The 49039-nt window shown below is 69.8% G+C and carries 85 protein-coding genes and 1 pseudogene (1 of these 86 running past the window's edge); 55 read left to right on the top strand and 31 right to left on the bottom strand.

The genetic code is table 11. The features are described 5' to 3' along the window. The 5 genes from ACZ52R_RS24150 to ACZ52R_RS24130 form a co-directional block, all read right to left on the bottom strand. Nucleotides 1–328, bottom strand: partial view of a LacI family DNA-binding transcriptional regulator gene (locus ACZ52R_RS24150; RefSeq protein ID WP_465619986.1) — the start only. The gene continues 692 nt to the left of window position 1, outside the view; the window shows 328 of its 1020 coding nt (coding positions 1–328); the start codon lies at nt 326–328; its stop codon lies off the left edge, out of view. 25 nt (nt 329–353) lie between these two features. Further along, nucleotides 354–2069: a glycoside hydrolase family 13 protein gene (locus ACZ52R_RS24145; RefSeq protein ID WP_465619984.1), complete on the bottom strand. Its 1716-nt coding sequence runs from the start codon at nt 2067–2069 to the stop codon at nt 354–356. Nucleotides 2070–2134: 65 nt separating this feature from the next. Further along, on the bottom strand, nt 2135–3040 hold the full coding sequence (locus ACZ52R_RS24140) for a sugar ABC transporter permease (RefSeq protein ID WP_360489700.1): 906 nt from the start codon (nt 3038–3040) through the stop codon (nt 2135–2137). A 40-nt stretch (nt 3041–3080) separates the two neighbouring features. Next, on the bottom strand, nt 3081–4082 hold the full coding sequence (locus tag ACZ52R_RS24135) for a carbohydrate ABC transporter permease (RefSeq protein ID WP_360489702.1): 1002 nt from the start codon (nt 4080–4082) through the stop codon (nt 3081–3083). A gap of 185 nt (nt 4083–4267) precedes the next feature. Continuing rightward, nucleotides 4268–5545: an extracellular solute-binding protein gene (locus ACZ52R_RS24130; protein WP_465665050.1), complete on the bottom strand. Its 1278-nt coding sequence runs from the start codon at nt 5543–5545 to the stop codon at nt 4268–4270. Between the two features lie 310 nt (nt 5546–5855). On the opposite strand from ACZ52R_RS24130, the gene ACZ52R_RS24125 reads away from it, so the two are divergent. Further along, nucleotides 5856–6374 carry a GNAT family N-acetyltransferase gene (locus tag ACZ52R_RS24125; protein WP_465665048.1) on the top strand — a complete coding sequence of 173 codons (519 nt, stop codon included), beginning with the start codon at nt 5856–5858 and terminating at the stop codon, nt 6372–6374. A gap of 64 nt (nt 6375–6438) precedes the next feature. On the opposite strand, the gene ACZ52R_RS24120 is transcribed toward ACZ52R_RS24125, so the two are convergent. Both ACZ52R_RS24120 and ACZ52R_RS24115 read right to left on the bottom strand, forming a co-directional pair. Beyond that, the gene (locus ACZ52R_RS24120; RefSeq protein ID WP_465665046.1) at nt 6439–7518 is read right to left on the bottom strand and encodes an aldose epimerase family protein; all 1080 of its coding nucleotides are present in this window, start codon (nt 7516–7518) and stop codon (nt 6439–6441) included. Between the two features lie 267 nt (nt 7519–7785). Beyond that, complete coding sequence (locus ACZ52R_RS24115; RefSeq protein ID WP_465665045.1) at nt 7786–10797, bottom strand: ATP-binding protein; 3012 nt, start codon at nt 10795–10797, stop codon at nt 7786–7788. Nucleotides 10798–11107: 310 nt separating this feature from the next. Between ACZ52R_RS24115 and ACZ52R_RS24110 the strand changes: the two genes are divergently transcribed. The 22 genes and pseudogenes from ACZ52R_RS24110 (at nt 11108) to ACZ52R_RS24005 (ending at nt 27226) form a co-directional block, all read left to right on the top strand. Then, nucleotides 11108–12055, top strand: coding sequence for a terpene synthase family protein (locus tag ACZ52R_RS24110; protein ID WP_465619973.1), 948 nt, complete (start codon nt 11108–11110; stop codon nt 12053–12055). Between the two features lie 393 nt (nt 12056–12448). Beyond that, nucleotides 12449–13855 (top strand): annotated as a pseudogene (locus ACZ52R_RS24105) (aldehyde dehydrogenase family protein); the annotation flags it as partial. 47 nt (nt 13856–13902) lie between these two features. Then, nucleotides 13903–15495, top strand: a complete 1593-nt coding sequence (locus ACZ52R_RS24100; RefSeq protein WP_465665043.1) for a recombinase family protein — start codon at nt 13903–13905, stop codon at nt 15493–15495. A 1102-nt stretch (nt 15496–16597) separates the two neighbouring features. After that, complete coding sequence (locus ACZ52R_RS24095; protein ID WP_465665041.1) at nt 16598–16855, top strand: helix-turn-helix domain-containing protein; 258 nt, start codon at nt 16598–16600, stop codon at nt 16853–16855. 289 nt (nt 16856–17144) lie between these two features. Continuing rightward, the gene (locus ACZ52R_RS24090; protein ID WP_465665039.1) at nt 17145–17600 is read left to right on the top strand and encodes a hypothetical protein; all 456 of its coding nucleotides are present in this window, start codon (nt 17145–17147) and stop codon (nt 17598–17600) included. Continuing rightward, a complete protein-coding gene (locus tag ACZ52R_RS24085; RefSeq protein WP_465665037.1) occupies nt 17597–18040 on the top strand; it encodes a hypothetical protein in 444 nt (147 codons plus the stop codon). The genes ACZ52R_RS24090 and ACZ52R_RS24085 overlap by 4 nt, the downstream gene beginning before the upstream one ends. After that, complete coding sequence (locus ACZ52R_RS24080) at nt 18037–18921, top strand: PD-(D/E)XK nuclease-like domain-containing protein (RefSeq protein WP_465665035.1); 885 nt, start codon at nt 18037–18039, stop codon at nt 18919–18921. The genes ACZ52R_RS24085 and ACZ52R_RS24080 overlap by 4 nt, the downstream gene beginning before the upstream one ends. A gap of 31 nt (nt 18922–18952) precedes the next feature. Beyond that, the gene (locus tag ACZ52R_RS24075) at nt 18953–19852 is read left to right on the top strand and encodes a hypothetical protein (protein ID WP_465665033.1); all 900 of its coding nucleotides are present in this window, start codon (nt 18953–18955) and stop codon (nt 19850–19852) included. After that, the gene (locus ACZ52R_RS24070) at nt 19849–20436 is read left to right on the top strand and encodes a phiSA1p31-related protein (RefSeq protein ID WP_465665031.1); all 588 of its coding nucleotides are present in this window, start codon (nt 19849–19851) and stop codon (nt 20434–20436) included. The genes ACZ52R_RS24075 and ACZ52R_RS24070 overlap by 4 nt, the downstream gene beginning before the upstream one ends. Before the next feature lie 80 nt (nt 20437–20516). After that, nucleotides 20517–21266, top strand: coding sequence for an exonuclease domain-containing protein (locus ACZ52R_RS24065; protein WP_465665029.1), 750 nt, complete (start codon nt 20517–20519; stop codon nt 21264–21266). Continuing rightward, nucleotides 21263–21529 (top strand): helix-turn-helix transcriptional regulator, encoded by a 267-nt coding sequence (locus ACZ52R_RS24060; RefSeq protein ID WP_465665027.1) that lies wholly within the window; start codon nt 21263–21265, stop codon nt 21527–21529. The genes ACZ52R_RS24065 and ACZ52R_RS24060 overlap by 4 nt, the downstream gene beginning before the upstream one ends. Continuing rightward, on the top strand, nt 21519–21968 hold the full coding sequence (locus ACZ52R_RS24055) for a hypothetical protein (RefSeq protein ID WP_465665025.1): 450 nt from the start codon (nt 21519–21521) through the stop codon (nt 21966–21968). Before ACZ52R_RS24060 ends, ACZ52R_RS24055 begins: the two co-directional genes overlap by 11 nt. Then, nucleotides 21965–22153: a hypothetical protein gene (locus ACZ52R_RS24050; RefSeq protein WP_465665024.1), complete on the top strand. Its 189-nt coding sequence runs from the start codon at nt 21965–21967 to the stop codon at nt 22151–22153. Before ACZ52R_RS24055 ends, ACZ52R_RS24050 begins: the two co-directional genes overlap by 4 nt. Further along, entirely contained in the window at nt 22146–22607 is a 462-nt protein-coding gene (locus tag ACZ52R_RS24045) for a RusA family crossover junction endodeoxyribonuclease (protein WP_465665023.1), read from the top strand. Before ACZ52R_RS24050 ends, ACZ52R_RS24045 begins: the two co-directional genes overlap by 8 nt. Beyond that, on the top strand, nt 22604–22873 hold the full coding sequence (locus tag ACZ52R_RS24040; RefSeq protein ID WP_465665021.1) for a WhiB family transcriptional regulator: 270 nt from the start codon (nt 22604–22606) through the stop codon (nt 22871–22873). Before ACZ52R_RS24045 ends, ACZ52R_RS24040 begins: the two co-directional genes overlap by 4 nt. Before the next feature lie 120 nt (nt 22874–22993). After that, nucleotides 22994–23464, top strand: coding sequence for a single-stranded DNA-binding protein (locus tag ACZ52R_RS24035; RefSeq protein WP_465665019.1), 471 nt, complete (start codon nt 22994–22996; stop codon nt 23462–23464). A gap of 56 nt (nt 23465–23520) precedes the next feature. Further along, a complete protein-coding gene (locus tag ACZ52R_RS24030) occupies nt 23521–24492 on the top strand; it encodes a hypothetical protein (RefSeq protein ID WP_465665017.1) in 972 nt (323 codons plus the stop codon). Next, a complete protein-coding gene (locus ACZ52R_RS24025; protein WP_465754121.1) occupies nt 24492–25829 on the top strand; it encodes an AAA family ATPase in 1338 nt (445 codons plus the stop codon). The genes ACZ52R_RS24030 and ACZ52R_RS24025 overlap by 1 nt, the downstream gene beginning before the upstream one ends. After that, complete coding sequence (locus tag ACZ52R_RS24020) at nt 25826–25999, top strand: hypothetical protein (protein WP_465754120.1); 174 nt, start codon at nt 25826–25828, stop codon at nt 25997–25999. The genes ACZ52R_RS24025 and ACZ52R_RS24020 overlap by 4 nt, the downstream gene beginning before the upstream one ends. 254 nt (nt 26000–26253) lie before the next feature. Next, the gene (locus tag ACZ52R_RS24015) at nt 26254–26568 is read left to right on the top strand and encodes a hypothetical protein (protein ID WP_465665013.1); all 315 of its coding nucleotides are present in this window, start codon (nt 26254–26256) and stop codon (nt 26566–26568) included. Then, nucleotides 26565–26885 (top strand): helix-turn-helix domain-containing protein, encoded by a 321-nt coding sequence (locus ACZ52R_RS24010; protein ID WP_465665011.1) that lies wholly within the window; start codon nt 26565–26567, stop codon nt 26883–26885. Before ACZ52R_RS24015 ends, ACZ52R_RS24010 begins: the two co-directional genes overlap by 4 nt. Further along, complete coding sequence (locus ACZ52R_RS24005; RefSeq protein ID WP_465754119.1) at nt 26810–27226, top strand: SLOG family protein; 417 nt, start codon at nt 26810–26812, stop codon at nt 27224–27226. Before ACZ52R_RS24010 ends, ACZ52R_RS24005 begins: the two co-directional genes overlap by 76 nt. A 62-nt stretch (nt 27227–27288) precedes the next feature. Here the strand turns inward: ACZ52R_RS24005 and ACZ52R_RS24000 are convergent, their stop codons facing one another. Then, nucleotides 27289–27507 carry a prevent-host-death family protein gene (locus ACZ52R_RS24000; protein WP_465665008.1) on the bottom strand — a complete coding sequence of 73 codons (219 nt, stop codon included), beginning with the start codon at nt 27505–27507 and terminating at the stop codon, nt 27289–27291. A gap of 57 nt (nt 27508–27564) precedes the next feature. On the opposite strand from ACZ52R_RS24000, the gene ACZ52R_RS23995 reads away from it, so the two are divergent. From ACZ52R_RS23995 to ACZ52R_RS23855, 29 genes are all read left to right on the top strand, one after another. Beyond that, complete coding sequence (locus ACZ52R_RS23995) at nt 27565–27984, top strand: endonuclease domain-containing protein (RefSeq protein WP_465665006.1); 420 nt, start codon at nt 27565–27567, stop codon at nt 27982–27984. An 87-nt stretch (nt 27985–28071) separates the two neighbouring features. Beyond that, nucleotides 28072–28422 carry a hypothetical protein gene (locus ACZ52R_RS23990; protein WP_465665004.1) on the top strand — a complete coding sequence of 117 codons (351 nt, stop codon included), beginning with the start codon at nt 28072–28074 and terminating at the stop codon, nt 28420–28422. A gap of 60 nt (nt 28423–28482) precedes the next feature. Beyond that, nucleotides 28483–28722, top strand: coding sequence for a hypothetical protein (locus ACZ52R_RS23985; RefSeq protein ID WP_465665002.1), 240 nt, complete (start codon nt 28483–28485; stop codon nt 28720–28722). A 379-nt stretch (nt 28723–29101) separates the two neighbouring features. Beyond that, a complete protein-coding gene (locus ACZ52R_RS23980) occupies nt 29102–29443 on the top strand; it encodes a hypothetical protein (RefSeq protein WP_465754118.1) in 342 nt (113 codons plus the stop codon). Between the two features lie 10 nt (nt 29444–29453). After that, a complete protein-coding gene (locus ACZ52R_RS23975; RefSeq protein ID WP_363567644.1) occupies nt 29454–29714 on the top strand; it encodes a hypothetical protein in 261 nt (86 codons plus the stop codon). Continuing rightward, nucleotides 29711–29929, top strand: coding sequence for a hypothetical protein (locus ACZ52R_RS23970; RefSeq protein WP_465754117.1), 219 nt, complete (start codon nt 29711–29713; stop codon nt 29927–29929). The genes ACZ52R_RS23975 and ACZ52R_RS23970 overlap by 4 nt, the downstream gene beginning before the upstream one ends. Beyond that, nucleotides 29926–30120, top strand: coding sequence for a hypothetical protein (locus tag ACZ52R_RS23965; RefSeq protein ID WP_465754116.1), 195 nt, complete (start codon nt 29926–29928; stop codon nt 30118–30120). Before ACZ52R_RS23970 ends, ACZ52R_RS23965 begins: the two co-directional genes overlap by 4 nt. Then, the gene (locus ACZ52R_RS23960) at nt 30117–30428 is read left to right on the top strand and encodes a hypothetical protein (protein WP_465754115.1); all 312 of its coding nucleotides are present in this window, start codon (nt 30117–30119) and stop codon (nt 30426–30428) included. Before ACZ52R_RS23965 ends, ACZ52R_RS23960 begins: the two co-directional genes overlap by 4 nt. Before the next feature lie 3 nt (nt 30429–30431). Then, nucleotides 30432–30677, top strand: a complete 246-nt coding sequence (locus ACZ52R_RS23955) for a hypothetical protein (protein WP_465754114.1) — start codon at nt 30432–30434, stop codon at nt 30675–30677. After that, complete coding sequence (locus ACZ52R_RS23950) at nt 30674–30973, top strand: hypothetical protein (RefSeq protein WP_465754113.1); 300 nt, start codon at nt 30674–30676, stop codon at nt 30971–30973. The genes ACZ52R_RS23955 and ACZ52R_RS23950 overlap by 4 nt, the downstream gene beginning before the upstream one ends. Continuing rightward, nucleotides 30970–31272 carry a hypothetical protein gene (locus ACZ52R_RS23945; protein WP_465754112.1) on the top strand — a complete coding sequence of 101 codons (303 nt, stop codon included), beginning with the start codon at nt 30970–30972 and terminating at the stop codon, nt 31270–31272. The genes ACZ52R_RS23950 and ACZ52R_RS23945 overlap by 4 nt, the downstream gene beginning before the upstream one ends. Further along, nucleotides 31269–31667, top strand: coding sequence for a hypothetical protein (locus tag ACZ52R_RS23940; protein ID WP_465754111.1), 399 nt, complete (start codon nt 31269–31271; stop codon nt 31665–31667). Before ACZ52R_RS23945 ends, ACZ52R_RS23940 begins: the two co-directional genes overlap by 4 nt. Then, entirely contained in the window at nt 31664–32236 is a 573-nt protein-coding gene (locus tag ACZ52R_RS23935; RefSeq protein WP_465754110.1) for a hypothetical protein, read from the top strand. Before ACZ52R_RS23940 ends, ACZ52R_RS23935 begins: the two co-directional genes overlap by 4 nt. An 89-nt stretch (nt 32237–32325) precedes the next feature. Then, nucleotides 32326–32532: a hypothetical protein gene (locus ACZ52R_RS23930; protein WP_465754109.1), complete on the top strand. Its 207-nt coding sequence runs from the start codon at nt 32326–32328 to the stop codon at nt 32530–32532. A gap of 12 nt (nt 32533–32544) precedes the next feature. Next, nucleotides 32545–33078, top strand: coding sequence for a hypothetical protein (locus ACZ52R_RS23925; RefSeq protein WP_465754108.1), 534 nt, complete (start codon nt 32545–32547; stop codon nt 33076–33078). Beyond that, nucleotides 33078–33419, top strand: a complete 342-nt coding sequence (locus ACZ52R_RS23920) for a hypothetical protein (protein WP_465754107.1) — start codon at nt 33078–33080, stop codon at nt 33417–33419. Before ACZ52R_RS23925 ends, ACZ52R_RS23920 begins: the two co-directional genes overlap by 1 nt. 9 nt (nt 33420–33428) lie before the next feature. Next, the gene (locus tag ACZ52R_RS23915) at nt 33429–33596 is read left to right on the top strand and encodes a hypothetical protein (protein ID WP_465754106.1); all 168 of its coding nucleotides are present in this window, start codon (nt 33429–33431) and stop codon (nt 33594–33596) included. Nucleotides 33597–33599: 3 nt separating this feature from the next. Continuing rightward, the gene (locus ACZ52R_RS23910; protein WP_465754105.1) at nt 33600–34403 is read left to right on the top strand and encodes a hypothetical protein; all 804 of its coding nucleotides are present in this window, start codon (nt 33600–33602) and stop codon (nt 34401–34403) included. Then, nucleotides 34400–34582, top strand: coding sequence for a hypothetical protein (locus tag ACZ52R_RS23905; RefSeq protein ID WP_465754104.1), 183 nt, complete (start codon nt 34400–34402; stop codon nt 34580–34582). Before ACZ52R_RS23910 ends, ACZ52R_RS23905 begins: the two co-directional genes overlap by 4 nt. Nucleotides 34583–34647: 65 nt before the next feature. After that, the gene (locus tag ACZ52R_RS23900; protein ID WP_465754103.1) at nt 34648–34926 is read left to right on the top strand and encodes a hypothetical protein; all 279 of its coding nucleotides are present in this window, start codon (nt 34648–34650) and stop codon (nt 34924–34926) included. Beyond that, nucleotides 34923–35156, top strand: coding sequence for a hypothetical protein (locus ACZ52R_RS23895; protein ID WP_465664963.1), 234 nt, complete (start codon nt 34923–34925; stop codon nt 35154–35156). The genes ACZ52R_RS23900 and ACZ52R_RS23895 overlap by 4 nt, the downstream gene beginning before the upstream one ends. Nucleotides 35157–35276: 120 nt before the next feature. After that, on the top strand, nt 35277–35468 hold the full coding sequence (locus ACZ52R_RS23890) for a hypothetical protein (RefSeq protein WP_465754102.1): 192 nt from the start codon (nt 35277–35279) through the stop codon (nt 35466–35468). An 88-nt stretch (nt 35469–35556) separates the two neighbouring features. Next, nucleotides 35557–35787, top strand: a complete 231-nt coding sequence (locus tag ACZ52R_RS23885) for a hypothetical protein (protein WP_465664959.1) — start codon at nt 35557–35559, stop codon at nt 35785–35787. Next, nucleotides 35784–36035 (top strand): hypothetical protein, encoded by a 252-nt coding sequence (locus ACZ52R_RS23880; protein ID WP_465664957.1) that lies wholly within the window; start codon nt 35784–35786, stop codon nt 36033–36035. The genes ACZ52R_RS23885 and ACZ52R_RS23880 overlap by 4 nt, the downstream gene beginning before the upstream one ends. Beyond that, nucleotides 36032–36184, top strand: a complete 153-nt coding sequence (locus tag ACZ52R_RS23875) for a hypothetical protein (protein ID WP_465754101.1) — start codon at nt 36032–36034, stop codon at nt 36182–36184. The genes ACZ52R_RS23880 and ACZ52R_RS23875 overlap by 4 nt, the downstream gene beginning before the upstream one ends. After that, nucleotides 36181–36480 (top strand): LuxR C-terminal-related transcriptional regulator, encoded by a 300-nt coding sequence (locus ACZ52R_RS23870; RefSeq protein WP_465754100.1) that lies wholly within the window; start codon nt 36181–36183, stop codon nt 36478–36480. Before ACZ52R_RS23875 ends, ACZ52R_RS23870 begins: the two co-directional genes overlap by 4 nt. Further along, complete coding sequence (locus tag ACZ52R_RS23865) at nt 36477–37046, top strand: hypothetical protein (protein ID WP_465754099.1); 570 nt, start codon at nt 36477–36479, stop codon at nt 37044–37046. The genes ACZ52R_RS23870 and ACZ52R_RS23865 overlap by 4 nt, the downstream gene beginning before the upstream one ends. Further along, entirely contained in the window at nt 37043–37207 is a 165-nt protein-coding gene (locus ACZ52R_RS23860; protein ID WP_465754098.1) for a hypothetical protein, read from the top strand. Before ACZ52R_RS23865 ends, ACZ52R_RS23860 begins: the two co-directional genes overlap by 4 nt. Before the next feature lie 130 nt (nt 37208–37337). Continuing rightward, nucleotides 37338–37535 carry a hypothetical protein gene (locus tag ACZ52R_RS23855; RefSeq protein WP_465754097.1) on the top strand — a complete coding sequence of 66 codons (198 nt, stop codon included), beginning with the start codon at nt 37338–37340 and terminating at the stop codon, nt 37533–37535. Here ACZ52R_RS23855 and ACZ52R_RS23850 read toward each other — a convergent pair. Then, complete coding sequence (locus ACZ52R_RS23850) at nt 37505–37903, bottom strand: hypothetical protein (RefSeq protein WP_465754096.1); 399 nt, start codon at nt 37901–37903, stop codon at nt 37505–37507. The genes ACZ52R_RS23855 and ACZ52R_RS23850 overlap by 31 nt on opposite strands. Nucleotides 37904–38015: 112 nt before the next feature. On the opposite strand from ACZ52R_RS23850, the gene ACZ52R_RS23845 reads away from it, so the two are divergent. After that, on the top strand, nt 38016–38306 hold the full coding sequence (locus ACZ52R_RS23845) for a hypothetical protein (protein ID WP_465664945.1): 291 nt from the start codon (nt 38016–38018) through the stop codon (nt 38304–38306). A gap of 26 nt (nt 38307–38332) precedes the next feature. On the opposite strand, the gene ku is transcribed toward ACZ52R_RS23845, so the two are convergent. After that, nucleotides 38333–39235, bottom strand: coding sequence for a non-homologous end joining protein Ku (gene ku, locus ACZ52R_RS23840; protein WP_465754095.1), 903 nt, complete (start codon nt 39233–39235; stop codon nt 38333–38335). Between the two features lie 108 nt (nt 39236–39343). Between ku and ACZ52R_RS23835 the strand changes: the two genes are divergently transcribed. Further along, nucleotides 39344–39889, top strand: coding sequence for a GIY-YIG nuclease family protein (locus ACZ52R_RS23835; RefSeq protein WP_465754094.1), 546 nt, complete (start codon nt 39344–39346; stop codon nt 39887–39889). A gap of 243 nt (nt 39890–40132) precedes the next feature. Here the strand turns inward: ACZ52R_RS23835 and ACZ52R_RS23830 are convergent, their stop codons facing one another. The 14 genes from ACZ52R_RS23830 to ACZ52R_RS23765 all read right to left on the bottom strand — a co-directional run bounded on the left by ACZ52R_RS23830 (nt 40133) and on the right by ACZ52R_RS23765 (nt 46055). Continuing rightward, the gene (locus ACZ52R_RS23830; RefSeq protein WP_465754093.1) at nt 40133–40303 is read right to left on the bottom strand and encodes a hypothetical protein; all 171 of its coding nucleotides are present in this window, start codon (nt 40301–40303) and stop codon (nt 40133–40135) included. Beyond that, complete coding sequence (locus ACZ52R_RS23825; protein WP_465754092.1) at nt 40300–40470, bottom strand: hypothetical protein; 171 nt, start codon at nt 40468–40470, stop codon at nt 40300–40302. Before ACZ52R_RS23825 ends, ACZ52R_RS23830 begins: the two co-directional genes overlap by 4 nt. Beyond that, nucleotides 40463–40918 (bottom strand): hypothetical protein, encoded by a 456-nt coding sequence (locus tag ACZ52R_RS23820; RefSeq protein WP_465754091.1) that lies wholly within the window; start codon nt 40916–40918, stop codon nt 40463–40465. Before ACZ52R_RS23820 ends, ACZ52R_RS23825 begins: the two co-directional genes overlap by 8 nt. A gap of 56 nt (nt 40919–40974) precedes the next feature. Next, nucleotides 40975–41175, bottom strand: a complete 201-nt coding sequence (locus ACZ52R_RS23815) for a hypothetical protein (RefSeq protein WP_465754090.1) — start codon at nt 41173–41175, stop codon at nt 40975–40977. Nucleotides 41176–41330: 155 nt separating this feature from the next. Beyond that, nucleotides 41331–42302, bottom strand: coding sequence for a hypothetical protein (locus ACZ52R_RS23810; protein WP_465754089.1), 972 nt, complete (start codon nt 42300–42302; stop codon nt 41331–41333). A gap of 114 nt (nt 42303–42416) precedes the next feature. Continuing rightward, on the bottom strand, nt 42417–42908 hold the full coding sequence (locus ACZ52R_RS23805; RefSeq protein ID WP_465754088.1) for a hypothetical protein: 492 nt from the start codon (nt 42906–42908) through the stop codon (nt 42417–42419). Next, on the bottom strand, nt 42905–43294 hold the full coding sequence (locus tag ACZ52R_RS23800; protein WP_465754087.1) for a DUF6205 family protein: 390 nt from the start codon (nt 43292–43294) through the stop codon (nt 42905–42907). Before ACZ52R_RS23800 ends, ACZ52R_RS23805 begins: the two co-directional genes overlap by 4 nt. Before the next feature lie 4 nt (nt 43295–43298). Beyond that, nucleotides 43299–43667 carry a hypothetical protein gene (locus ACZ52R_RS23795; protein WP_465754086.1) on the bottom strand — a complete coding sequence of 123 codons (369 nt, stop codon included), beginning with the start codon at nt 43665–43667 and terminating at the stop codon, nt 43299–43301. Continuing rightward, nucleotides 43664–44095: a hypothetical protein gene (locus ACZ52R_RS23790; protein WP_465754085.1), complete on the bottom strand. Its 432-nt coding sequence runs from the start codon at nt 44093–44095 to the stop codon at nt 43664–43666. The genes ACZ52R_RS23795 and ACZ52R_RS23790 overlap by 4 nt, the downstream gene beginning before the upstream one ends. Continuing rightward, nucleotides 44092–44463: a hypothetical protein gene (locus ACZ52R_RS23785; RefSeq protein WP_465754084.1), complete on the bottom strand. Its 372-nt coding sequence runs from the start codon at nt 44461–44463 to the stop codon at nt 44092–44094. Before ACZ52R_RS23785 ends, ACZ52R_RS23790 begins: the two co-directional genes overlap by 4 nt. A gap of 45 nt (nt 44464–44508) precedes the next feature. Beyond that, entirely contained in the window at nt 44509–44652 is a 144-nt protein-coding gene (locus tag ACZ52R_RS23780) for a hypothetical protein (RefSeq protein ID WP_465754083.1), read from the bottom strand. Between the two features lie 230 nt (nt 44653–44882). Next, the gene (locus ACZ52R_RS23775; protein ID WP_465754082.1) at nt 44883–45323 is read right to left on the bottom strand and encodes a hypothetical protein; all 441 of its coding nucleotides are present in this window, start codon (nt 45321–45323) and stop codon (nt 44883–44885) included. Between the two features lie 11 nt (nt 45324–45334). After that, a complete protein-coding gene (locus tag ACZ52R_RS23770) occupies nt 45335–45700 on the bottom strand; it encodes a hypothetical protein (RefSeq protein WP_465754081.1) in 366 nt (121 codons plus the stop codon). A 10-nt stretch (nt 45701–45710) separates the two neighbouring features. Beyond that, nucleotides 45711–46055, bottom strand: a complete 345-nt coding sequence (locus ACZ52R_RS23765) for a hypothetical protein (protein WP_465754080.1) — start codon at nt 46053–46055, stop codon at nt 45711–45713. Between the two features lie 105 nt (nt 46056–46160). Between ACZ52R_RS23765 and ACZ52R_RS23760 the strand changes: the two genes are divergently transcribed. Continuing rightward, nucleotides 46161–46388 carry a hypothetical protein gene (locus ACZ52R_RS23760; RefSeq protein WP_465754079.1) on the top strand — a complete coding sequence of 76 codons (228 nt, stop codon included), beginning with the start codon at nt 46161–46163 and terminating at the stop codon, nt 46386–46388. Between the two features lie 4 nt (nt 46389–46392). On the opposite strand, the gene ACZ52R_RS23755 is transcribed toward ACZ52R_RS23760, so the two are convergent. From ACZ52R_RS23755 to ACZ52R_RS23725, 7 genes are all read right to left on the bottom strand, one after another. Further along, complete coding sequence (locus ACZ52R_RS23755) at nt 46393–46713, bottom strand: hypothetical protein (protein ID WP_465754078.1); 321 nt, start codon at nt 46711–46713, stop codon at nt 46393–46395. 104 nt (nt 46714–46817) lie between these two features. Beyond that, nucleotides 46818–47708 carry a hypothetical protein gene (locus tag ACZ52R_RS23750; protein ID WP_465754077.1) on the bottom strand — a complete coding sequence of 297 codons (891 nt, stop codon included), beginning with the start codon at nt 47706–47708 and terminating at the stop codon, nt 46818–46820. Continuing rightward, nucleotides 47705–47827 (bottom strand): hypothetical protein, encoded by a 123-nt coding sequence (locus ACZ52R_RS23745; protein ID WP_465664090.1) that lies wholly within the window; start codon nt 47825–47827, stop codon nt 47705–47707. Before ACZ52R_RS23745 ends, ACZ52R_RS23750 begins: the two co-directional genes overlap by 4 nt. Before the next feature lie 3 nt (nt 47828–47830). Then, the gene (locus ACZ52R_RS23740) at nt 47831–48088 is read right to left on the bottom strand and encodes a hypothetical protein (protein ID WP_465664091.1); all 258 of its coding nucleotides are present in this window, start codon (nt 48086–48088) and stop codon (nt 47831–47833) included. Between the two features lie 3 nt (nt 48089–48091). Then, nucleotides 48092–48400: a hypothetical protein gene (locus tag ACZ52R_RS23735; protein ID WP_465664093.1), complete on the bottom strand. Its 309-nt coding sequence runs from the start codon at nt 48398–48400 to the stop codon at nt 48092–48094. Beyond that, nucleotides 48397–48564 carry a hypothetical protein gene (locus ACZ52R_RS23730; protein WP_465664094.1) on the bottom strand — a complete coding sequence of 56 codons (168 nt, stop codon included), beginning with the start codon at nt 48562–48564 and terminating at the stop codon, nt 48397–48399. Before ACZ52R_RS23730 ends, ACZ52R_RS23735 begins: the two co-directional genes overlap by 4 nt. Before the next feature lie 3 nt (nt 48565–48567). Continuing rightward, the gene (locus ACZ52R_RS23725; RefSeq protein ID WP_465754076.1) at nt 48568–48963 is read right to left on the bottom strand and encodes a DUF4326 domain-containing protein; all 396 of its coding nucleotides are present in this window, start codon (nt 48961–48963) and stop codon (nt 48568–48570) included. Nucleotides 48964–49039: the final 76 nt, after the last annotated feature.

Raw genomic sequence — 49039 nt, 5'->3', positions numbered from 1 at the left:
GCATCTCCACCAGTTCGTCCTCGGTGGATCCGCCCGGAGTCTGGGTGCACAGCACCGGCGTGTAGCCGTGCCGGCTGAGCGTCTGCTCGATCACCTGCGCCAGCGCGGGGAAGATCGGGTTGCTCAACTCCGGTGTGATCAGGCCGATCAGCCCGGCGCTGCGCTGGCGCAGCCGGGTCGGCCGCTCGTACCCGAGCACGTCGAGCGCCGCCAGCACCGTCTGCCGGGTGGCGGCGGAGACGTTCGCCTTGCCGTTGAGCACGCGGGAGACGGTGGCTTCGCTGACCCCCGCCTGTGCCGCGATGTCTGAGAGTCGCGCCGTAGTCACGGTCCCAGAGCCTATTGCAACCACGTCAGACCGCCCACCAGCCGGTGCTGTCCGGAGCGAGCACCGTCTCGCCGCCGTCCACCACGAGGTCGACCGAGGCGAGCAGCAGTGTGCCCGGGGCCGCGATCCGCACCGGCTCGCCGGTGGTGTTCACGGTGCAGATGAAGGAGCCGCGGCGGAAGGCGAGGGTGCCCTCGGGGCCGTCCAGCCACTCGACCTCGGTGCCGGCGCCGAGGTCGGCCTGCGCCCGGCGGACGGCCAGCGCGCCGCGGTAGAGCTCCAGGGTGGAGGACGGGTCGCCGGTCTGCGCCTCGACGCTCAGCTCGGCCCAGGCGGCCGGCTGGGGCAGCCAGGACGGCCCGCCGGCCACCGGTCCGAAGCCGTACGGGGCCTCGGTGCCGGACCAGGGGATCGGGACGCGGCAGCCGTCGCGGTAGCCGTCCTGTCCGGCCTGGCGGAAGAACGACGGGTCCTGGCGCACCTCGTCGGGCAGGTCGGTGACGTCCGGCAGGCCGAGTTCCTCGCCCTGGTAGACGTACGCGGAGCCGGGCAGCGCGAGCATCAGCAGGGTGGCGGCGCGGGCGCGGCGCAGGCCGAGTTCGCGGTCGCCGGCGGTGCGGATCTGGGTGCCGAGGCCGGGCTCGTTGGCGAAGCGGGTGGCGTGCCGGGTGACGTCGTGGTTGGACAGCACCCAGGTGGTGGGGGCGTCGACCGGGCGCATCGAGTCGAGCGAGACGTCGATCACCTCGCGCAGCGCGGCGGCGTCCCAATCGGTGCCCAGGTACTGGAAGTTGAAGGCCTGGTGCAGCTCGTCGGGGCGGACGTAGTTGGCGGTGCGCTGGACGGTGGGGGTCCAGGCCTCGGCGACGCCGATCCGCTCGCCAGGGTACTCGTCGAGGATCTTGCGCCAGCTGCGGTAGATCTCGTGCACACCGTCCTGGTCGAAGAACGGCATGACGTCGTTGCCGAGCAGCTTGAGCTGGTCGGCGCCGCCGAGGTCGGGCAGGCCGGGGGCCTTGACCAGGCCGTGGGCGACGTCGATGCGGAAGCCGTCCACGCCCATGTCGAGCCAGAATCGCAGGATCGAGCGGAACTCGTCGGCGACGGCCCGGTTCTCCCAGTTGAAGTCGGGCTGCTCGGGGGCGAACAGGTGCAGGTACCAGTCGCCGGGGGTGCCGTCCGGGTTCTCGGTGCGGGTCCAGGCCGGGCCGCCGAAGATGGACTCCCAGTCGTTGGGCGGCAGTTCGCCCTTCTCGCCCTTGCCGGGGCGGAAGTGGTAGCGGTCGCGCAGCGGCGAGCCGGGGCCCTCGCGCAGGGCGCGCTGGAACCACTCGTGCTGGTCCGAGGAGTGGTTGGGGACCAGGTCGGTGATGATCCGCAGCCCCAGCTCGTGGGCGTCCCGGATGAGGGCGTCGGCGTCCAGCAGGGTGCCGAACATGGGGTCCACCGCGCGGTAGTCGGCGACGTCGTAGCCGGCGTCCGCCTGCGGCGAGGCGTAGAACGGGGAGAGCCAGACGGCGTCCACGCCGAGATCCCGCAGGTAGGGCAGGCGGCTGCGGATGCCGGGCAGGTCGCCCATGCCGTCGCCGTTGGAGTCGGCGAAGCTGCGCGGGTACACCTGGTAGATGACCGCGTCCCGCCACCAGTCTCTGGACGCGACGCCGGTCACAGGAGCCGGGGTGGCCGCCTCGTGAGCGGTCTCGGCGGCAGGCCGGGAGGTGTCGGCCAGGTTCTGGGTCATGGACGGTATCCCTTGGGGATCGGAGGAGCGGGGAGCCTTGCGCGCGAGGTTTTCCGCGTCAGGCGTCACGACTTGGAGGCACCGGCGGTCAGTCCGGTGACCAGGTGGCGCTGCACCAGGTAGAAGAAGGCCGCGGACGGGATCGCGATCAGCACCGCGGTCGCGGCCATCAGGTTCCACTGGGCGTCGTGCTCGCTGACGAAGGTCTGCAGGCCGACGGCCAGCGTGTACTTGTCGGAGCTGAGCATGAACGTCGAGGCGAACGGCACCTCGGCCCAGTAGGTGAGGAAGGAGTAGAAGGCGGCGACCGCCAGGCCCGGACGGGCGAGCGGCAGCACCAGCCGCCAGAAGGTGCCGAACGGGCTGAGCCCGTCGACCCGGCCGGCCTCGTCGATCTCCACCGGGATGGTGTCGAAGTAGCCCTTCAGCAGCCAGGCGCAGTACGGCACGGTGGTGGTCGAGTACACCAGGATCAGACCGGAGTAGCTGTCCAGCAGGCCGAGTTCGGAGAGCATCGTGTACATCGGCACGATCAGCACCGCGATCGGGAACATCTGGGTGACCAGCAGCGACCACATCAGCGGCTTGTGCCCGGGGAACTTCATCCGGGAGACGGCGTAGCCGGTGGTGGCGGCGAGCAGGACGCCGAACACGGTGGTGACGCCGGAGACCAGCAGGGCGTTGCCGAACCAGGTGAAGAAGTCGGTGTCGGACAGCACGTGCTGGTAGTTCGACAGCGTGAGCTTGTCGAGGATCTGGCCGGGGTGGAGGTAGTCGGTCTTGTCCGGGCCGAGCGAGACGAAGAGGATCCACGCGACCGGGAACAGCGCGATCAGGCTGGCCACGATCAGGGTGCCGTGGGACAGCGCCCGGGCCAGCGGGCTGCTCTCGCCGCGGCGGCGGACCTTGGCCGGCCGGGCAGTCGGGGCCGCAGTCGCCGCGGGGGCCGGGCGTTCGGTGGTGGTGCTCATCGGGGTTACCTGCCTTCGTGGGTCAACTGGGTCCGGGGCCTCAGCCGTTGGCCTGCTCGTTGCGGGCGAGCCAGCGCCGGTAGAAGGCGGTGAAGACGATCAGGATGGACAGCAGGATCACGCCGTACGCGGCGGACCCCGCGTAGTCCCGGGGGATCTGGCCGAAGCCGAGGCGGTAGGCCCAGGTGACCAGCAGCTGGGCGTCGGGCGCACCGGTGCCGAACAGCAGGAAGATGACGTTGAACTGGTTGAACGTCCAGATCACGCCGAGCAGGACGACGGTGGAGGACACGGTGCGCAGCCCGGGCATGGTGACGTACCGGAAGCGCTGCCAGGGCGTGGCGCCGTCCATCTCGGCGGCCTCGTACAGCTCGGCCGGGATCGACTGCAGGCCGCCGAGCAGCGAGATCATCATGAACGGCACACCGGCCCAGGTGTTCACCAGGATCGCGGCCGCCTTCTGCGCCCACGGGTCGGTGAGCCAGCCGGGCTCGGGCAGGTGCAGGGCGGACAGGATGCCGTTGACGACGCCGCCGTCGGCGAGCATCAGGCGCCAGGAGAAGACGGTGACGAAGGTCGGCACGGCCCAGGGCAGGATGAGCAGCAGCCGGTAGGCGGCGCGCCCGCGCAGCTTCTTGTTGAGCAGCAGGGCGAGGCCCAGGCCGAGGGTGTAGTGCAGGAAGACGCAGATCGCCGTCCAGGCGATGGTCCAGACGAAGTGCGACCAGAAGCGGTCGTACGAGCCGGGGCCCCACAGGATGTCGGCGTAGTTGTGGAAGCCGACGAAGTTGTAGCTGGCCGGGATCTCGTTGACGCCGATCGTGCGGGCGACGTTGAGGCTGTTGGCGTCGGTGAGGGTGAGCCAGACGCCCTCGACGAGCGGGTAGAGCACCAGCGCGCCGAGCACCAGTACGACCGGGGCGATCATCGCGTAGGCGTACCAGTGCTTGGCGTAGGAGCGCTTGACGCGTTCCAGCAGGCCCGGACGCTGCTCGCGTTCCCGGTTGCCCTTGCCGGTGGCGCCCTGCACGGCGACTGACATCGTTTGCACCTTCTCGGGGGGATTCTCGGGGGAGCCGACGGGCCCGGCCTGCCGGGGCGACGAATGACGGCGAACAGCAGACAACTGACAGATGATGAAATCTGTTCGCTGTTATCCGTTCGCCGTCATTCGTTCACTGTCATTCGTTCACTGTCATCCGTCGGCCGGCAGGCCGGGCGCGGGGACTACTTGGCGAAGCCCGGCAGGAGCTTGGCGTAGTCGGTGGCGACGGTGTTCAGCGCGTCCTGGGTACCGGTGCCCTGGACGGCCTTGCCCAGGTTGGTGCCGAGCGAGGCGAACAGCGAGCTGTACTCGGGCAGTTCGGGGCGCGGCTTGGCGCTGTTCAGGATGCCCTGGAAGCCGGCGATGCCCGGGTCGGCCTTGACGTCGACGGTGAAGGCGTCGGAGCGGGTCGGCAGGGTGGAGTTCTTCTGCGCGATGAACGCCTGGCTCTCGGCCGAGGTCATGAAGGCGGCGAACTTCTCGGCGGCGGTCTTGTGGGCCTTGTCGGCACCGGCGTAGACGGAGATGTTGTGGCCGCCGGTGGGGGCGCCGGCCTTGCCCGCGGAGCCGCCGGGGACGGCGGCGATGCCGAGGTTGGCCTTGTCGGCGAAGGCCGAGCCCTTGTAGATGTTGGTGATCTCCCAGGGACCCTGGATGATCGCCGCGACCTTGCCGCTGTTGAAGGCGTCCATCATGTGCGCGTAGGCGTCGGTGGTGATGTCGGCCTTGGCGGTGCCGGGCGAGGTGAACATCGTCTTGTAGGTCTCGACGGCCTTGGCGGCCTCCGGCGAGGTGACGGTGATCTTCTTGCCGGCGGCGTCGACGGTGTCGGTGCCCTCGCCGAACAGGAACGGCATCGCGTAGTAGCCGTCGGCGGCCTTCAGCCAGAAGCCGTCCACGCCGGCCTTGTCCTTGACGGCGGCGGCGTCGGCCTTCAGCTCGTCCCAGGTCTTGGGCGCCTCGGTGATACCGGCCTTGGTGAACAGCTCCTTGTTGTAGAGCAGGCCGAGGGTGTCGGTCACCAGCGGAACGCCGTACAGCTTGCCCTCGTACTTGGCCTGCTGGATCAGGCTGGACTGGAAGGCGGAGGTGTCGGCGGCGGCCGGGGAGCCGTCCAGCGGCTCGAGGTAGCCAGCCTTGGCGAAGGCGGCGGTCCAGCCGACCTCGGAGCGGAACACGTCCGGAGCGCCCTTGGCCCCCATGGCGGTCTGGAGCTTGTTCTGCGCCTGGTCGAACGGGACGTTGACGAAGTCGACCTTGATGTTCGGGTTGGCGGCCTCGAACTTCTTGACGAGCTCCTGGTAGTTCGGCGCCTCGTTGGTGGCGTTCGACGTGTCCCAGTACGTGAGGGTGACCGGCCCGTCGGCCTTGCCGTTCGAGCTGGAGCCGCTGCTGCCACAGGCAGCCATCGAGACCGCGAGGGCCACAACGAGGGCAGAGGCCGCGATGCCACGCCGCATGAGAACTCCTTGGGAGGGTGGGGGTGCCCGAGATGTTCGGAGACAGGCGCATAATGGCTGCCTCGTGCCGACCGCACCTTTGCTGCCGTCGGGCTCGGGAAGGAAGTTAACAGCGGTGAAAGATCCACGGAAAGTCCTTGCAGAAAGTTTCTGCAAGAAACCGCGATCGTTACACCCGCGTGTCCTGGACGTTGCCGCACGGTAGTTGATGACCGCACCGATTGACCCTGTTCGTCCGATTCACCCCACCCCCGGATGACCGACGGAACCACCGTGCGTGGCTGAAAGCCGTTTGCAGCAGACTGGACGCATGCGTATCCGAGCCGTCACCAGCGACGAACTTCCGCTGCTCGCCGAGCTGGAACGGGCCGCCGGTGCTCCCTTCGCCGCGATCGGCATGCCGGAGATCGCCGAGGACGAACCCCCGACCCCGCAGGAGCTGGCGTCCTACCTGGAACGGGGCGTCGCCCTGGCCGCCGAGGCCCCCGACGGCTCGATCGCCGCCTACCTGCTGGCCGAGCCGGTGGACGGCGCGCTGCACATCGAGCAGGTCTCCGTCCACCCCGACCACGCCCGCCGCGGCATCGGCCGGGCACTGATCGAGCACCTCGCCGCGACCACCGACGCCCCGGCACTCACCCTGACCACCTTCGCCGAGGTGCCCTGGAACGCCCCCTACTACGCGCGCTGCGGCTTCCGCCCGCTGAGCGACGCCGAGGTCACCCCGGGCCTGCGCGGGATCCGCCGCAAGGAGGCCGAGCACGGCCTGGACCGCTGGCCCCGGCTCTGCATGCGCCGGGACCTGCGACCGCGACCCGCCCAGCCGTGACCCGCCCAGCCGCGATCCGCCCAGCCGCGATCCGCGCAGCCATGAGCCGCCAGGCCGTGACCCGCTAGGCCGTGACCCCCTGGTTCGTCCCCAGCCGCAGCACCGTCGTCGAGCGGAACTCCTCCCCCGGCCGCAGCACCGTGCTCGGGAACGCCGGGTGGTGCGGGGAGTCCGGGAAGTGCTGGGTCTCCAGCGCGATCCCGGCGAACGGCCCGTACGGGACGCCGCTCGCGCCGGTGACCGCGCCCTGGAACTTGTTCGCCGTGTAGACCTGGATGCCCGGCTCGGTGGTCAGCACCTCCAGGGTGCGGCCGCTGACCGGGTCCTCCAGCAGCGCCGCCCGCGCCGGACTGCCGTCGGCGGGCCGGGGGCGCAGCACCCAGTTGTGGTCGTAGCCGCCGGGCCCGACCAGCTGCGGGTGCCGGTCGTGCACCGACTTGCCGATCGGGCTGGCCACCGTGAAGTCGAACGGCGTGCCGGCCACCGGCTCGGTCCGCCCGTACGGGATCTGCCGCTCGTCGGCCGGGGTGTACTCGTCGGCGTCCAGGGTGAGCAGGTGGCCGAGGACGTCGCCGACGCCTTCACCCGCAAGGTTGATGTACGCGTGGTTCGTCAGGTTGACGACGGTCGGTTTGTTGGTGACCGCGCGGTAGGCGATCACCAGCTCGCCGGAGGCGTCCAGCGTGTAGTCGACGGTGACGTCCAGCGCGCCCGGGAAGCCCTGGTCCCCGTCCGGGCTGTGCAGCCGCAGCCGCACCCCGCCCTCGACCGGCTCGGCCGCCCAGATCCGGTGCGCGAAGCCGTCCGGCCCGCCGTGGATGGTCATGCCGCCGCCGGTCCGGGCGAGCCGGTGCTCCTCGCCGTCGATGGTGACCGACGAGCGGTCGATCCGGTTGGCGTACCGGCCCACCACCGTGCCGTAGTGCCGGGCCGGGCCCAGGATCTGCGCCAACTCGTCCGTGGCGAGCAGCAGTTGGGCGGGACGACCGGAACGGTCCGGCGCGCTCAGGGTGTGCAGGGTGGCACCGAGGGTGAGCACGCTCGCCTCGTACGGGCCGGCCGTGAGCGTCCAGCGCCCGATCGCGGCACCCGCGCCCGAGGGGTCGAGGGGTTCGTGCCGAACGCTGGTGGCCTCGCTCGCCATGGCCTGCTCCTCACTGTCGGCCCGCCTGGGGCGCCCGCCGCTTCCTGGTCCGTCGAGGGGTCACCGCGGCAGCCCCGTGCCCGTCAGCCTAGCGACGGAGGCACCGGCGAGGGCGCTCCCTCGCCAACGCGCGCCGCCCGTACGCGACGGCCGCCCTGACCGATCGCCGCCACCGCCACCACCACCGCAACCGCCACGCGCCAGACGACCGGCCACCTCACGTGTGAGACGACCGGCCGCCCCGGGCGAGACCGCCGACTCCGACTCCTACTCCTCGCCCTCCGGCCGGGTCGCCTCCCGCTGCTGCGGCGGCAGCCCGAGCGCCGAGGCCAGCCCCTCCGGCCCGCTGCCCGCCTTGCGGTAGACCGCCGCCAGCCGCCGGTTGACCAGGCTGATGTGCAGTCCGAGCTCGTCGGCGATCCGCTGCGGCGGCAGGCCCTGCACCGCCCGCTGGGCGATCTCCAGCTCCGGGCCGCTGAGCGTGTCCAGCGTGTCCCGGAAGTCTCGCAGTCCCAACCGGTTGGGCCGCAGGCCGTAGTTGGCCAGCTCCCGCCGGGCCTGGTCGACCAGGCCCTCCGCGGAGCAGTGCTGGGCCAGCTCGATGCCCTGGTACAGGTACTCCTGGGCGTCCTCCAGTCGCCCGACCCGGCGCAGCGCGGCGCCGAGGTCGACCAGCGCGACGGCGTGCTCGTAGCCGGCCGGGGACTGCCCGAGGTGCAGCACGGCCTGCTCCAGCAGCTCGACCGCCTGCTGGCCGTCCTCGACCTGGGCCTGCAGTCGCAGGGCGGTGCCGATCGCGGAGGCGGTGCCGAAGGCGCGCGCGTCCCGGACGGCCTTCTGGGAGTACTCGCGGGCGCGCTCGGGCTCGTCGTCCGCGAGCGCGATGGCGAGGTGGCCCGCCCAGGGCGCCCAGACGGTGTTGTGCCAGCCGCGGACCTCCAGCCAGGCGCCGGCCTCGGTGAGCGCGGCGGCGGCGCCCGCGTGCCGGTTCTTGGCGATCAGCAGCTTGCCGTACAGCGAGGCCGCGTCCGGCAGCACCATGGCGGTCGCGTGGTAGGGCGGGTGGAAGCCGAAGTCGTTGGCCAGCTCCCAGGCCTCGTCGACGCGGCCGCGGGCGATCAGGGTGTCCACCAGCACGCCGACCGCGTCCCAGGCCAGCGGCAACTTCTCCCCGATCCGCTCGGAGATGCGGTACGCCCGGCGCAGGAAGTCCTCGGCCTCGGCGAGCAGGCCGCGGCGGAACCGGGCCAGCCCCATCAGGAAGTACGCGAAGCCCCGGTGGGCGCCGCTCCAACCGGCCACCTCGAACTGGATGATGGCGTCGGCGGCCAGCCGCTCGGCCTGGGCGACGCGGTCGTTGTAGATGTACGTGAGGCCGAGCATCGAGGGCAGCTCGAAGCCCCAGGTGGTGTCGGTCCAGCCGAGTCCCTTGGGCAGCCGGCCACCGTCGAGGACCTCGTCGGCGAGGGCGAGCGCCTCGTTGGAGGGCGCGCCGCGCAGGGTGAGGTCCCAGGCCCGCATGGCGAGCACGGCCCGGTCGGCGGCCTCCCGGCCGGTGAGGCCGCTGCACATCTCGCCGAGCCGGGCGGAGCGGCCGGGGCCGTCCTCCTCGGACTTGCGGAAGGCGTGCCACATGAAGGAGGCGGCCTGCAGCCGCTGGCGCCCCGCCGGGTCGTGGGTCTTCTGCGCCTCGTCCTGGCAGACCAGCGCGGCCTGGCGCAGCTCGCCGCTGTGCGCGAGCACCTCGGAGAGCCGGAAGGTGGCGTCCACCCGCAGTTCGGGGCGCAGCGGCACCTCGTCGGGGTCGAGGGCGAGCTTGAGCTGGTTGACGGTGGCGACGGGGTCGGTGAGCAGGGCGGAGCAGCCGAGTTCGTACAGCACCTCGGCCTTGATCTCGTCGGCGGGCGGCTCGTTGAGTGCGCGGTTCAGGCAGCGCTGGGCGGCCTCGGGGGCGCCGATCAGCTGGTGTTCGACGGCGGCGCGGCGCAGCTTCTTGACGATCCGGTCGTCGCCCTCGCCGGAGTGGGTCTCGACGAGGTGGCGGGAGGCGGCGAGCAGGCCGAGTCCGGCGTTCTCGATCTCGACGGCGGCGATGCCGTGCATGCCGAGGCGGGTGGCGTCCGGCATGGTGTTGTAGATCGAGCTGGCGATCAGCGGGTGGACGAACTCGAGGTTCCCGTTGGGGGCCTGGGTGAGCACGCGCTGTTTGCGCAGTTGCTTGATGGAGTCGCGGGCGCCCTCGGTGCTCTGGGTGGAGATCCGGGTGGCGAGGTCGATCCGGATGTCGGTGCCCAGCATGGCGCAGGCCCAGGCGAAGCGCAGGGTGGCGGCGCCGAGCTGGTCCAGCCAGCTCTTGAGGGTCATCCCGGTGGCGTCGACGGCGAGTTCGCGCAGTTGCCGCGAGTTCTCCTCGACCGGTTCGAGCTCCTGGTCGCGGACCTGGTCGAGCAGGCGACCGGCCTCGAAGGGGTTGCCGTTGACGACGTTCCAGAACTCGTAGCAGAAGGCGTCCTCGGCCTTGTCGCCGAGTTCGGCGCGGATCATGTCGGTGACGGAGCTGAGGTTGAGTCGGTTGAGCTCGTGCTTGCGGCCCTTGAGGCCGATGATGTCCCGGCGGAACTCCTCGGTCGCGGCGGGCCAGTCGCTCTCGTCCTCGCGGAAGGCGAAGACGAGCAGGACGGGCAGTTCGCCGGAGCGGACGGCGAACTTGGCGAGCCAGGAGAGGGATTCCGCGTCGGCCCAGTGCAGGTCGTCGACGATCATCACCATCGGTGCTCGGCGCGGTGCGAGCTGGGTGAGGACGTAGTCGAGGCCGTCGCGCACGCCCTGCGGGTCGAGGCGGCGGGCGCCGGCCTTGGGCTGCTTGAGGCCCATGGCCGGTCCGACGACCTCCTCCCAGGTGCCCATGACCTGGCGGAACACGTCCGGCGGGAGGTTGGTGAGCACCGGCTGGAGCAGCTGGCGCAGTACGTGGTAGGGCTCCTTGAACTGGCGTTCGCCGCCTCGGGCGAACAGGACGGTGGCGCCCTCGCGTAGCCTTGCGATCCGTCGGACCTCCTGCAGCAGGGTGGTCTTGCCGATGCCGGGCCGGCCGGAGAAGGCGAGCAGGTCGCCGATCTCGGTGCCGCCGGCGGCGAATTCGCGGCAGAGCCGGTCGACGGCGGTTTCCACCGAGCGCAGTTCGGCGTCGCGGTCGCGCAGCCGGACCCGGGACGCGGTGCCGTCGCCGTCCCGGCCGGAACCGGATCCCGTCCGAACGTCGTTCTCCTGCTCGGTCACCGTCGCGCCTCCGCCTCGCCCGATCGCGTCACAGCTCCATCACTGCGTGGAGCCGAGGGTAGCGCTGCGCGGGCCTCACCGTGTGGCGTTCGTGCAGGCTGGGGCGGACGGTGAGGGTTCGGACGGCTTGCCAAGGGCAATTGCCCTATATCCCTAACGTCCGATCATTACATCCGATACCCTACGGCCCTCGAGGCGCAGATGATCTTGCCGGACCCACCCGCACCACCTCCGCCTCGCCGCGTCAACTCCCCCCACGGTCAATGATCGAACCACAAGCGCCCCCACCCTCCGCTGCACCGGGAGTCCGATGTCTGACGACAACTCACTTCAGATCCCGTTCCCGCACCGCCGCAGTCCGCACGGCCCGCAGGCCACCGCGCTGCACCGCGACTGGCTGATCCGCCACCCCCTGCTGCCCGACGCCGACCACCCCGGCTACGCGCACTGGGAGGTAGTGGACCTCGCCGCGCTGGGCTACCCGGACGCCGGACCGGACGAACTCGCCCTGGCCGCCGACCTGATGGGCTTCTACTTCCTCTTCGACGACCAGTTCGACGGCCCGCTCGGTCGCCGCCCTTCGGAAGTCGCTCCGATCTGCGAACGCCTGATCGCCGTCCTGCACGGCGCCCGTCCCGACCAGGGCTCCGCGATCGAGACCGCCTTCGCCGACCTCTGGAACCGCAGCGCACACGGCATGCCCGCGCGCTGGCAGGCCCGCGCCGCGTACAACTGGGAGTACTACCTGGCCAGCCACCCGGCCGAGGCGGCCGGCCGGATCTCCGCCCGCCCCCCGGACCGGGACGGCTACCTGCAGCTCAGACGGGGCACCGCGGCGATGGAGACCATCTTCGACATGGTCGAACGCATCGGCCAGTTCGAGGTCCCCGCCGCCGTCCTGCACCACCCGGTGCTCCGTCAACTCCGCCAGCTGGCCGCCGACATACCGTCACTCAGCAACGACGTGCGCTCCTACCCGCTGGAGGCACCGCGCGGCGACGTCAACAACCTGGTGATGATCGTCCAGCGCGAGCGCCGCTGCTCGGCCGAGGAAGCCTGCGCGGCGGTCATCGCGGAGGCCCAGCTGATGGTCGAGCGCTGCGCCGACCTGCACGAGCGACTTCCCGACGTCTACCGCGAGTTGGGCCTGTCCCGGATCGAACGCGCGATCGCCCAGCGGTACGCGGACGGGCTGCTCACCTGGCTGGCGGGCTACCTCAGCTGGGAGGCCCGCACCGGCCGGTACCACGCGGTCTGACGTCCGCCCGCCGGGCCCCCGGCCGCCGCGCGCCGACCCGCAGCCGACCGGGGCAGCCGGCCGACGAAGCCGACGCGCCGACGCGCCGGACCGCGCCACAGTGACCGACGGTGGCGCGGTGACCGACCGTGCCGACCTGCCCGACCGTGCCGACCTGCCCGACCGAGCCCGCGAGAACGGCCGGAACGCGCACCCTCCGTACGGACCGGGCGCACGGACCGTAGCCGCGCCCCGCGCCCGGCGGCTATCGTGCTCGACGGCGGGCGCCCCGGGCGTCCGGCCCATGTGCGTGTCCTTACCCTCCCGCCGGGCCGCCCCGACCGGGCGGTCCGGCGCGCCGCCTCCGGCCGCACGGCCCGGGCGGCGCCCGACGTCGCGAGGAGACACCAGAGCATGACGGTCTACCAGCCCCCCGGCACGCCCGGCAGCATCGTCGCCTACCGCTCCCGGTACGAGCACTGGATCGGCGGCGGATGGACGCCCCCGGTGCGCGGCGCGTACTTCGGCGACCCGACCCCGGTCACCGGCGAGGTGTTCACCGAGGTCGCCCGCGGCACCGCCGAGGACATCGAGGCCGCCCTGGACTCGGCCCACGCCGCCGCCCCCGTCTGGGGCCGCACCCCGGCCGCCGAGCGGGCCCAGGTGCTGCTGCGGATCGCCGACCGGATGGAGGCCAACCTGGAGCAGCTGGCGGTCGCGGAGAGCTGGGAGAACGGCAAGCCGGTGCGCGAGACGCTGGCCGCCGACCTCCCCCTCGCCGTCGACCACCTGCGCTACTTCGCCGGCGCGCTGCGCGCCCAGGAGGGCAGCCTCTCCCAGCTGGACGAGGACACGGTGGCGTACCACTTCCACGAGCCGCTGGGCGTGGTCGGCCAGATCATCCCGTGGAACTTCCCGATCCTGATGGCGATCTGGAAGCTCGCCCCGGCGCTCGCGGCCGGCAACGCGGTGGTACTCAAGCCCGCCGAGCAGACCCCGGCCTCGGTGCTGCTGCTCGCCGAGCTGACCGCCGACCTGCTGCCGCCCGGCGTGCTCAACATCGTCACCGGCTTCGGCGAGGAGGCCGGCGCCCCGCTCTCCGCCAGCCCGCGGATCCGCAAGCTCGCCTTCACCGGCGAGACCTCCACCGGCCGGCTGATCGCCCGCGCGGCGGCCGACAACCTGATCCCGGTCTCCCTGGAGCTCGGCGGCAAGAGCCCCAACGTGTTCTTCGCGGACGTCGCCGCCGCCTCGGACGCCTTCTACGACAAGGCCGTCGAGGGCTTCGCGATGTTCGCCCTCAACCAGGGCGAGGTCTGCACCTGCCCCAGCCGCGCGCTGATCGACTCCTCGATCTACGAGCGGCTGCTCGCCGACGGCCTGCAGCGGGTGCGCGCGATGCGCCAGGGCGACCCGCTGGACACCGACACCCAGGTCGGCGCCCAGGCCAGCGCCGAACAGCTGAAGAAGATCCTCTCCTACTTCGAGATAGGCCAGGCCGAGGGCGCCAAGGTCCTCACCGGCGGCGAGCGGGCCGACCTCGGCGGCGCCCTGGCCGGCGGGTACTACGTCACGCCGACGGTCTTCGAGGGCGACAACTCGATGCGGGTCTTCCAGGAGGAGATCTTCGGCCCGGTCGTCTCGGTGACCCGTTTCGACGGCTTCGACCAGGCGGTCGCGCTCGCCAACGACACCCAGTACGGGCTCGGCGCGGGCGTGTGGACCCGCAGCCTCAACACCGCCCACCGGGCCGGACGCGCCATCCAGGCGGGCCGGGTCTGGACCAACTGCTACCACGCCTACCCCGCGCACGCGGCATTTGCATAAGGGGGTACATCTGACAGTGCTAAGACCTATGCTGCCGAGCTATGAGCAACGTGATCCCGCTGCCTCGATCCGAAGCCTTGAGTCAACCGCCCTTGAGGGCTGTTCTCTACGGCCGAGCCTCCAAAGATCGCCACAAACGAGGCAGGTCGATCAAGGATCAGTTCACCGTCGGTGAGATGGAGTCCGCCGACCGAGGATGGCAGGTCATCGATCGGTACGAGGACCGCGACCGCTCGGCGACTCGACGGGCGACGAAGGTCCGTGAGCGCTTCGAGGACATGATCGCGGACGCCGAGGCGGGCAAGTTCGACGTCATCGTGTATGCCGAGCGCTCTCGAATTTCCCGCAACCTGAGCGTCTCAGTTGCCCTGCGCGACCTCTGTCACCGCACTGGCGTTCTCCTGTGCTACGACGGTCGCGTCTACGACATGCGCATCCCTTCGGATTTCAAAGAGTTCACTCGCGACTCCGTCCAATCCGAGGAGGAAGGCGAATCGATCATCGGGCGGAACGAGCGAACCGCCCGACTCACCGCCCGCCGTGGTGGTGTTTGGGGCTGGGTGCCGTTTGGCTTCAAACGCGTGTATGACACTGACACCGGAGAGCTTATCGACCAGGTCGGCCACCCCGTCGAAGGCCCTGTTCTGGTAGAGCTGTTCGAGCTGGCCGATGCCCGGAAGAGTCTCAGATCGCTGGTCCCCCTGGTGCGCCCGTTCCGGCCGAGGATCACCGAGGTCGGCATCAGGGCGATCCTGCGCAACAAGGCCTACATCGGCATCCGCGCGCACCGCGGAGCCGAGCACAAGGCCGCCTGGAAGGGCCTGGTGGACGAGGCCGTCTTCTGGCGGGTCCAGGCCATGTTGGAAGACCCGAGCCGGCGGACGACGCATGAGACTGGTATTAAGCATCTACTCACTGGGGACGCCCTCTGCTCAGTCTGCCGTAGCGAGCGCGAGTTCACGCAGGCTCGACTCTCGCCGCGCGGAGCGCAGCCCCAGCATCGTCGCCGCCCCCAATACCGCTGCCGCGTTGACCATGTGTCGGTCATGGAACACAACCTGGATGCATATGTTGAGGAGGCCGCCCTGAGCTGGCTGAGCTCGCCTGCGGCCCAAACCGCCTTCCAGGCCGCGGCGTCGGACGGGGAGAGAGAGCGGGAGCGGGAGCGCGCCCGCATCATGTCCGAGCAACTGGCGGAGGCGCGCCAGCAGGCTACCGAGTTCGATCCTCAGACCGGCCTCCCGCGGCTCTCGGTGGCGTCACTCGCCACCCTTGAGCAGGCTCTCATTCCGGCAATTCAGGCTGCGGAAACCCGGGTGCGAGCATTGCTGTCTGCTGCTGACCCATTGATTGATCGGCTTCTGACTGCGACCCCGGATGAGATCGACGAGATCTGGAATCTGGAACTCGACTTGACGCAGAAGCGGCACGTCCTGCGACAGATCGTGCGCGTGGAGCTCAGGCCGGCGGCTGTCCGACGGAGCCGGTACCAGGACATGACGCAGCGCGTGGGTCTGATCTTTGCCGGAGAGCCGGGCTTCGCAGAGTGGCCGGGCTCTCCCGGCGCGCCGGCCGTCAGTTCGGACTATCAGTCCCACCCTGCGGATGAGGGCGCCGGGCAGCCAGCGAGATGATCTCGGCCTCAGCCCCCATGGGGGTTCCGGGCAGTCGGCCCCCGAGGGCTGCAAGAGCACCCTCGACGTAGCCGTCCGCTTTGGCTCGGACGCAGGCGCCTCGATGCTGGGCTTCCATAGCCGCCAGTCGGTCGGACAGTTCGGCTTCCAGGGCAGAGCGAAGTCGCTCTCGCTGGCCGGCCAGGGCCGCGAAGGCCGCGTCGTACCTGGCTTGGGTCGCAGCCAGTTCGTCTTCCCGCTTGGCGAGTTGGCTGAATCGACGATCTACGATGGCCACGCAGGCGACGCCGGAGAGTGTCGCTCCGGTCAGGACACCAGCAAGGGGCGGCTCCGTCCAGATGGACAGGAGCGATATTCCCGCGATGCCCACTGCCACGGCTATGACATTCCGACGCCGCGCCCTGATGGCCATTCATGCCCCCGCTCAGCTGTTGGCGGCGCGACCTCCGCTCCCGCTGCTGCCGGTCGATCGGCGTGCGAGAGCGCGGAGTCGTTCGAGTGAGTCACGAACGTACTCGCGGTCGGCCTCGTCGGTTACACCCCACTGGTCAGCTAGCGCATCAGCAGTGATGGGCTCTGATGCTACTGGCGCGCTTGGCATATGCGCGACCGACTCGGCGGGGATTGTTCCGCTTTCTACGAGCAGCTCCAGGTAGGGGCGTCCGAGCGCCTCGGCAAGTGGCCACAGGGCTGCGGGCTTAGGCAGTCGTCCGCCGCTGAGGATTCGGGCCAGCACGTCTGTTCCCATGTCGGCGGCTCGTGCCAGGCGCGACTGTTCGCCGTAAGCGTCGAGGTCATAGCCGGCGGCGGGTGCATGCCGGCGCACGTAGGCGGCAAGTGCCGCGGGTCCTGCGTCCATGAAGGGGGCCCCGTTCGACATGAGGCGGAGATTAGCGCCACAAGGGGTTGCTGTCAGCTGACAACAGTACCGGTCGGGCCATGAGTCCTCATGCACACATCCAGGACATCTCAACCTCAAGCGCCCCGACAGTCCTCCTTCTGGGAAATCAACCTCGGCAAAGTGCTGTCAATGCGCAGCAACTAGGGTTATGGTTGCTGTCAGAGCGCAGCGACCAGCAGGGCAACGCCGAGGAGGTGACCCGTGCCCAGCACCGATAGCGCCGCATTCGATTTCAACATCGATGCCTTCCGTAATACCGCCGACGCAGCCGGCGACACCAGTACCAGCCGGATCGCCGTTCGCACTGGTCTTAACCGGGGCCTTGTCGCCCGGCTTCGCAATGGCAGCCGGCAGCCCAACCTTCGTACGGCGGCGCGTATCGCCGCCGCATACAAGGTGAGCCTCGACGATCTTGTCGTGGGCCTCGACGATCTCGCTGTCAGTGGACAGGCCGCATGACCCGGGCCGAACGCCTAGCGATTCTCGGCGCCGCAACTGTGGCCGAAATTCACCGCCGAGTCGACGATGCACCCCCGCCGACACCCGAACTGATTGCCGAGCTACGGCCGGTCCTCGCACCCGCATTCCAGAGGGTGCGCGCTCGCCGCACTGCTCCGGAGCAGCAGATCCCGCCGCTAGCGGCCTGATCCCGGCCTGCTGTCCATCTACGGCCTAAGGCCGCCCCTCTGGCGCCAACCAGGGACGGCCCCGGCCCACCGATCAACTCATCACACCAAGGAGGCAGGCCGTGATCACACAGCCTACCCAATCCGTCGTCGACTTCCGGCGCCCGCAGCTGACGGACGCCCTCTCCCTCGCGGGATTCTTGCTCGCCGAGCACACCCCGACGCCGAACGGGATCAGCATCACCGCACCCTACTCGGTCGGGGGCAAGGCGACCGTGGAGATCTACCACCACCACGACCTTGACGCCCTGATCGCCTGGCAGCGGGCCTTCGGCGGGGAGATCAAGCACCAGCTCTACGACAACTACCAGATCTACTCCTGCCTCAGCGCCGAGGCCTTCGACGGGGTGTTCCGCGTCTGGACGCTCCGGGAGCTCAACAGCGAACAGCAGGTGACGGAGCGGCAGATGACCGCGCAGTGGTGCGCTGAGCACGACGTGCCGGCGGACTGGTGCGCGGAGACCCGGGACATGTACCGGCAGGTGCTGCTCGACTACCGCGTGGCGGTGGCGCTGTGACCGATTTCCCGGACCCGGTTGCCCGACGGGCGGCCCGCTTGCTGGCCGAGCGCTACGGCGCCCCACTCGCCCGCAGCGTCACGGCCCTGCTCGACCGTGAGGGCCTCCTGGCCCGGGCGGCGGACCGAATCAACGCCGCCTTCCCGGTGTGGGTGCGGCGCCGGCCGCTGGGCGTGGAGCTGGATGTGACGCCGCTGGTTTCGGGGCTGATCCTCTCGCTCGCCGCCGAGGCCGCAGAGGAGCCGGAGAACGTCGGCCAGGAGCTGGCGGATCTCTATGCGGCATCGGGGCCGGAGCGCGACGAGCGCGTGCAGAAGCTGGTGGACCGTCTGGGCGGCGCGAACATGCTGCTGGCGACCGTGGACGCCGAGGATCTCGCAGCGAGGCTGTTGGTTGCGTCGGGGAACCACGTCCCGCAGCAGCGCAAGGGGGCGGCGTGACGACCACCGTGCCGGCCGGGGTTCAGGCCCCGGCCGGCGGGCCCATCGTCACCAGGCCTGGCGTCTACGACATCACCGCCGAGGCCTACCACGCCGACCGCAGCTCGCTGTCTTCAACCGGCGCCCGGAAGATCCTCAACTCGACGCCGGCCAAGTTCAAGCACGAGCTCGACCACCCTGAGCCGCCGAAGAAGGCGTTCGACATCGGCACTGCCGCTCACCGTTTGGTGCTTGGCGACGGCCCCGACCTGGTGTTGGTCGACCACCTGGTCTGGAACACCAAGCAGGCCAAGGCGGAGGTTGCCGAGGCTCGCGAGGCCGGGGCTGTGCCGCTGAAACGCGACGAATGGGAGCAGGTACACGCGATGGCTGCGGCCCTGCGCCGTCACCCGCTGGCCGCCGCCCTGTTCGACCCGGACTTCGGGAAGCCCGAGCAGTCGCTCTTTTGGACCGACAAGGCCACCGGAGTCCCCTGCCGGGCCCGTCTGGACTGGCTCGACAACGCCCGCGGCGGCCGGCTGCTCCTCCCCGACCTGAAGACCGCGAACGACGCCTCGACGACGAAGTTTGAGAAGTCCGTCCTCGACTTCCGCTACGACCAGCAGGCCGACTTCTACATGGACGCCGTCCTGCAGCTCGAACTCGCAGACGACGTGAGCTTCGTGTTCGTGGTCCAGGAAAAGCAGCCTCCCTACCTGGTGAACGTCATTGAGCTCGCCACACCGTGGCTACTGATGGCCGCCGACCGCAACAAGCGGGCCCGCGAGATCTACGCCGAGTGCACCGCAACGGGCATCTGGCCCGGCTACGGACACGAGGTCTCAATGGCCTCCGCCCCGGAGTGGCTGCAAGCCCTGCACGAACGCGGGTACCGCTCGTGACCGCCCCCAAGACCCTCAGAGGACTCGTTCCATGACTGACCTCGCCATCCCCGAACCCCGGCCCGCTGCCGTCGCCGTCCAGCCGACGGCCGCCGCGGTCCCCGGGAAGTCCATCGCCGACTGGGCCCACGAGGCAGACCTCGCCTACCAGCTCGCCGACCGCCTGTCGACGACGTCGTTCATCCCCTCGACGATGCGCGGCAAGGTCGGCGACATCACCGCCTGCCTACTGGCAGGCAACGAGCTCGGCCTGCCGCCCATGGCCGCGCTGAAGTCCATGGATGTCATCCATGGGACACCGGGCCTTCGGGCCCACGCCATGCGGGCACTCGTGCAGTCCCGTGGCCACGAGATCGAGCTGATCGAGTCGTCCGACACGGTGTGCCGGATGCGCGGTCGCCGAAACGGTTCGGAGGCGTGGCAGGAGGTCGTGTGGACGATTGCCCGGGCTCAGCTGGCCGGGTTCGTGGCGAAGAACTCGAACTACAAATCGCAGCCGACGAACATGCTGGTTGCCCGTGCGACGGGCGAAATCTGTCGGCTGGTCGCATCCGACGCCCTTCACGGCGTTCCTTACACCGTGGAAGAGCTGCGGGACTCGCAGCTGCAGATCACGGCGGTGCAGGCAGGCGCGCCGGTGACGGCAGCGGAGATCCTGTCGCGTCGCGGGCCGGCCCCGCAGGAGATCGCGCCCGCGGATGGCACTGACGCCGAGGCAACCGGCGACACCGACCCGGTTGACGGCGAGGTGTATGACGAGGCCGCGAAGCTGTGGGACGACATCCTCGACGCTGCCGACGACAAGCACGGCTGGTCGCCGGAGCAGACGGAGCGTGAGTTCCTCAATGGCTCCATGGGAGTCCCGGCCGCCCTGGCACCCCTCGAAACCCTCCGGGCCTTCCACGCGCACCTGACAGGCGGTGCGTCATGACCATCGATCACGCCAAGGAGGCTTCCCGGCTGCTGTCGCAGGCGTCGTACCGGGCCAGCGACCAGTCGGGTGCCCGGTTCGCCGACCCGCAGACCGCTGCGATCCTCGCCTCAATGGCCCAGGCGCACGCCACGCTGGCGCACCTGCCACAGCAGCAGGTCGACGCGCAGGAGCAGCTGCACAGGTTGCTCAGGGTCGTTGTCGAGCACGCAGTGAGGCTGGCAACCCATTGGCAGCCCGAACTGCGCCAGGCCTCCAAGGAATTCATGCGCGACCTCGATGGCGCCGGCATCGAGATCGACCGGCTGGTCGACGAACGCTCCGAGAAGACGGGTCACGGTCCGTACCTGTGCGACATCTTCGGACAGCGATACGACCTGACGAAGCAGTGGATCGACCGGAACGGTAAGCGGTGGGAACACGTCAACGACTGGTCCGACGTGGGAGGCCCCATCATGCGTCGCGATGAGCCGAACGGCGACGCGATGGTCCTGTCCGAACTCATCCGCGAGTACGGACCGCTCAACACGGTCGTCGTGCCCCCGCTGGCGCCCGTTGTTGAGCCCGAAGACCCCCCGTTCTAACCGGCTGGCGGGACCGCGCCCGCTCGTAACAGGCGCGGTCCCGTCTCCCCAGCATCCCCTACTTTCCAGCGGAGGATTCCATGTACTTCCTCAAGGTCCGCCGCGGCGGATTCGACACCGAGACCACCGGCCCGATCCCCGAGGACGCGCGCATCGTCACCGCCGCACTCGTCCTCCGGGGCGGACACAACCAGGCGAGCGAGACCCGCGCCTGGCTCATCAACCCCGGCGTGCCGATCCCCGCCGAGGCCACTGCCGTCCACGGCATCAGCACCGAGCAGGTCGAGGCCGAGGGGCAGGATCCGAAAGCTGCGCTGGAGGAGATCGCCGACCTCCTCGCCCGGTCCCTGAACGCCAGCGTGCCCATCGTCGCGTTCAACCTGTCGTTCGACTGGAGCGTGCTCCACGCCGAGCTGATCCGCCACGGTCTCGCCCCGATGAGTGAGCGCGTCACCGCGACGCATCCTGCGCTGATCGACCCGCACGTCATCGACAAGCACGTCGACCGGTACCGCCGCGGCAGCGGCATGCGGAAGCTGAAGCCGACGGCCGAGGTCTACGGCGTGCGCATCACCGACTGGCACACCGCCGAGGCCGACGCGCTCGCCGCCCTCTTCATCGCCGAGGCCCAGTTCCAGAAGTACACCTGGCTGAACGCCCTGGGCCCGGCCGGCCTCCACGGGGCTCAGCAAGGCTGGCGGGCTGAGCAGCAGGCCGGCCTTCAGGAGTGGTTCCGGACGAAGGCTTCGCCGGAGCAGGGCGGGGCGCCGGACAAGGTCATCGACGGGTCGTGGCCGCTCCTCCCCCTGCCCGTGGCGGTGATGTCGTGACCGTAACCACTAAGGTCACCGAGCTCACCAGCGTCGAGGCCGACCTGATGGCGCACATCGCCCAGGGTCACGACTTCCCGCAGATCGCCCGAGAGATGGGCATCACCGTGTACGCGGCCCGCTTGATCAACCGGGACCTCTTCGAGCGGCTTGGGGCCCGCAACGCCGCGCACGCCGTCGGAATCGTCGTCGGCCTCGGGTTGATCCCGGCCGATGTCGCCACCAGCTCCACCACCCAGACCGGAGGGCACGATGTTCGGTAGACGCCGCATAGCCGAGCAAGCCGAGCGAATCGCCTGGCTGGAGAGTCGGGTGGCCGAGCTCAACAAGGCGCTCCGCATCAGCTGCAACGAGGAGGCGGTGAGCTTCCGCAGGTCGGAGCGGTTCGCCGACGACATCATCGCCGCCGAGAAGAAGCTCACGGCCGCGAAGATCGAAAACGCCACGCTGATCTTCCGGGCGGACGACTGGGCCGAGACCGCGGTCAACCACGCCGAACGCCTCGGCCGCGCCCTCCGAGCCTGTGCCCGGTACCGGGCCGAAATCCAGGACTTGCGCCGCAAACTGCGCGACCAGCGCCGCGACTTCGCCGAACGGCAAATCGCCCTCGAAGACCGGCTCCACGCACTCCAGGACGCCACCGAGAACCACTACCGCGCATCGGCCGCCACCGCAGCACCGGCCGCTCCGATCGCCGCGTGACCACCGCCTTCTGCCTGGCCCTCCTCTGGTGCACCCACACCGGCGTCAGCACCGTCCAGGCCTACCACCACCTCGACCAGAAACGACCCGTGCTCACCCGATACGCGCTCGCACTGGCCCTCCTGGCCGGCACCGCCCTCGCCCTCATCGCCTACGCCCTCACCGCATGGAGCACCCGTGACTGACACCCTTCTCTCCGCGCCCCCTGACCTCACCATCACCGTGCTGGGCCACCGGCCCGCCCCCCAGGGCAGCAAGAAGAAGAGCCGCACCGGCGCCATCATCGACGACAACCCCCGCACCAAGCCCTGGCGGAAGGCCGTTCACGAAGCAGCACTTGAGGCGATGGAGAACCGTCTCATCCTCGATGGCCCGCTGTCGGTCGAGGTCGCTCTCACCGTCCGCAAGCCGGCCTCCGCCCCGAAGACCCGCATCACGTGGCCGACCACGCGGGACAGCGGCGACATCGACAAGCTGCTCCGCTCCACCTTCGACGCGCTCACCACCGCCGGTGCAATCGCCGACGACTCCCGCATCGTCGAGGTCGCCGCCCGCAAGATGCACCCCGGCGAAGGCATCGACGCCCTCGACCAGCCCGGCGCAGTCATCCGCGTGTGGAAGCTCGGGGAGCAGCGATGAGCTGGGAGTCCGAGGGCGCCTGCGTCACCCGCAAGGTCAACCCCGACCTGTTCTACCCCAAGTCGTTTGTCAAGGACCGCGACCAGGTGGAAGTAGCTCGTTGGGTCTGCCAGCGGCGCTGCCCCGTCACCGCCCAGTGCCTTGCCGACGCCCTCGCAAAAGAGGGCCGAAAGAGCGCGAAGGAGCGCTCCGGCATCCGGGGCGCGCTCACCCCTGGCGAACGGGCCGCCCTCAGTGAGCGGACCCGCCTCGCTGAAGCGGCATGACCACGGTCCTGACCTGAACCAGCTGCGCCCCAGCTGGGCCAGGCCAGGCCCGCCCTACGGCGGCCTCACGCACCTTCACGGGCGAAGGCCGCCGCCCCACCCCACACCCAAAGGACAGCCATGGCCGGAGAAACCAACATCACACTCGTCGGCAACCTGGTCGACGATCCGGAGCTGCGCTTCACCCCGTCCGGCGTTGCCATCGCCAAGTTCCGCATCGCGTCCACCCCCCGCACCTTCGACCGTCAGACGAACGAGTGGAAGGACGGCGAGAGCCTCTTCCTCACGTGCAACGTCTGGCGGCAGCCGGCGGAAAACGTGGCCGAGTCCCTGCAGCGCGGCATGCGCGTCATCGTGCAAGGCCGACTCGGGCAGCGCTCGTACGAGAAGGACGGGCAGAAGCGGACCGTCTTCGAGGTCGAGGTCGACGAGGTCGGCCCGTCGCTGAGGAACGCAACAGTGAAGGTCACCAGGGCCAACCGCACACAGGGCGGGCCGCAGCAGGGGGCCCAGAGCGCGGACCCGTGGTCCCAGTCAAAGGGGCCGTCGCAGTCCGGCTGGGGCGCGCCGCAACAGGAGCCTCCCTTCTGAGCCGTCACGGCATCTGACCAGCACATCATCCAGCACTGTTAAGGGAGCACGTCAGCATGGCACGCGGTCACGGACGGGTTCTCACCCGCATCTGGGACGACCCCGACTTCACCGTTCTGCCCGGGGACGTTCAGCGGCTCTACCTGTTTCTCATCAGCCAGCCGAACCTCAACCACGCGGGCCTGCTGCCGCTGACGCTGAAGCGCTGGAGCTCACGGGCGCACGGTCTGAGCCCGGCGGTCCTGCGGGAGCAGCTCGCGGTGTTGTCGGCACGCCGGTTCGTTGTGGTCGACGAGGACACCGAGGAGCTTCTCGTTCGCTCGTTCGTGCGCAACGACGGCGTGTGGAAGCAGCCGCAGGTGATGGGCGCAATGGTGTCGGGGGCGCTGGAGATCACGTCTAGGCCGTTGCGGGCCGCCCTTCTTGCGGAGGTGGAGCGGATCCCACTGGACGAGCTGAGCGATGAGCCCGGCCGGAAGGGTCTGTCGCCGCTGCAGGAGGTGTCTCGGCACATCGCGGCGCTGCGGGTGGCGTTCAGGGAGCCGGACCCGAAGCCTCCTGCGGCAGTCCTTCCGGAAGGGGTTGGGGAAGGGGTTGCGGAACCCCTTCCCGAAGGGGTGGATGCAGGCTCAACGCGCGCGCGCGGGCGTTTTCCCCTACCCCATTCCCCTTCTCTTCTCGTCGCGGATGTCGTCGACATCCGGTCCGCCCGCCAAGAGCGGCCGGACGTGGAAGAGGCTTGCGCGCTCCTCGCGGACCTGATCGCCGAGAACGGCACCAAACGCCCGAACATCACCAAGCGGTGGCGAGACGCAGCCCGGCTCATGATCGACGCCGACCACGTCACCCTCCCGGACGTCCTGGGGGCCATTCGCTGGTGCCAGGCCGACGAGTTCTGGCGAAGCGTCATCCTCTCGATGCCGAAACTGCGCCAGAAGTACCCCCAGCTCAAGCTTCGCGCCCAAGCCCAGCAGCAGCGCAAGCAACCCACCAGCTACCAGACCTACGCAGACCAAGGGGTCTTCTGATGACGGCCACCATGCCTGTCGAGGTCGACGATCTCGCAGACCTGGAGCGGCCCCGACCCAACGACCTCGAAGCTGAACAGGCCTACCTCGGCCGCGTCATAACCGCCGCGAACGGCCGCCTCCTGCTCCGCGACCACCCCGTCGCCGGCAGCGACTTCTACCGCCCCGCCCACGCGGCAATCCACAGTGCCATCAACGCCGTCGGCGAGCGCGGAGAACCGATCGACCTGTACACGGTCACCGCTGAACTCCAGGGCCGTAAGGCTCTCAGCCGGGTCGGTGGGGGCTCCTACCTCGCCACCTGCGTTCAGGCCGCGTACTACGGCGGCGACGCCGAATGGCTCGCCTGGCGCATCCGCGACCTCGCCCAGCGGCGCGCCCTCATCGAAACCGGTCAGCGCATCGCCCAGCTCGGCTGGATCCCCGACACCGATGCCGACGCCGGAGACCTTGCCGAGACCGCCGTCGGCCTCACCCGCACGGTCCGGGACGCCGGCCGCGCCGCCGAGGACTCCCCCGTCGTTGACATGCTCGACTTCCTTGACGGCCCGGACCCCGGCTATGACTGGGTCAGCCCCGGCTACATGGAGCGCGGCGAAAGGTGCATCTGGACTGCGGGCGAAGGCGGCGGCAAGTCGGTGCTGCTGCGGCAGATCGCCGTGTGTATCGCCGCCGGGATCCTGCCGTTCGACGGCCGTCCGTCCGAGCACGGGGCGAAGAAGGTCCTGGTGCTGGACTGCGAGAACAACGTCCGCCAGTCTCGCCGGCACTACAGCCGGCTCTTTGCGATCGCCGAGCAGCACGGCATGGCGGTGCGCCGCGGCCAGTTCCATTTCGACCTGCGTCCCGAAGGCGTCGACCTCACCCGGGCGGCTGGGCGGGCGTGGCTGATGCGGCGCGTCGAAGCCGTCCAGCCCGACCTGCTCGTCGTTGGGCCGATCTACAGGTTGCACGAAGGCGATCCCAACGACGAACGGCATGCCCGCGCCGTCACTGTCGCCCTCGACCAGGCCCGGCTCGTTGCCGACTCGGCGATGGTCCTGGAGGCTCACGCGGCAAAGGGCAACGGGCAAGGCCCCCGGCCCCTGGCCCCGGTCGGCTCCGGCCTGTGGCTGCGCTGGCCCGAGTACGGCATGGGGCTGCGCCCGGTCGAGGACGCCCGCTCCGCCCAGGAGGACCGGGCCCGGCGGGTCGTCCTGTGGCGCGGGGCGCGCGAGGAACGGCAGTGGCCGGCCTTCGTGTGTCAGGGCGCGGACGGCTCGTGGCCGTGGCGCTCGTACAAGCCGATCGACGCCGACCCGTTCACCGGCCACTCCCCCACCGGAGCGCTCTCATGACCCTGACCGAGCACTGCCCGTCCTGCCTGTCGCGCGCCCGGATCGTCCATCGCGTCGACGACGGCTCGCACATCTGCACCGAGTGGCTGTGCGGTCGGTGCGGGCGCAGCTGGCGGACGGAGTACCTGTCGGACGCGTACGCGGATGAGGAGTCCTACGGAACGTCGTGACTGTCGGGCTTCCTGGCTGAGCGTCATGACGTGGCGCCGGTAAGGGCTCTTTCGGGGCCAACTCCGACATCGAAGCCCCCGGGCGGCCCTTCAGGCTCCCCCGAAAGCCGCCCCGCCCGATCACCCCAACCCAACCCCAGCAGGCCACACACGCCCCCTTCTCTCCCCGATTTGAGGCCATCATGGCGAACAGAGCCACCGTGCTCCTTGAAGAACCCGTCCGCACGAGCGCTCCCCCGCCGACCGCGGGTCGCGTGGCGCAGCTTGTCGACGCCGCCGAGCGCCGCCGTCTGACGCCGGTCGAAGCGGCGGAGCTGCGCCGTGGCATCGAGCACCTGGAGGCCTGCCTGACGGACGCGGGGGCGCAGCTGCGCCGGGCGGCCGATGCCGCGGAGCGGGCGCGGGACGACCACGCGAGGGATCTGCTGACGGTGCATCACCCGGCGATGGGTGTGGAGTGTCGGCGGTGCGGCGCGGCGGCGGGCACGTGGTGTCGGCCGGTGGTGGGCCTGGCGATGCCGCGAACGCTGCATGTGGCGCGCCTCGTGGATGCGGGGGTGCTGTCGTGAAGCCGATTCCCCTCGGACCTACCACTAAGGCGGTCGCGGCCAAGATCCGCCAGCTCCGTCGCAAGCGCGGCCTGAACCAGGAGGCCCTCGCCGAACGCCTATCTGCGGCCGGCCGGCCGATGTGGCCGACAACGCTGTCGAAGCTGGAGCGCGGCCAACGACGCATCGACGTGGACGACCTGGTCTCGATTGCGGAAGCCCTCGGGATCGGTCCCGCGCAGCTGTTGGAACCGCCGGAGGCGTGCTCGATGTGCGAAGGCACGCCCCCGCCCGGCTTCACGTGCCAGGCGTGCGGAGCCGAGGGGGCCCGGCCGTGATCGAGGTCTCTCGGATTCTGGTGACGGGTTCGCGGGCTTGGTCGGATCGGGCCGCGGTGGAGCACGCGCTGGGCGTGGCGTTCGGGCTGTGGCGGCCCATTGTGCTGGTGCATGGGGCTTGCCCTACCGGGGCGGACTGGTTCGCGGCTGAGTGGGCGCAGCCGGCTGACTGGGATCGGCACGGGCGGGCTGCGGGGCCTATTCGGAACGCGCAGATGGTGGCGGCTGGGGCGCGGTACGTGCTCGCCTTCCTGCTGCCGAACAGTCGCGGGACCGAGGACTGCGTGCGGCGGGCGGAGGCTGCGGGGATTCCGGTGCGGCGTTTCGAGGCGGAGCGGTGACCGGGCACGGGCAGCACAAATGGCCGCACGGCATAGGCCGGCGGCTGGCGGGGCGGGGTTGCTCAGTCCCGCGGGACGTGCCCGGTGAGGATCGCGGCGGCCGCGTCGACGCCGCCGACCTTGCGAATGAGTTCGCCCAGTTCGACGGGTACGACGGCGGCCTGTGGCTTATCCCGGCGGGTGAGGAAGACGCAGCGGCGCAGCAGGCGCACCGAGGCGATGACATCGGTGATGTTGGCACGGGCTTCAGAGATCGGGATGTCGTCGGTGTTGTGATCCATGCGTCGATGATACCCAAATCACTGCTTGCACAAAAGGGCGGGTTGTACAATAAGACGGTGCGCTACATAGAGCGGCCCATGCCGCATCGACTGACCCAGAATCGCCACTCCAAGAGTGGACTGCCCTGCCATCACTTCGACTTGCACGGCCTGACATGCGATGAGTACGACGACATGCGGAGACGTGCCGGTGATCGCTGCGAGATCTGCCACACCCCCGAGGCAGAGACGGGTGGTCGCCGGCTGGTCATCGATCACTTTCAGGCGCGGCGGATGTGGATCGTCCGCGGCCTGCTCTGCGATGGCTGCAACTCCCTGATGTCGAAGTTCGATGGAACAAAGAACTGGGGGCCACGCCGCGCTGAGCGCGAGCCGCTGGCCAGGGCCTACCAGGACCGCTGCTGGCAGCAGATCTCAGGCGAGGAGCGGTCCCGAATGGAAGCGATCCAGGAGAGGCTACGAAGTCGTCGCCCTTAGCGTCTTGTTGTACAACTCGCCGTGTTGTACATTTGGAGCACAAGGAACGGCGCCGGGCCGGACCAAGCAGCTGAGCTGGAGCGCAACATGCGCCGCACGATCACCGCCATCCGCCGCACCATCCAGGCCGCCCGCACGGTCCACTACCTCGACCTCAACGACCCGCGGCTCACCACCATCAGCAACTACCTGACCAGCCTCGGCGCCGACGAGAAGCTCATCCGCTCCACCAAGTCCGTCCTCGGCGGCCGCATCAAGAAGGCGTTCGCCAACGCCGGCATCACCCGCCCCGGCCTGCTGACCCGCATCAAGCCCCGCAAGGCGCACCGTTCCTGGCTGAAGGTGACCCCGGGCTACCTGCCGGAGCAGCTGCCGATCCTCGACCGGGTCATCGCCTGCTACCCGAAGACCGCCCACCTCGTCCCGGAGGTCGGCTGAACCAACTTCGCCGCCAACCAGCCCGCCCACCCGCACGCCAACTGCACGGAAGGCGCACAGATGACCGCCGAGAAGTGGGAGCCCGCCGCCTTCAAGGACTTCCAGCCCGGAGACACCATCCAGTTCTGGACCAACGACAACGGATACGGCGGCCTCGGCGAGGTATGGCGCACCGGCACTGTCACCAAGGTGACCGCCAAGACGATCGTCATCGACTGCGAGAGCAACCTGCTCGGCAAGCGGGCCGTCATCCGCTTGGCCGACTGGTCGCGCCGCTGCCCCATGAAGGGCATCTCGTGAACTCGAACCCGTCCGACGCCGAGATCGAACTCCTCCTCGCCGCGTGCGGCCTGAACCTCCCCCGCGAGTTGAAGCCCTGCGGGACACAGGCCGCCTATCACCGGCACCTCGACCACGGCGAGAAGCCGTGCGAGGCGTGCACGACCGCTAACCGCGAGTACGGCCGGCAGCTGCGGACGCGTCCGCATACCCGGCTGCGCCCCATCAAGCATGGAACACCCGGCGGCGCTGACGCTCACCGCTATCGCGGTGAGGGCGCATGCGGGGCCTGCGCAGAGGCGTACCGGGCGGATCGCCGTCGGCGGGCTGCTGTTCGCCGCACGGCTTGAAGCCCTCGCCAGCTGGCTCCCCCCGCGCCATTTACCCCTGAGGAGATCTGATGAACACCCAGTCAGTCACTGACGCCACCCGCACCCGCCACGAGATCTTCCTTCGTCAGACCATCGCGCACAGCGTCGGCATCGCCCGCGGTCCGCGCGGGACGACCGGCGCCCACGCCGACGCGTCCGTGAACGCCTGGTGGGCGCACCGCCTTCTGGGTGCTCTCGCCGACGTGGTCCCGGCGGCCGAGCTCGCGGTGTTGCTGAGCGACATCAGCGAGGAGCTGGAGATGGGTGGCGCGCATGAGGCCGCGTACGTCGACGCGGTCGGGATCGGGATCGACGTAGACGGGCTGACCGCGCACGCCGAGGCCAAGTTCACCACCCACCCCGCCGCCTGAGGAGAACCCGATGAGCCGCATTCGCACCGCACGCGATGCAGCACGCCACGCCCAGCACACCCACCTGAACGCCACCGACCTCCGTGCTGTCCACGCCGACGAGCCCGGCGGCAGCCGGCGGCACATCGGATGGACGTTCAACACCGGCGGCGACGGCGGTCACTTCAGCCACGGTTGGGTCCTCACCAACGGCACCATCAGCGCCACCGCCAATCTGTCCCTGCCCGAGGCTCGTGACGAGGCCCGCCTCAACGCCCGGACGCCGCGATGACCACCAACCGGATCGACGAGCTCCAGGCAGCGTGGGATCGAACGATCGCCGAGATCCAAGCGCACGACCCCAAGTGCGGACTCTGCTTTGAGCAGCAGACCATCCTCGCTGGCCGCTGCAGTACCGGGAGAGGCCTTCGGAAGAAGCTCCTGCAGATCAACGACGAGTACTTGCAAATCACCGGCGCCACCGCCGCCGAGGAGACCACCCAATGAGCGACCTGACCGCCGCCCTCTCCTCCTGGGAACGTGCAGCGGCCCGCGCGACCGGCAGCCACGGCACCCTCAGCCACGAGATCAAGATCCGCGAGTTCGACACCGGCCACACCCTCAACCTGCTGATCACCCCCGTTCAGGCCGCCGACCTCGCCCAGCGCCTCAACACCACTGAGAGGAACGCCCGATGACCCAGCCCACGAACGACCTCGCCGCCGTGACCGTCAGCGCCGAGACCCTCGACGCCGCCTACAACGAGATGCGCACCGCTGTCACGTCCACCGTGCAGCAGTTCCTCGACAACTGCCCCGAAGGCTTCGCTGCCGACACCGTGGCCGAGGCCGTGGTCGACGTCTGCTCCGACGAGCTCGACGACCTGTACAACGCCCGGGCCCAGCGCGACGCCTACCAGGCCCTGCTGATTCGTGAGGGCTACCTGCCCGACCCGTACGAGGGCGTGGCGTTCGGCAACACCACGATCGCCGCCCAGGAGGCCTGAGCCATGACCCAGCACCTGACCGCCGAGCAGTGGAACCAGCGTCACCCGGTCGGCACCCCCGTCACCGCCTACCCCGGCGTCCGCCCCGAGGACCCGGCCGCCGCCGACCTCTGCACCGTCCTGACGACCCGCACCCGCAGCGAGGCCTGGACCCTCGGCCACGGCGAACCGGTCGTCATGGTCGACAGCTACGCGGGCGGCATCTCCCTCGAACACATCGACCTCCACACCGAGGAGACCAGCCGATGAGCACCCAGCAGTCTGCCCGTGACCTCCTGCTCGACGTCATCAGCGTCACCGAGTGCGCCAACAGCGGCAGGACTCCGGAGGGCCTCCTCGACGCCTACCGCAAGGAGGTACTCGCCAAGGAGGCCGCCCGGCAGCGGGCCGCCGCAGACATCCTCCCCGAACACCTCGCCGCCGTTCGCCCGCTGATCGGCACCGTGGCTGACCTGATTGACCCGGACGCCCTCGTCTGGTTCGCCCCGGCCCGCATCCGTGACGCCGCGACCGACCTGCTCGCTGCCGCGGAGACCACCCGATGAGCGCCGCGCTGCGGATCACCGTTGTCCGCTACCAGTGCCCCGACTGCCGCCGCACACACGCCAAGAAGGCCACCGCCGAAGCCCACATCAACCGCTGCTGGTACCGCCCCGCCAACCGAGGCTGCAAGACCTGCACGCACTACGAGCCCGCCGGAGACGGTGCCCAGTGCATCCCCGGCGACCAGTGCAGTTGCGACAGCTACCCCGAGTTTTGCACCGCCGGCGCCGGGCGGACGCTCACCCAGCCCCTGACCGGCTGCCCGGACTGGCAGCCCACCACCGAGGAGCCCGCCCGATGAGCACCGCCTTCGCCATCCGCGGCACCACCCGCTACCACGTCGACGTCGCCTGCCGGGCCCTCGACAGCGCCCGCCTCAACCACGGCGGCACCGTCCTCCAGATCGCCGACACCGCCGGCCACACGCCGTGCCTGGTGTGCGCCAGCCCCGACGCCACCGAATGGACCGTCACCCCAGAGACACTCGGCGAACTCCTGGAGCTCGTCGGTCCGTCAAAGCCGCACTGGGCACCGCTGCCCGCGGACTCCGCGCTCGCCGTCAGCACACAGGTCGACGGCCTTACCGTCCTCGCCCACCGCCGCAAGCCCCGCACCGTCGCCCGCTTCGGCGACACCATCACCCGCCAGCCCGACGGCACCTGGACCGCCCAGCACGCCGAGGAGACCACCCGATGAGCACCCAGCCCCAGCCCGCCGCCAGCGACCAGACCCGCTGCCCGTCCACCCACTGGTACCTGCTCCTCAGCTGCGAACTGCCCCGCGGGCACCGCGACAACTGGCACCAGGGCCAGGACGCCGCCAACGTCACCATCCGCTACCGCCGCACCATCGGCGTCACCGAGGCGTACCTCGGCGGCAACTGGGAGCCCACCGACGTGCCCACTCCCGACGGCCTGGACTGGCGAGCCACCGAGTCCGTGCTCAACCACGCCGGCCAGCGCGGCGACACCGACACCATCACCGTCATCGACGGTCTGAGCCGACAGAACGACGCCCTGCTCGCCCGGGTCCGGGAACTGGAGGCCGAGACCGAGCGGCTCCGGGACGTGCTGAAGCGCACCCGGGCCCTCGCCGAGACCGACCCGCCCACCTGCGCGGACTGCGGTCACCTCGAATCCGCCCACGACCCGGCCGGTGACCGCGACTGCAACGCCTCCGCCGCCCGCGTCCGCTCCTGCACCTGCGCGTACTACATCGCCTGCTACCCGCAGCCCGCCCCCAGCGGCCCGCAGACGGCCGCCTGACGGCCGAACAGCACCGCACCGGACCACCAGCCCGCCCGAGCGCCCGAACGGGCGTCCACCGGCCCGCCACGCCAACCACGGAGACCGCCATGGACCAGCTCCTCGACCACGACCCCGACACCTGCGTCGGCATCTGCTGCGGAACCTGCGCCCGCTGCGGCCGCCAGTTCGATGCCACCGACACCCGCCACGACGGCCGGGCCCGGCACGGCCTGACCGACTACTGCCGCGCCTGCGTCGACCGGTACCACGACAACGAGGACGCCGACCACCGCTGCGTCATCTGCGCCGATTAGGAGCCCCATCCGATGGCCATGGACACCGACTTTCCGCAGCACCCCAACTGGCCGTCGCCCCGCCGCTACGGCCGCCCCCTCACCGCCCGCCAGAAGGCCTTCCTCAACCACCTCGATGTCCGCTGCGGCACCCACGAAGGCTGGCTCCGCCACCGCGACGAAGGCGACCTTCCCTGCGGAGACTGCAACACCGCACACGAGGCCCACCGCGCCGCCGCCGACGAGCGGCCCGACCTCTGCGGCACGAACGCCGGCTGGCAACGCCACCGCCGCATGAAGCGGGACCCCTGCCCCGACTGCGTCGAGGCCCGCGCCGACTACGAACGCTCCCAGTGCGGCAGCTACGCGGGTTACCGCATCCATCTCCGCAACCACACCGAACCCTGCCCGGCCTGCGCCAGCGCGAACGCCGACCGACTCCGGGACTGGCAGGCCGCCAACTCCGAGAAGACGCGCGGCTACCAGCGCACCTACTACGAGCGTCACCGCGACCAGCGCATCGCCTACTCCGCCAACTATCGCCGCAAGATCAAGGACGCCGCCTGATGGCCATCGAACTGCCCGACCGCCCCCGCCGCTTCCGTGTCCACAAGGTCGACAACGAGCCGCAGGACTGCACCCTTCACCCCGACGGCCGGATGAGCAGGGAACTCTGCGGCCAAACCCTGTGGAGCATGCTCTCGTTCGACGCCATGCTCGACATGAACTGGGCGGACGCCGAAATCGAGTGGGACCCGGCGCCGGCCGAGGCCACGGCGTCCGTGCAGGCCTCCGAGGCGGACACGCCGCTCTGCCTCTTCGACGCCGCCGGGGGGCGACCGGTGACCGACACCCCGCCGCCCAGCCTCCGCGACCTCCTCCTCGCCGCCCGCACCCCGACCAGCTGAGGAACCGCCATGGACCCCATCACCGTCCGCTGGGACCGCACCATCCTCCCCACCACCCCCGGCGACGACACCATCGTCTGCTGCCTCACCGACGACGGCCAGCCCGTCGCCCTCATCCTCAGCGACGAACACCGCGTCGGCCTCGGCCTCCAGCTCCTCGACCCCGAAGGCGAGTAGGCCATGAGCGACGACCGGCCGCACGGATACGCCCGCTACAAGCTCAACGGCTGCCGCTGCTACACCTGCGGTTGGGCCGTCGCCCAGTACCGCGACCACCGCGAGCAGCTCCTCCGCCGCGGGCAGTGGCAGCCCTACGTTGATGCCGACCCGGCCCGCCAGCACGTCGCCAACCTCAAGGCCTGCGGACTCGGCGATCGCACCATCGCCAACCTGGCCGGCCTCGAACGCAAGACCGTTCGCGTCCTGGTCCACGGGCGTCCCGAGCGCGGCACCCCGCCCCCGGCGCAGATCCGGCCAGCCACCGCCGCTGCGATCCTCTCCGTCGAGCCGACCGCCGAGAACCTGCCCGACGCCGCCGTCATCAGCTCCGCCGGCACCGTACGCCGTCTCCGGGCGCTCGTGGCTGCTGGCTGGCCCCAGGCCCAACTCGCTGCCCGGCTCGGCATGACCCCCGGAAACTTCGGCGCCACGCTTCGACGCGAGCAGGTCATCGTTCGTACCGCCCGCGCCGTCGGATCGCTCTACGACCAGCTGTGGAACACCGACCCCAGCGCCGCAGGCGTCGACAACCAGGCCACCGCCCGGGCCCGCAACCACGCCCGCAACCACGGCTGGGCACCCGTCGGCGCCTGGGACGACGACACCATCGACGACCCCACCGCCGAACCGGACTGGACTGGAGCGTGCGGCACCCGCGCCGGCTATGAAGCCCACCGGCGCATGGACACCGTCACGTGCCCGCGCTGCCGAGCCGCCATGACAGCTCTGCGAGCCGAACGCAAAGCCGCCGGAGCCGCCGCGTGAGCTTCTACATGATCCCGATCGTCCACTGCGACGGCCCCGACTGCGAAGCGCCCGAGATCAACCACCCCGCCGCCCACACCGCCGCCGACGTCCGCCGCCTCCGCCGCCCCGACGGCTGGCACCAGCGCCCCGGCGGCCGGGACATCTGCCCCAACTGCTGGGCCGCAGGCCACCGCTGACCCTGTTGCCCGACGCCGCCCGCAACCCGCGCGGGCGGCCACCACCACCAGCCCAGGAGCACACCGTGACCAGCCACATCCCTGCCAGCCTGCTCGCCGCCGCAGCCACCAGCCTCCGCGACATCCAGACACCGCTTGCCGCACACCTCGCCCTCATGCACCCCGACGTCGGCACCACTCTCGCGAAGTGGCTGGAGCGCGAGGCCGAGATCTGGGCCCAGTGCGAGACCGTCAAGGCCGAGATCGCGCCGCAGGGGTTCAAGCTCTCGTGGGGCATCAGCACCCACGAGGAAGCCCTCGCGGTGGCCCGCGCGGTGCTCGGCCAGGACGGCGGCCAGCAGTGACCGACCACACTGTCCGCCCCGGCCAGGTCTGGGCCAACAGGTACGACAGCGGCAGCAAGTTCCGCATCGAGTCGGTCGACGACACCCACGCCACCGTTGTCCCCGTCACCATCACCCCGCAGAACGCCGTCGTGCTGCGGCCCGGCCGACAGACCCGCATCCGGCTCGCCCGGCTCCGCACCGGCACCGGCTACCGGCTCATCCGCGACGCCCAGGAAGGCCAGCAGTGACCCTCGAACCCCACGTCCAGGCCACCCGCTACACCGTCAACTGCATGCCCCCCGGACTCGGCGCCGGACGCCCACCTCTGGGCCCTGCACGTCGAACTCGGACGCGATGGCTACTGGTCCGTGACCGACGGACACCAGTACCTCGACGACAACTCCATCTGGCACCACACCCGCTGGGAGGCCGGACCGCTGACCCTCGGCAACGCCCTGGCGATCGCCGAGGCAACCGCCCCATACCTGGCGGTGAACGGATTCACTCCGGATCAGGCGCTTGCGCGCATCGCCCGCCTCCAGGCCGAGCCCACCGCGTGACCGGGTCCCCCTGGCTGGTCCAGGCCGGCGCCCTCTACGGCGCCGGCCTCGCGGCAGCCCTCCTCGCACTCCACCCCCGGAGACGCACATGAACCCCGACCTCGCCGCCCTGCTCGCCTGCAGCCCCCTCGCAGCCTGGTGGGCCTACCGCATCCACACCGACCGGAGGACCCCTATGCCCGACCTGCCCGACGACATCGGCATCACCCCCGCCACCGGCAACCGGCCCGCCATCCTCTGGGCCCGCTACGGCAACACCACCGAGTTCTACGCCGTCCGCGACACCATGCCCGCCGACGGCGAGGAGCCGCAGCCGTGACCCGCGCCGAAGCCCTTGCCCGGGCAGCCGAGTGGGCCCACGGCGCCGAAAAGGCCCTGGAGGACTCCACCCAGGCCCACGAGGATGCCCGGCGCCTCATGGCCGAACCCGGCGGCTACTCCACCCCCGAGGTCTCGCGTCTCATCTCGCTTGCAGACAAGCGATCCGACGATGTCCACATCCTGCTGGCGATAGCCCAGACCTGGGCCGCAATCGCCGCAGCCACACCCGAGGAGCCCCAGCCGTGACCCGCGAGCACACCCCGCGGCCCGGCCGCACCTGGGACACCACCCTCACCCACGTCGAGATGGTCGTTCCGGACGACGCCCCCGACCCCCGCCCCAACCGCGCCACCCGCCGGGCCCTCAAGCGCGCCAAGAGGAAGACCAGCCGATGACGTTCAACGCCCGCCCCGGGCAGGCCCTCACTCCCGCCGAGATCGACGCGCTCCGATGCGCCGCCCGCGGCTACACCATCAACCAGACCGCCCACTGCCTGAACATCACCCGCGCCGCCGTTCTCAACCGCACCCAAAGCGCTCGCACCAAGCTTGCCGCCCGCAGCACCACCCACGCCGTCGTCCTCGCCCACCAGACCGGCCAACTCGACCTCGACTGCAGCACTGCCGGCATCACGCGCGCCCTCGAAGCCGCCGCCCGGCTCGCTGCCAACACCCCCAGGAGCGCCGCATGATCCCCGAGCAGGAGACCTACCAGCAGCAGCTTGTCCGGATGCGGGACGAGGCGCTTAACCGGGCCGTCCACGCTGAGTGCGATGTCCGAGCCGCTGAGGACGAACTCGGCAAGCACCGGCGCCAACGCGGTGATCTCATCGAACGAACCCGCGTCGCCGAAGCCCGCGCTAACGCACTCGCCACCACCCTCGATGACGTCCTGGGCACGTTCATCCACAAGGTCCACCCCGGGTATGCCGGACTCCAGTCGATGATGATCCCGGTGGCTGAAGTTGAGGGATGGCGCCAGGACCTGGCGGCCGCCCGCGTTGGCTGCCCTGACCCGATCGAGTGCGACCATGAGGCCGCGCTGGGGCTGGCCGAGGCGCGGATAGCCGCCTTGACGGCGCAGTTCGATGGCGCCATGGAAGGCTGGGGCAACGAGTCGAGGATCTACACGGCCCTGATTGCCGCCGTCCGCGCGCTCGCCGACGAGCTGGAACGGCAAGAGGCGTACGGCGGGCTGGCCGACGGCTACCAGGACGCCGCGGACCGGATCCGCGCGGCACTCGAAGCCCGGCAGTGACCGAGGACATTGAGGCGTTCGTCGACTGGTGGCTCACCGCCAGCGACGAAGACCGCCAACAGTTCATCGCAGACAGCCTGCCGGCCCCCGCCGAACGTCCATCGGTGGTTGACGTCATCCGCGACCTCGCCGACTACCGGCCGGGAAGCGCCACCTGCTGACCGGCCGCTCCGCACCGTGACGGCCCCGGCGCTCTTGCGTGAGCGCACGAATCGTTCCAGCTGGCCGGGCCATTTTCAGTGACCCGTTCGGGCTCTGGCTGGCGATTTTCGGGGCCGCTACAAAGGACCCATGAGCAATCCCGAGTACGTCCCGGTCAGCGCCGCGCACCTTCGCAACTTCTTCGATGCCGACGGCAAGCCGCTGGAAGGCAGGAGCAAGTGCCCGACGTGTGGCCGGACCGATCTGTTCCAGCTGGACTTCTCGAACGGCCAGGTGATGCGGTTCTCCAGCCTGTGTCACGCGTTCGAGGTGCCGACCCCCAGCTGACCAGTGTCCTGCCCGCTGCGCCCGGCCGATTGGTCGGGCGCTTTCGTGTGTTCGACGGGCTGGTCGTCGCCGCGGACATTGGCGAGGGCGTCGGCGATAAGCCAGGCGAGGGGTTCGGCGTCGTTGATGGGTTGGTGGCCGACGATCTGCCCGTTGATGATCCATTTAAGGAAGACGCCAGCGCGGGGCTTCGCGGATTGGGAGAGGCCGGCGTAGACCCAGCCCTGTTCGCCGCGGGCTTCGGTTTCGAGGTTGAGCGGGATGAGCTTGGAGCGATGAGCGCCGCCACGAGCACCGAGGCTGGCCTGCTCATCGGGGACGTCGCAGTGGGCGGGGTCGCACCAGGTGGGGTGGAGGGTCGTGCTCACGCGCTCAAGGCTAGTCGAATGCTTGTTCGAGCTGCACATCTGGACTCCCCCGGAACCCTTGACTCCGCATGATCGCGGGCAGATCCTGGCCACCCCTCAGGGAGGAGCCCTCATGCCCGATCCCGCCCCGAATCCCACCGTGACCGTCAGAGTCGGCACAGACCCTTGCCCGCGGTGTAGCCGGACCGTTGTCCTCACTGCACACATCACGCTCGGCGACGGCTTCGACCTGCACCTGTGCCGCCGCTGCGACGCCGGGGCCACGGCCGGTGGCCGACTCCTCGCTGTTCTCGGGCTGCCGGACGGCCAGCGGCCGATGGACCTGTTCAGGGAGTTCACCGCGGCATGGCTCCGCGACGGCGCAGCAGTCTACGGATGGCACCAGGTGCCGCCAGCGGACTGAACAGGTGGGACGGTGCCGGACGCCTGTCAAGACGCGAGTCGGCTCTTGCCCGGATCTCCCCCGCCCGGACGCCGGCGGCCGGTTCCGCCAGTGGTCCTTTTCGCTGCCGTGGTCTTCTTCGCAGGGCGGGCCGCCGGGGTCTTCGGATGCTCCTGTGCAGCCCGATCCAGCGCCTCCTGCAGCAGTGCAGTCAGGTCGAGCACCTGGGCCTGCTCCAACACCTTGGCGTCCGGAGCGTGCGGGGCCGGCAGCCCGGCGGCCTTCGCCTCCACGACCTGGGTCAGGGCGAGCGTGTACTCGTCCTCCTCGGCGTCGGGTTCGAATCCCTCGCTGTAGGTGTCCATGAGCTGCCTGGCCAGCGCAATCTCTTCCGGGCGCAGCTCGGCGGTCTTCGGGGCGAGTCCGGCGGGGCTCTTCACTTCGTCGGGCCACAGGAGGGTCACCATCGTGAGGACGTCGCCGCGGGTGCCGATCGCAACGAGGTTGTCGCGGGTGCGGATGGCGGTGCGGGCGATGGCGACCTGGTTGCTTTGGGTGAGGGCTTCGCGGAGTAGGGCGTAGGGCCGTGCTGCGCCTGGTGTGGAGGTGGTGAGGTAGTAGGCGCGGTTGTAGTGCATGGGGTCGACGCGTTCGGCGGGGAGGAAGCCGAGGATGCGGATTTCGTTGGTGTCGGGCATGGGGAGGGAGTCGAGGTCTTCGCGGGTGAGGACGAGTGTGCGGCCGTCGGGCAGCTCGTAGCCGTGTTCGATCTCGTGCTCGGGGACCTCGATGCCTTCGTGTTCGCAGACCTTGCGGTAGCGGATGCGGGCGCCGTCTTGGGCGTGGACCAGATGGAGCGGGACCTTGTGCTCTGTGGTGGCTGTGACGATGCTGACGGGCACGCTGACCAGGGAGAACGTGAGGACTTTCTTGGCGATCACTGTTGGCACGGCGCGCTCCAGGTGTACCCCCTGCTGGTCGTCTTCTCAGTCCATCGGTGCCGCCCGGTGATCGCATCCTGGCCGGGATGTGTCAGGCACGGGTGGGATAGTGCGCAGATGATCCCTGTAGAGGTCGGGAGCGGCAGTTCTGGTGCGTGCCGTGACTGCGGCCGGCACTCCCCCGGCCGCTGGCCCGGCGGACGCTGCCGACCGTGCTGGGACGTCCAGCTTGAAGTCCGTCGCGAGACGCGTGCCACTGGCCCGACGGCCCTGTATCGCTGCTTCGACGAGGACGGCTGGCTGCTGTACATCGGCACCAGCCTCGACCCGAAGCGCCGGTTCCGGGAGCACGCGAACTGGTTCGGCTGGTGGCCCGCGGTGGTGCGGATCGAGGTCGAGTGGCTGCCGTACGGGTTCCCCAGGTCGATGAAAGCGGAGCATGCGGCGATCTGGCGGGAACGGCCGGCGTGTAATGCCGAGCCGGGGGTTGTGGTGGAGGAGTGCGGGCCGCCGATGGAGGGCGGGGCGTGGTTCGACCGTGGGGCGCAGTTGCGGGAGTGGCGTCGGTGGTTCGCGGTGTGGCGGGACTGCCGGCTACAGCCGGAGGAGGAGGCGTGTAAGTCTGCCGCGCAGCATCTGGACGACCGCGTTCCGCAGGCGTAGCGTTCCCCGCCACGAGGGGTGGCACCTGGGCACCCGGCTGTTGGGCGTCCAGGCCCTGGCGGTGGTCTCGGACTGCCGTGTATTGCTGCGCCCCGCCGAGGCTCAAGCTCGGCGGGGCGCAGTTCTGTTCCACCCGAGGCCTGGACTCGCAGCGGAACGCGGTCTACCGTTACGTCCCCGGTTGTCCTCCCCGGCCTGCGCCCCGCCGCGTCCACACCGCGTCGGGGCGCAACCGTGACAGCCTCAGCACGTCGGCGGTTCCCCGTCCAGCTGCACACTGTCCACCCAATCGACCTCCCAGCCGAGCCGCTCGGCTGCATCCCAGACCGCGGCGGCCTGCTGCTCGGGGCCGGACTCCGAGCCGTAGGTGGACCGGCGCCGGGAATTGACGACGATCCGCGGGATGTCGTTCATGAGAGATCCTCGGCGTCAGGACTGTTCGTGTGGAGGCGCAACCCAAGCTCCAGCGCCGCCATGTGGATCTCCAGCGAGGGCGTCATGCCCTGCCGCTCCAACTCGGCCGCAACCTGGTCCGCGAACGCCCCCGCCGCGTCGAGGTCCTGCTGCGACAGATCAGCCATGAGGCTTCTCCCCCGCGGCCTCGGTAAGGACTTCCTCGACCGCGGCCTTGTACCGCTGCTCCACCCGGCTTCGGATGTCGTACAGGTACGGGCGAACCGCCCACTCGACATCGCCAGGCCTGGTCTCTGTGAGCAAGTCGAGAACGGCCCGCCAGTCCTCGCGGTGTACGGCAGCGTGGAGGGGCTTGAGGTGAGCGCGAAGCTTCTCCATGTCCTCATAGGTGGCGCGGTCCCGGTCGGATAGGCCCGAAGCCCAGGTTCGCCGCTTCGTTGGGTCGGCGGGGATCTGCGGGAGCTGGTAGAGCGCTTGGGCGTAGTGGATCTCGTTGGTACTGATCCAGTCTTCGGCGTGCTCGGCGATGGTGTGGATCTCGTCGGGGTCGAGTTGGCGGGCGGCGTGGCCGGCGGGGAGGAGGTCGTCGGGGTGGACGCCGAGGTGCTGAGGCATGTGGGCTCCGATCAGCTGGCCGGGGTGGGTGATGCTGTCACAGGGCAGGGCTTGTGTCATCGGGCCGGTTTGATGACGCGCAGCTCGCTGGCGTGGCACAGAACGGAGCCGATGAAGAAGCCGACCTGGTCGACGGTCCACCGGCCTTGCGTAAGAGGTCCGGGTAGCTTCCCGTCGACGATGTAGCCGGTGCGGCCGGCGGCGCGGGGGTCGTCCTGGCAGGCCTTGATGTAGACCTTGTCGTTGGCGTTGAACACGGCGGTTCTCCTTCGGTCAGGGCTCGGCGGGGGCCGGTTCGATGGGTTCGACGGTCGGCTCCCGCGAGCCGCGTACCGGGGGCCGGACGCAGGCGCTGCAGTTAGTTGCCGTGGGCGCGGGAGTGGACGGGCCGGCGGACGCCTCGACTCGCGGGCTACCAGGACCCCTCGCCGTCGAATTGATACGGGAATCCGTTGTCGAACCAGGCGGGGTCAGCGGCGGCACACGCCCCGCAGACCCCTCCACGGTCAGGGTGAGAGTGGAGCACACCCTGCTCGCCTGCTAGGCGGAGGAAGGTGTCCCACCAGGCTGGCTCGTCGAGGATGTGCGAGAGCTCATGCACGAACTGGGCATACCCGGTCGCAAGGTTCATGCCGCGCCAGTTGACCGGCCAGCCGCTGGCGTAGGTCTTGCCGAAGGCCGGGTGACGTCCGAAGTCGGCGGGTGTGCTGCTGATGGTCGGTGGGGCGCCCATGAACAGCTGGCTGACGGTAGGGGCGGGGCTACCGATCCTGATCGCATCGACGAAGGCCTGGACGTTGTCGAAGTGGACGAGTCGGGCGATCGCGAAGTAGGTGTCCGGGTAGCCCTTGGTGAGCAGGAGGTGCGCGTACTCGGTCTCCGAGTACGGCAGGTCTTGGCGCAGGCTGGTGACGAGCAGCCGGAACGCGCTGTCGCACGTGAACCATCGCTTGAGGATGGTGGTCCCGTCGGCTGCAGCTTCGGGCTCGCCGCAGATGGTCTGGCCGGCCGTCGGGAGTTCGCTGATGCCGGTGTGGTTCAGGAACTGGCCGTAGTCGAGGGTCAGATCGGCGTGGAAGTCCAGCTCGTTGTGGCGGTCCTTGCTGAACCGTGCACCGCTGGTGGTATACCCGTGGAAGCTCTCCCAGACCACGCGGGCGTGGGCTCGGTGTGCTTCGGGCACGTCGGTGAGTCGCTTGTAGGCAGGGTTGGACGGGAGGACGCCGTTGTACATAGGCGTGCCGTCGGGGTAGGTGCCGATGGGCGGCTTGCGCAGTTCGATGTACTGCACGTCCTCAGGATCGCGTGCGACGACGTGATCGACGGTGAAGAACTCCAGGTGGCGCCACTTGCGCGCCAGCGCGGCTCGGGCTCGCTCGCTCATTGTCGTTCCTCTGCTGGGGTCGGTGGTGGCAGCGCGCTGGGGTTGGGACAGGCAACGACGCGGGTCAAGTATCGGCGGCCAGTGGTTGCGCGAGGGTCGGCGGCTTCGCTCCGGTCACTGCGGGAACACCTCCGGGTGGGCGGCCTTCCAGTCCAGCCAGTGCTGCATCGGCTGCTTGCTGATGGTGTGGATGCGGTCCATGAGCTGGACGAGGGTAAGCGGGCCCAGGCCGTTGGTGTCGTCGTACTGGTGACCGCGGGAGCTGGGGCGGACAGGCACGAACATCGGCCCGCGCCGCCAGGAACGCTGCCGGTAGCCCCAGTCGTCGTTGCCGTACTTGTGGAACGTGAAGCCGTTGGCTGCGCCGTCGACGTCGAGCAGCCGCTCGGCGAGCCGCTCCTTCCAGCGGGCGTCGTACCAGCGGTCGATGTACTCGCCGAGGAACGAGGCGAGGATCAGCGTCTCGGCATGGGTGGGGCGGGCTTCGCTTTCGTGGTCGAAGGTGAGGATGTAGTTCCAGCGGGCGTGGGGGCTGGCGACGGCGATGCGGTGGGCGGTGAGGGGGTCGTCGCGGTCGGCGTCGTCACCGAACGGCCAGGCGGTCACTGCTGCTCCTCGCTGTCGATCCAGGTGGTCTGCGGCACCTGTCGGACCACGGTGCGGTCGCGGACGATGTACCGCCACGGGTCGCCGCCGGGGTCTTGGGGGTGGGCTTCGATGGCGCCGGCGAACTGGTGCTTGGGGAAGCCGTCGATGATGGCCTGCAGTTCGGTGTGGATGTGGTAGCCGCCGTAGGCGCCGTACTCGGTGAGCGGGACAATGGCCTCGCCGGTAACGGTGGTGACCGTGCCGGTTGGGGTGTCGGCGACGGTTTCGGTGGTGCGGATGCGGAGGTCGTTGAGCGGGCCCGCCTGGGTGTTCCTGATCTGCACCCACGTGAGGGGCGGGGTGATGTCGATGTGTCCGGTGAAGTGCGAGTCGTAGGCGCCCACGGTGTTACTCCTCCTCGTAGTTCGGCCAGGTGTGCCCGTCAGGGTCTTCGCAGTCGCCATCGTGGCCGGGATCGAGGATGCAGAAGGTTTCCTGGCCGATCCCGTTGTGGTCCATGGAGTCGCAGTGGGGACCGGTCCCGATGCGGGCTTCCCGTTCGGCTTCCAGGGCATCCAGGGTGGCTTGTGCAGCCAGTTCGCCGTTTTCGCGGTTACGGCGGTCGATCCAGCCGCGCCGTGCTGCTTCGGAGCGGACGGCGCGCGCTTCGGGGGTGTTGCGGCGCGCCTTGGCGGCTTGGCGTCTCGCCTCTTCGGCGGCGGTGAGGGCGGCATCCAGGCGCCGCATGAACGTCCAGATTCCGTCCGGGTCGGTCACGGCTGCGCCTCGTTGTTGCAGCCGATCTGGTGGTCGCCGCCGGTGCCGGTGCACGTCGGGCAGTACGAGCCGGGCACGTGGACCCGGATCGACTGGCCCGGCCGGGACGGCTCCACGACGAACCCGTCTGCGGTGAGGATCGCGACCAGGGCGGTCTCCATCGCGGCCTTGACGGTCCTGTAGCGGGCGACGAGCGGGTGCCGTTCGTCCCAGCCGGCTTGTTCGGCGTCGTGGCTGCCGATGGCGAGGTCATCGTGGACATTCCAGGCGACGATGACGCACCCGTAGGGGAGGTCTGCGGTCATGGCGACGCCGGTGTCGAAATCGTCGTCGGGGTGGTCTTCCATGTCGATGAGGTGGAAGCCGGCTTGGGTGAGGCTGTGGCGGACGGCGTCTTCGAGGTCGATGAGGGCGGGGCTGGCGGTCACTGTGGCTCCGTTGAGAGGTCGATGGTGAGCTGGCCGGCGGCCTCGATGGCGGCTCGGCGGGTGGCGGCGGCGGTCTCGCGGTGGTGGTCGCGGTCGTAGTGCAAGTGGCATCCCTGGCACATGGCGCGGAGGTTGCTGGGATCGCTGTGCTCGGGAATGTGATCAAGGTGGGCGACGGTGAGGACCACCTTCGAGCCGGTGCCGTACGCGGCCTGGCCGTTGATGTTCGGGCAGCGGCCGTCGTGGGTGCCGCGGCCGCACTCGCCGAGGCACTCGCAGCGTCCGCCGGCCCGGTTGGTGCGGATGTCGAGGCTGATGGCGGGCCAGTCGGCGGGGTAGCGGTCGCGGTTTTCCGGGCGTATGGGCACGGCGTCTCCTCGGTCAGGCCGCTGCGCTCTGAACGGCTGGCGGGATCACTGCTGCTCCTCTGCGTGGTGGATGGCGAAGCCCTGGGCGAGGTCGACGGGGTGGCGTCGGCCGTCGGCGGTCTCGACGAAGAAGGTGAGGTGCTTGTCGTTGGCGAGGGTGCTGGCGACGACGGTTCCGGTGAACGTCACGGTGACGCGGGTGCCCCGGGGGAAGTTGGCGCGGAGTTCGTCGAGAGGACCCGCAGCGCGGAGGCGGGGATGGGGCGCCTCGGCGGGGACGGAGATGGTCGTGGTGTGCGGGCGCAGCGCGGGGACCGGACCAGTGGCGCACTTGCAGAGGGATCTCGCAGGCGGCTCGGAACGGTAGGGCTGCTGGCACCGGCCGCACCGCCACTCAGTGACGGTGGTGGTCGCCCGGCTCACGGCCGCCCCCCGGGCTGGGAGCCGGCCCGCTGGCCCGCGTTGCCCAGCCGGATCCGAAGCTCCTGGGCGTACTGGGCGGATACGCCGTGCGGGGAGCAGTAGTCGACCATCTCGTCGGCGAAGTCGCGGGCCGCCATTTCGACGGCGCGGAGGCGGTGGACCTCGGCGAGCAGGGCACCCATGTCGCCATGTGCGTGGAGGACGAACTGGCGGTTCTCCTCGGCGTACGGGGCGTTGAACTTGAGGACGCCGATCTGTCGGGGGTAGCCGTCGATGTGTGTGCGGACCGTGTCGCGGTCCTTCTGAGGATCGGGGTCGAGGTGCCAGTGCCCGCCCTCGGCGGCGGCGTAGCGGTCGTGGATGGCTGCGAGCCACTGATCAGGCAGTCCGCCGTGCGGGAGAGCCGCGAGGGACGTGTTGGGCTGGGTGGCGGTCATCGTGGGGCTCCTCAGTCGTTGACGTGGTTGCTGCTGCGCGGGCACGGCCCGTCGTGTACCAGTCCGTGGCAGGTGCCGTACACGGACCGCTGGCCGCAGAACTGCAGCCGCTCGTTGCCGTACGGGCGCAGCGCCTGGGCGAGTGTCTCGGCGGTGGAGACGACGTTGGGCCAGTCACTGTCGGAGATGCCGCCGCGCTTCTGCCGGCTTCGGGCGGTGGCGAAGGCCTGCTGCGGCGCGCGGAGTTCGGGGTGCCGGCCGGTCCAGCGGAGGGTTGCCTCGTCAAGGAGGGACAGGGCGCCGGTGTAGTACGGGTCGTAGTGCTTGACGCTGTTGAGCTCGTCGGCCAGCTGGGTGGCGCTGCAGGTCTCGAACACGGTGCCGCTCCTAGAAAAAGTTGGCGTTGAGGAACACGTGCGGGCCGTCCTGGTGGTAGCCGGGCAGGCCGCGCCGGGCGCCGTAGCGGGTGCGCAGCGGCCAGCCCCGACTGTCGCGGGCTTCGGTCATGACGTTGTCCATCTGCTCGGGTGTGAGGTCGTAGCCGTACTCGGCGCGGATGGTGACGTCGGGGCGGCGGATGAACTGCGACCAGGCGGTGTAGGTCGTGAGGTCGAGGTCGGGGTGGGAGTGGAAGAGGAAGCGGTGGCCGCCGGCGGCCTGGCCGATGTGGAGGCCGTCGCCGTCGGGTTCGCCGCCGGGGAAGGGGCCGAAGGCGTAGAAGTTGGTGCTCATGGTGGACCTCCCTCTCAGTCTGTCTATTTTTTAGACACTCCCAGTGTGACCGACCATCAGCCAACCTGTCTAGGAAATAGACAGAACCCGTGGAACCATTTGCCCATGACCGCAGAACACTGGCCCCACACCCTCAGGGAACGCGCTCTCAAGATCCGCGCACAGCTCGACGCCCTCGACGACGAGATCCTCCTCGCCCACGCCGCAGGCCTCTCCTGGCGCGACATCGGCACCGCCGCCGGCATCAACCACGAGAAGGCCCGCCAGGCAGCCGGCCGGGTCGCCAAACGACCCGACCGAAAGCCGCTCCCACCCCTCTCCGGGGCCGGGTAGCCGCTCAGACCGCGCGGCGGGAGTCGTCGTACGCAGCGAACGCCACCGCGGCCTGCTCGACGTACCGGCACTGCCAGCCGCACTCGCCGTCGGCGTCGTGGAACTGCAGGTGCAGCTCCTCGGGACTGGACCAGGTCACGTCGGCCGGCGTCTTCCGGGTGCGGGAGCAGGGCCGGAACATCCACTGGGCGAGGAACGTGACCGGGTTGTCGCGGTAGTCGCGGCGGGCGGCGTGGGCGTGGAGCCAGCGGGCGAACGTCATGTCGAGGCGGATGGCCGGCGGCTGGTTGGAGCCGGGGCAGCCGTCGCTGTAGAACGTCGCCATGGGGTCGAACGGGGCGTGATGGAGTTTCAGGCACCCGTCTTTGCGGATCGGCAGGGTCTGCTCACACGTGCCGCAGATGCCCTCAGGAGGGGGCGAGAACGGCCTCACGGCACCTCCCCCTCCCCCGGCTGCAGCGCGGGCTGTTCGGCGCCCACAGGGGCACCCTGGGCCTTCCTTTCGGCTCGCATGCCGACGAGCCACTTCTCGTACCGGACGGTGGGGTCACCGGAAACACACCAGCAGCCCATCCACTTTGCGTGCACACCGGGGCGATGCCACTCGACGTACCTGTGCTCAACCTCGGTGCCGGGGCACTCGGGGTTGCTGCACGACTTGCTGTCGTCATGGTGGTGCGTCAGGTGACCGCCGCAGTAGAAGCTCCGGCGCCTACCAGCCCCGGCCGCGGCCCACTGCCTGTCGTACGCCTTCAACGCGGCCTGGCACGATCCACGAAGGTGGAACATCGCGGAGCCGTCGCCAAGGTCGGGCCGGATCAGATTCGGCCCGTCGAACCGGTGGTACTTCTGCCGGCTGGTGATGGGCTCCCGGCATCCGTGACAGGAGCCGGGCATGATCGCCATCTGCTGCTCGAAGCGTTCGGACGCGCGCTCGGCAATCCGCTCATTGTGGACCTCGGAGCAGGGCGGAAGCTCACCACAGCGTCGGCACACAGAGTAGTGCTCGGGCAGGGTCCACCACCTGGCAAACGCCGAGCACTGCAGGTGCAGCGCCTTGCCTGTGTCGTCACGTTCGTCGCGCACGACCAGAACGACGGGCCGCTGGTACCAGGTTTCCGGATCGGGGCAACCGTGTTCGGTCCAACTGTCGAGGTACTTGGCGGGCCAGTTCACGGTGTCGACAGTGCGGGTCTCGATGACGCGGTACGGCTCGCGTTCGAAGATGACGATCTGGCCGGGGGCCAGCTTGCCAGCACTGGTGTGGCCAGCGTCGCGCTGTGCCGGGTACCAGGCGTCGGGGTCGACGCGGATAATCACGGGGTCTCCTCCTGCCAGGCGGGTTCATTGCTGCCTTCGGGGCAGCAGTCGTCATCGCGGTTTTCGACGGGGTTGCCGCACCAGGTGCAGTACCAGTAGTCCGGGTTGGGATCGGCCATCGGTCAGGTCTCCCGCCGGGTGCGCGCGGCGAGCAGGGCGTCCGCGGCGCGGTTCTGGCCGAACCGGTACCAGTGCTGATCCGGGCCGGTGTGCGGAGCCGGTGGAAGCGCCTGGATCAGTGCGGCGCCTTCGGCGAGCGTCTCCTCGCGAACCTGCGCCGCGTACTCGTCGAGCAACTCCGCCGCCTGTCCGGGCAGCATGAAACTGACGTGGAACGCCCGCTCGATCCGCTCCCGCGGGGTTCGCTTCGACCTGGCCATCGGTCAGGCCTCCTTCGGGGCGTGGGCGGCATCGAGGGTGAGCGACGTCGGGCACGGGGCGGGAACGAGCACATGGCGCCGCGGTCCGCCGCCAGCCATGACTGAGCACTCGTCGCAGATAGTCAGAGCGCCGCGAACGATGGGCTGGTGCAACTGCCTGATGGCATCAAGGACGCCGCGGATCCGATCAACCTCGCCAAGCATCGCGGCGTAGTCCGCTCGGATCGTCTTGGCGGTGTACTGACTGGGGCGTTCACCGCGGTCACGAATGTCGGCAAGCTGGCCGGTGGTGAGCGGCAGGGCGTCGCTCACTCGTCGCCTCCGCTGGTGTCGTACGGGCGGGCGGTGACGGTCACGGTGCCGTGGTAGCCGGCGGCGCCGAGGGCGGTGTCGATGATCTCGGTGATGCGGTCGGCCTCATCCTCGCTGTCGAGGTTGCCGATCCACACGTCAGCCGTCGCGTAGTAGTCCGCCATCAGTCAGGCCTCCAGGAAGTCAGGCTTGGAACTGCGGTCCACCAAATCCTCCAGCGGCGTCGACCCGTTCGCGACCTCCAGCAGCCAGTCCCCGTGGCACGGCGCGCCAACACGGCACCAGCACATCAGAGTCCGGCCAGCGAGCTGCTCGCGGATGACCCGGAGGAACTCGACGTCGTGGGTGCGGGAGTTCTGGAAGCACGCGACGGCCTGCTCCGCAGTGAGCGGCGCGTGCGGGCGGCGGTCGATCCAGCCGCCGGGGAGAACGGTCCAGCCGGTGGAGCCGACGCGCCACGCGTTTCCCCAGGCACTGCCGCGGCCTACGTACACGGCATCGTCGGGGGCGCGCCAGCCTTTGGTGCGGAGGCGTTGGATGCGGGCGGGGGTGGTGACAGTCATGGTTGATTCCTCCCGATCTGAGATGAATTGTTCCAGTTTTGCGGGCATGCGAATAGCCCGCTGACGTGACGAAATG

Source organism: Kitasatospora sp. NPDC034023 (genome assembly GCF_055575795.1).
Note: the sequence above shows the minus strand (reverse complement) of the source record. Positions and strands in the feature narration are given on the sequence as shown.

What these genes read in the sequence shown, in the direction of transcription:
- ACZ52R_RS23955 (WP_465754114.1), top strand. Translation starts at nt 30,432, where the DNA reads ATGACCCAGCACCTGACCGCCGAGCAGTGGAACCAGCGTCACCCGGTC.
- ACZ52R_RS23775 (WP_465754082.1), bottom strand. Translation starts at nt 45,323, where the DNA reads ATGACCGCCACCCAGCCCAACACGTCCCTCGCGGCTCTCCCGCACGGC.
- ACZ52R_RS23740 (WP_465664091.1), bottom strand. Translation starts at nt 48,088, where the DNA reads ATGGCCAGGTCGAAGCGAACCCCGCGGGAGCGGATCGAGCGGGCGTTC.
- ACZ52R_RS23725 (WP_465754076.1), bottom strand. Translation starts at nt 48,963, where the DNA reads ATGACTGTCACCACCCCCGCCCGCATCCAACGCCTCCGCACCAAAGGC.
- ACZ52R_RS24100 (WP_465665043.1), top strand. Translation starts at nt 13,903, where the DNA reads ATGAGCAACGTGATCCCGCTGCCTCGATCCGAAGCCTTGAGTCAACCG.
- ACZ52R_RS24145 (WP_465619984.1), bottom strand. Translation starts at nt 2,069, where the DNA reads ATGACCCAGAACCTGGCCGACACCTCCCGGCCTGCCGCCGAGACCGCT.
- ACZ52R_RS23810 (WP_465754089.1), bottom strand. Translation starts at nt 42,302, where the DNA reads ATGAGCGAGCGAGCCCGAGCCGCGCTGGCGCGCAAGTGGCGCCACCTG.
- ACZ52R_RS23835 (WP_465754094.1), top strand. Translation starts at nt 39,344, where the DNA reads ATGATCCCTGTAGAGGTCGGGAGCGGCAGTTCTGGTGCGTGCCGTGAC.
- ACZ52R_RS24000 (WP_465665008.1), bottom strand. Translation starts at nt 27,507, where the DNA reads ATGGATCACAACACCGACGACATCCCGATCTCTGAAGCCCGTGCCAAC.
- ACZ52R_RS23870 (WP_465754100.1), top strand. Translation starts at nt 36,181, where the DNA reads ATGACGTTCAACGCCCGCCCCGGGCAGGCCCTCACTCCCGCCGAGATC.
- ACZ52R_RS23920 (WP_465754107.1), top strand. Translation starts at nt 33,078, where the DNA reads ATGGCCATCGAACTGCCCGACCGCCCCCGCCGCTTCCGTGTCCACAAG.
- ACZ52R_RS23825 (WP_465754092.1), bottom strand. Translation starts at nt 40,470, where the DNA reads ATGGCTGATCTGTCGCAGCAGGACCTCGACGCGGCGGGGGCGTTCGCG.
- ACZ52R_RS24120 (WP_465665046.1), bottom strand. Translation starts at nt 7,518, where the DNA reads ATGGCGAGCGAGGCCACCAGCGTTCGGCACGAACCCCTCGACCCCTCG.
- ACZ52R_RS24065 (WP_465665029.1), top strand. Translation starts at nt 20,517, where the DNA reads ATGTACTTCCTCAAGGTCCGCCGCGGCGGATTCGACACCGAGACCACC.
- ACZ52R_RS23865 (WP_465754099.1), top strand. Translation starts at nt 36,477, where the DNA reads ATGATCCCCGAGCAGGAGACCTACCAGCAGCAGCTTGTCCGGATGCGG.
- ACZ52R_RS23755 (WP_465754078.1), bottom strand. Translation starts at nt 46,713, where the DNA reads ATGGCGACGTTCTACAGCGACGGCTGCCCCGGCTCCAACCAGCCGCCG.
- ACZ52R_RS23970 (WP_465754117.1), top strand. Translation starts at nt 29,711, where the DNA reads ATGACCACCAACCGGATCGACGAGCTCCAGGCAGCGTGGGATCGAACG.
- ACZ52R_RS24070 (WP_465665031.1), top strand. Translation starts at nt 19,849, where the DNA reads ATGACCATCGATCACGCCAAGGAGGCTTCCCGGCTGCTGTCGCAGGCG.
- ACZ52R_RS23925 (WP_465754108.1), top strand. Translation starts at nt 32,545, where the DNA reads ATGGCCATGGACACCGACTTTCCGCAGCACCCCAACTGGCCGTCGCCC.
- ACZ52R_RS23985 (WP_465665002.1), top strand. Translation starts at nt 28,483, where the DNA reads ATGACCGCCGAGAAGTGGGAGCCCGCCGCCTTCAAGGACTTCCAGCCC.
- ACZ52R_RS24125 (WP_465665048.1), top strand. Translation starts at nt 5,856, where the DNA reads ATGCGTATCCGAGCCGTCACCAGCGACGAACTTCCGCTGCTCGCCGAG.
- ACZ52R_RS23935 (WP_465754110.1), top strand. Translation starts at nt 31,664, where the DNA reads ATGAGCACCCAGCCCCAGCCCGCCGCCAGCGACCAGACCCGCTGCCCG.
- ACZ52R_RS23765 (WP_465754080.1), bottom strand. Translation starts at nt 46,055, where the DNA reads ATGAGCACCAACTTCTACGCCTTCGGCCCCTTCCCCGGCGGCGAACCC.
- ACZ52R_RS23745 (WP_465664090.1), bottom strand. Translation starts at nt 47,827, where the DNA reads ATGGCCGATCCCAACCCGGACTACTGGTACTGCACCTGGTGCGGCAAC.
- ACZ52R_RS24075 (WP_465665033.1), top strand. Translation starts at nt 18,953, where the DNA reads ATGACTGACCTCGCCATCCCCGAACCCCGGCCCGCTGCCGTCGCCGTC.
- ACZ52R_RS24035 (WP_465665019.1), top strand. Translation starts at nt 22,994, where the DNA reads ATGGCCGGAGAAACCAACATCACACTCGTCGGCAACCTGGTCGACGAT.
- ACZ52R_RS24040 (WP_465665021.1), top strand. Translation starts at nt 22,604, where the DNA reads ATGAGCTGGGAGTCCGAGGGCGCCTGCGTCACCCGCAAGGTCAACCCC.
- ACZ52R_RS24140 (WP_360489700.1), bottom strand. Translation starts at nt 3,040, where the DNA reads ATGAGCACCACCACCGAACGCCCGGCCCCCGCGGCGACTGCGGCCCCG.
- ACZ52R_RS23980 (WP_465754118.1), top strand. Translation starts at nt 29,102, where the DNA reads ATGAACACCCAGTCAGTCACTGACGCCACCCGCACCCGCCACGAGATC.
- ACZ52R_RS24135 (WP_360489702.1), bottom strand. Translation starts at nt 4,082, where the DNA reads ATGTCAGTCGCCGTGCAGGGCGCCACCGGCAAGGGCAACCGGGAACGC.
- ACZ52R_RS23760 (WP_465754079.1), top strand. Translation starts at nt 46,161, where the DNA reads ATGACCGCAGAACACTGGCCCCACACCCTCAGGGAACGCGCTCTCAAG.
- ACZ52R_RS23950 (WP_465754113.1), top strand. Translation starts at nt 30,674, where the DNA reads ATGAGCACCCAGCAGTCTGCCCGTGACCTCCTGCTCGACGTCATCAGC.
- ACZ52R_RS23845 (WP_465664945.1), top strand. Translation starts at nt 38,016, where the DNA reads ATGCCCGATCCCGCCCCGAATCCCACCGTGACCGTCAGAGTCGGCACA.
- ACZ52R_RS24030 (WP_465665017.1), top strand. Translation starts at nt 23,521, where the DNA reads ATGGCACGCGGTCACGGACGGGTTCTCACCCGCATCTGGGACGACCCC.
- ACZ52R_RS24130 (WP_465665050.1), bottom strand. Translation starts at nt 5,545, where the DNA reads ATGCGGCGTGGCATCGCGGCCTCTGCCCTCGTTGTGGCCCTCGCGGTC.
- ACZ52R_RS23730 (WP_465664094.1), bottom strand. Translation starts at nt 48,564, where the DNA reads ATGGCGGACTACTACGCGACGGCTGACGTGTGGATCGGCAACCTCGAC.
- ACZ52R_RS24110 (WP_465619973.1), top strand. Translation starts at nt 11,108, where the DNA reads ATGTCTGACGACAACTCACTTCAGATCCCGTTCCCGCACCGCCGCAGT.
- ACZ52R_RS23975 (WP_363567644.1), top strand. Translation starts at nt 29,454, where the DNA reads ATGAGCCGCATTCGCACCGCACGCGATGCAGCACGCCACGCCCAGCAC.
- ACZ52R_RS24020 (WP_465754120.1), top strand. Translation starts at nt 25,826, where the DNA reads ATGACCCTGACCGAGCACTGCCCGTCCTGCCTGTCGCGCGCCCGGATC.
- ACZ52R_RS24055 (WP_465665025.1), top strand. Translation starts at nt 21,519, where the DNA reads ATGTTCGGTAGACGCCGCATAGCCGAGCAAGCCGAGCGAATCGCCTGG.
- ACZ52R_RS23945 (WP_465754112.1), top strand. Translation starts at nt 30,970, where the DNA reads ATGAGCGCCGCGCTGCGGATCACCGTTGTCCGCTACCAGTGCCCCGAC.
- ACZ52R_RS23960 (WP_465754115.1), top strand. Translation starts at nt 30,117, where the DNA reads ATGACCCAGCCCACGAACGACCTCGCCGCCGTGACCGTCAGCGCCGAG.
- ACZ52R_RS23910 (WP_465754105.1), top strand. Translation starts at nt 33,600, where the DNA reads ATGAGCGACGACCGGCCGCACGGATACGCCCGCTACAAGCTCAACGGC.
- ACZ52R_RS23930 (WP_465754109.1), top strand. Translation starts at nt 32,326, where the DNA reads ATGGACCAGCTCCTCGACCACGACCCCGACACCTGCGTCGGCATCTGC.
- ACZ52R_RS23940 (WP_465754111.1), top strand. Translation starts at nt 31,269, where the DNA reads ATGAGCACCGCCTTCGCCATCCGCGGCACCACCCGCTACCACGTCGAC.
- ACZ52R_RS23885 (WP_465664959.1), top strand. Translation starts at nt 35,557, where the DNA reads ATGAACCCCGACCTCGCCGCCCTGCTCGCCTGCAGCCCCCTCGCAGCC.
- ACZ52R_RS23830 (WP_465754093.1), bottom strand. Translation starts at nt 40,303, where the DNA reads ATGAACGACATCCCGCGGATCGTCGTCAATTCCCGGCGCCGGTCCACC.
- ACZ52R_RS23820 (WP_465754091.1), bottom strand. Translation starts at nt 40,918, where the DNA reads ATGCCTCAGCACCTCGGCGTCCACCCCGACGACCTCCTCCCCGCCGGC.
- ACZ52R_RS23855 (WP_465754097.1), top strand. Translation starts at nt 37,338, where the DNA reads ATGAGCAATCCCGAGTACGTCCCGGTCAGCGCCGCGCACCTTCGCAAC.
- ACZ52R_RS23965 (WP_465754116.1), top strand. Translation starts at nt 29,926, where the DNA reads ATGAGCGACCTGACCGCCGCCCTCTCCTCCTGGGAACGTGCAGCGGCC.
- ACZ52R_RS23990 (WP_465665004.1), top strand. Translation starts at nt 28,072, where the DNA reads ATGCGCCGCACGATCACCGCCATCCGCCGCACCATCCAGGCCGCCCGC.
- ACZ52R_RS23915 (WP_465754106.1), top strand. Translation starts at nt 33,429, where the DNA reads ATGGACCCCATCACCGTCCGCTGGGACCGCACCATCCTCCCCACCACC.
- ACZ52R_RS24025 (WP_465754121.1), top strand. Translation starts at nt 24,492, where the DNA reads ATGACGGCCACCATGCCTGTCGAGGTCGACGATCTCGCAGACCTGGAG.